The following is a 56,185-nucleotide window of genomic DNA, read 5'->3' as shown; positions in this document are numbered from 1 at the left end:
TCTGGTTCAGGGTTTCCATGATGTCCTCCCACAGCCCTGCCAGTGTCCAGCGCCGGAACTGCCGGTAGACGCTGGACCATTTACCGAACTCTTCGGGAAGATCGCGCCACGGCGCTCCCGTGCGGGCGATCCAGAAAATCCCATCAAGAACAAGGCGGTGATTGGTCGGTTTGCGCCCGTTAGGCGCACGGACTGCCAGAATGAACCGTTCAAAGAACGCCCATTCTTCGTCCGACATAAGATTTCGTGCCAAGCTGGTCTCCATCGTAGACACCAGCTTGAATCATGCCTGTAGCACGATGTGAATCCCTTTTGTCAACACGGCCTAACTTCTAAGGGCATTCTAAACCGCAGCGGAGGGAGATCTGCACCCCAAAATGATCCCTAATCTTGAAGTAGGTTTTGAGGCAGTCACCGCTAGTCATTAGACTAATAAAATTCAAATCGTCAAGTTAACGCGATCGCGGCCCCTAAGTGATTGCTTACGTTCGCTGTAGCCTGACACCAATCTTGTACCTGATCTTTGGGTAGAGGTCTCAGCAACAGGGCAGAGCACATGCGTGTTGTAGCGGTGGCCGTCCCAGCCGGCGCACGCGCCTGGCGTATTTTTTGGAGCGAGAGCAGGCGGTGTTCTCAAATCAAGGACAGGGAAGGCGTCAATGCCTTGATTGAGCGAAGAAATACAGCTGCTGTGATACTGATGAATATTGGAATACGAAGGTTCGCGCTCCATAGCTTATCTTGCGACAGCATTACCATTTCTCCCTCTGCCGCCTCCGCTTTTAAAAAAGGATTAGACGGATCAAGCAAAAGAACGGTTGCAATATCTGGTAAGTTGCCATAATCCAATTCTGGATTATAGCTGGTGATGCTATCAAGTGAGGAGGCTAAGTCGTCCATATAATTAAGAACAATATCATTCATTTCAGATTCAGAGAAGCAGTCGTCGAAATATATTTTACTCAAGGCGTAAGTGAGCAGATCAAAGAAATTAGGGAAGCTAAATTTATTGTCACCACGAAATGGGCAGATAATATTTCGCTCAACCGCCTGAAGACTATTAAAGTCGCTCGGCTCAATGCAAAGCACAAATATTGCTTCGCTATCAGTAAATGGGGTTTCTAGAAAGTTAAACATATCGACCTCAAAATCGAAGCGCCTCATTCGCATAAAAATTGATAAAGGTGAAGAAATTATTGAAATTTCTCGTGTATGTCGACATTTTCTCTGGACCGACGTAATCTCGCAACATAGTCTTCGAGATCGAAACAGGATGTACGAGCCGCACCGGTGATGGAATATTTTTCGGTTAAGAAGTTTAGCGTTCATAACGCCGAAATTTTTGTTCTACCTAGTTTGCCGTTTTTTTCCATCTGAGCCACCCGGGCTTGGCCGAAGAGCGCATCGTTCAACACGTCGTGCCACCTTATCCAGTGCTTCGATCTGTTCAAGATGCTGCCGTTCAATCTCGGCTGGCGGCATATAGCTGATCGAGCTCAGCAGGCAATCTCAGCTTTATCAATTGTCCCAGTGTATGGTTGCCCATTCGATAAATATTATTTATCAGGCACTATACACTCAGGGACATGGCGCTCTAATCGTCCCAACATGGAGAGACGGGCTCTGCACCTAAACCGCTAGGACCATAAAAGGCTCCTAAAATATATCGATTTTCGCTAAATTCAAGAATTGATGCCCAAATTCAGCCCAATTCTTTTCGAAAAATCTCCCGCAAAAAAAGTCATCAAAGCCACGCAAGCGCGGAGTTGATGATGTCTAAATACCTAATAACTGAAAATGAGAAATTCATCTCTCACCCTGTACCGGAGGCAATGTTTGGCACAAATTTTGTTACCACATATGACTTCGAATTCCCAAATCGCCCCGCTAACCTTAGCGTGCTTCAGAGTTTGGCTCCAACGATCCTGCGTTTTCCGGGAGGTAGCATCACAGAGTCGGGATTCACAAATTCTGTGTTCTTAACTGGCTCATGGGAAACCGGAAGCTACTCCACTAATGGGGAGAATGCAACATTCACTCCGTTGGCCGATTTTTTTATTAGCGCAGCACATGCAGGTGCTGATGTGCAACTGGTGATCCCTACTAGGATTTCCTTCGCGATATCCGCCGGTGAAGCTATTGAAAATGGAACCTACGGTAGCAGAATAGAGCTAAGATCGGATTACTTCCAATTAGTTTCGCGTTATATTGATGCCGCCTTGAGTCTTGCGCATACGCAGGGGATAGAAGTTGTTCGATTTGAAATAGGAAATGAATTTTGGGGCAGTGGTGAAATGTCCGCTATGGAATATGGTTATTTGTCTGGGAGACTCGCTTTATTTTTGGGGTCACGCTATCCTGACGTCGATATCGGTGTTCAGATCGTCTCCTCAGGTAATATGTACAGCCCGGTCACAGACGCTCATTTCTACCTCGAGCCACTTTCTCACGGAGGCTATGATATACACCTCGCGGCGGAATATTCTGGAACTCCACCCGCTGGGTGGTTGACTAGAACAGTTTCCGGTGAAGGCGCTGCCTTAACGCAAAATCAAACGATTGCTCGAGAAATACTCAATGTTCCCGGTGCTGTGGATAATATTTCGGGAGCGATATCTCATGTTTATTTCAATGGCGGCTTTTCAGGAATAGACGGAGAGCGTGACTTCGCACTTAGAACCGCTTTTGATAACTTTCGCCTGTATCTCGGGCAAAATTCTCTTGAACATTACGTCACCGAATGGAGCCCACACAATCGAACCACCACTGAAGGGCACGCCAATGGCCTTCTATATGCCCACACTACAGTTGAGGCCTTTTTTGAGCTTACATCTAATGGCGTTGATAGCGCCAACTTTTGGCCGATCACCTTTGGCAACCCTTCAGTTAACTACAGAACGCTTATTGACAGTACGGAGAGCGATCTTACCTTTGCAGGCGTAGCGTTTTCTTGGTTAACCAAGACGGCAGGTCTCACACCTCTATTCGACTTTGAGGTCGAACAGAGGATCGACATCCACGGCTTTGGCAATAAGACAAAGGCTATCCTTTTCGTCGCTGAACGAGGTATAGTTGGACAGCAAGAGGCATATAAAGATATAAATATAGATTTAGAAAATTTTGCCTTTTCCGAAATTTATTTTGTTCTTGAGACTGGGATGACAAGTGATAATGGATCTCCTAGAGATGATCGAGCTAATCCTTTAGTTCGTAATAGTGATGGCTACATTCTGGAGGGGTCAAGTTTAAATTTTACTCTCGCTAAGCGGGAACTTTCAATGATCGAGCTGCAAGCAATTACCAATGGAGATGATTTTATAAAAGGCGGGATTTCTAACGACACGATCCGCGGGGAAGATGGAAATGACATTCTGGAAGGTGGAGAGGGTAATGACTCATTAAAAGGTCAAACTGGTAATGATCTTCTTCGTGGTGGTTCTGGCTGTGATACGCTTAATGGCGGATGGGGGGACGACACCATCATTGGCGGTAGTGGGGAGGATTTGCTCTACGGTGAAGCAGGTGACGACTTGATCGGGGAAATTGATGGTGCAGATTGGGTTTTTGGTGATGAGGGTCAAGATAGCATTATCTTAAGGCCAATGCAGACTTTCTCAGAAAGCCACTTTGCTACTAATGTTGGCTCTGCGGCTATGCCTGGCCCAGGTAATTTAGTGCCCCTTTACGGCATGACGAGGAACTTATCAGTGATAGATGGGGGGGGTGATCGCGATATTGTCATACTTGGCTCTGGTCCCGATGCCTTTTTTCTACATGATTCGCTCTCAGCGTTTCATAGCAACATCCAGTTGCGAACCGATAGCTTTGGCATGCCTGGAAAAGCGAGGTTAATTGACGTTGAAGAAATTCGTGGGATGTCCGGAAATGACATTATCGACCTCACAAGCCCTGACTATAGCCTTTCAGGTATGACAATACTTATCGATGGCGGCTCCGGAGATGACACAATTTGGGGGTCAGATGGTAATGAAATTATTGTCGGGGGCGCTGGAGATGATGATCTATTCGGGGGCGGCGGAGAGAACACATTCTCAGGCGGAGTTGGAGCTGATAGTTTTCAGTTTGTTCCTGGTCGGCAGTTAGCTAAAATTTTGGATTTTGATCCAGCAGGTGGAGATCGCATCGTGCTCTACGATACTACAATAGGCCGCTTCGACCCCAGCACGGCGGGCGTTCATGCTGGTGTATTGCAGGTTCAATATGAACTTTCAGAAAGAGGTGTTACACAAATTCTCGAAATAGACATTGGCAGATCTAACAACGATATTTCCCCTTACCAGTATCTCGATTTTTTCTAGAGACCTCTGGGCGATTGATTGCGGATGTGAGTGCGCTGGCTTGTGCTTGCGAGGCGTCGTGCGCGGCGCCGATGGTCTGGGATGCTGTGTCTAAGCAAGTGAGTATTAGTTGGGTGGGCCACTTCTCACCCATTAGACAAGATATTGGGTAATTTAAGCTATTCATAGCGCTGGCTTATTGGGCTGGTTGATCGGGCACAGTGGGACTCCGGGTGTGCTTGCGTTGGGGCCGGACCGGACTCAATCCGGCAGGCAGTGAGTTCGCTGAAGCTCCTTCAGGCGGCTGTGATCCGCCGGCTGCTAAGCTCTCATTTACTGGTGGTGCTGGATTTTCAGGGCACAATCGGATATCCGTCTTGCTTCTGAGTCTAGCCTGCTGGTCCGCAGCGGCCAGCTCTGAGCCCCTTAAGAGAGCCGCGCTGGTAGTCCCAGCCTACGGGCGAGCTACGCCCTGACTTCGTTAGGCTCCATAGACCAACTTGGTTGACGCTGACGGCCAAGTTTGTCGTCGGCACCCGTTCCATTTCAACTTTTAAAGAATAAATAATATTTGCGCTACATTAATCAGAATGTGGAGTATTTTATATATTGAAATTCGACAGAAATTTTTTATATGTCAAATTATTAACTCTTGCGTGAGATTCTGAGATCGGATCTTCAGCATGGAGTTAAGATATGTCTATTAAAAACGGTCGGGCTTTCATCGTGATTTACTCCCTTGCAATAATGTCAATTGCAGCCGGCTGTTCTGATGCAGGCGAAAAACCGAGAGATACTAGAAATTCTGTGCTCTCATCGGCATCAAGAGTAAATGTCGTGTCAACTCAGGCGAAGGGTACTGCGTTAAAAGTTCCAGATCGTGATCGCATGGATGAAGTCCGGATTGGACCTGCTGATTTCGCCGATGCTGGAAGTACGGCGGTGGGTCTAGCATCTGGGTTAGTTGAAGCTAACCCCATTGCTGCTGCCGCTGGTAATGCTGCACCTTTGGTCCGGATTCCCTTGAAGTACGGGGTTAAAAGGGTGATGGTCGCATCAGGAGTTACCCCAGCGAGAGCTAATTGGCTTGTGGAAACGGCTGGAACCTTTGCTACTTGCAATAATCTTGCTGCCCTCTCGGGGGGCGTCCCTCCAGTTGCCATCGGCGTAGGTATTATTTGTGGAGTAATCTATGCTGAGCAATCGAAGTCTAGATATGAACGACGCAACTCTCGCTCGTTGGACGGGGTTAGCGTATCACGTGGCTCTGCTCCGCGAACTCCCTGAGTAATTCATATATTAATCCCATTATGGTATTTACCATATATGAAGAAATCAACAGCGCCAATCCATAAAACGAGGAGCTGGCAGGTTTAACAGGCTACTGAAGAAGTCTTCGGACCGGAACGGGTTCCCTTTCGGAGACTTTCGGCTTTACGCGTCGCATCGCGCCATCAGGTGGGCATGCGTGCCATGATGCCGTCTTTCATCGTCCCGCAGCGGCCTGCTACTGGTTTCGTGGACAGCAGGTTAAGCTAGCGTAGCGCGGGCCTCGAACTCCATGGGGCTGAGGTAGCCCAGTTTCGAATGGTGCCTGCGAGGATTATAGAAGCGCTCGATGTAGCCAAAGACGTCGGCGCGTGCTTCTTCGCGGGTGCGGTAGACCCTCCTGGCCGTCCGTTCGGTCTTCGGCGAGGGGAAGAAGCTTTCCATCGCAGAGTTGCTCCACACGTTTCCGGCCCGGCTCATCGAGCAGGTGATCCCGTTGTCGACCAAAAGCCATTGAAGCTGCTCGCTTATACATTGTGCGGATTCAACCGGTCGTCGCAACACCCTGAGCTTGGAGGTGTAGATGACGACAGAAATACGGAAGTCAGGGCGCTCGACGCGAAGCAAATTATCCTCGCCAGTTCCCGCATCCACCGCCGCAGCACGCTCTCGGCCACATCAAGATCACGTGCGGCCTGCGCCACCGTACTCCCCACTTCGTCACCAGCCTTACGGCCTCGAACTTGAACTCACGGCTGAACTTCCGTCTGGTCATACCCACTCTCCAGTTCCTTGGTCACGATCTTGTCTTCGTGTCCACGAAACCGGCAGCAGAGGCCACTCCCCCATTCTTGAGGCTCGGCGCCAGCCAATCTGGCGCAACCCGCGAACGGAGAATGCTGCGGGAGAGGCCACCGACCCAGTCAGCTCACTCCCCGATCATGGGGTCTAATGGCTTTGCCGATCTAAAAACACTTCTGGCGTTGGTCTGACGCCGAGGCGCGCGGCATCGGGCAGGGCTACCGCGAGCGGGCCGCGCTGGCCCATGCGGTGCAGAACCTTGGCGGGGCGGTCTCGCTGGCTTCGGATCTGCTCTCCGGGCTCGAGGTCGACAGCGCGCGCATGGCCCGCAACCTCGACCTGACCGGCGGGCTCATCCATTCCGAAGCGGTGATGATGCACCTGTCCGAGCAGCTTGGCCGTCTGCGCGCCCATGACGTGCTTCATGAGGTGGCGCTGCGGATCGCGGAGGGCGGATCTTGACGCCGCGCTGCAGGAGGTGGCCGGGATCACCCTGCCGCCCGGGGTGATCGGGACCGAGGCGCAGATCGGCACCGCGCAGGAGATGATCGACCGCGTGCTGCGGCGCAACGCCCGGCCCTGAGGGCCGCAGGCTGCGGCGGGCCCGCCCCTGACGCGAGGCAGGCCTCCGGGCAGAGCTGCGCGGGGGCCGAGTCGTGGCCTCGACAGAACCGGGGAACCCTTGCCTGGCTCTGCCGTCCCCCGGTCCGGGGCCGGGTCTGGCTGGGTGCGAAAAAGTGCGGCAATCTTCTCAGTTTTTGGACATCTGTCCCCAAGCTGAGGAATTTTCCGTGGAAAATGAGGGCTTTTGCCGTGCAGACGGCGGGAAGAAACCCGCCGGTCTTGCCCGTTTTCCAGTCAGATATCACCGAAAACACAGGGTTTTTGCGAAGTTCCGGTCTGTTGGGGCAAGTTGCGGTTGCTCCCCGGGCGCGTTTGGATCATTTTCGATACGGCTGCGCCAAGGGGAGGCCGCAGCGGATCTCTGTCACGTGCGGCCCCGGCAGGACAGGCGAAACAGCAAAGAGGCAGACCGTGACGCAGGCTGGCAAGGTGAACTTCGTAGACCTCGGGGCGCGGCTGCGGGCCTATCGCATGGGCCGCGGGCTGGCGCCCGAGGTGCTGGCGGCGCGGCTTGGCATCTCGCGCGCGGCGCTTTACCGGGCGGAGAAGGGCGAGATCGCCAAGATCGAGATGCTGACCGCCATCGCTGACGAGCTGCATGTCTCGCTGCCTTCGCTGCTGGGGGTGGGCATCGAATATGTGGACAATGCGGTCAGCTTCTTCGAGCGGATGCGCCAGATCGAGGAGGACAGCGAGCAGATCATCGGCCTGTTCAGCCCCGTCTCCTATCTGGTGACGACCGAAGGCTATGACGCGGTTCTGGCGCAGGTCCTGCACGAGGCGGCCCCCGGCGATCTGGCGCAGGATGTGGTCCAGATCCTTGAAATCCTGAGGAAAAGAAAAGAGCATTTCCTCAGCCGCCGGTCGCTTCTGGTGTCGATCGTGTCGGATGCCGATATCGAGCGCTTCCTGCGCGAGGGGCTGGTGGGGCGCCGGGATCTGGAGGCAGACACGCTGGCCCATCGCCGCCACATGGCGCTGCGCGAGGCCCGGCATATCAGCCGCATGCTGCGCGAGCCCGATATCGGCATCCAGCTGGGCGTGGCGCGCGAACCGATCCCCTCCACCTCGTTCCAGATCGTGCGCAAGGGGGCGGCCTCGACCCTGACCATCAGCCCCTTCCGGCTGGGCCACAATCCCAATATCCGCATCGGGGTCGGGCTCATCACCTCGGCGCCCGAGGCGCTGGAGCTGCATGAGGGCATCGCGAAACGGCTCTGGGCGACCTCGCTCAAGGGGGTGGAGGCGGCGGACCATGTCGATGCGCTGATCGCGTGCCATGGCATTCGCTAGCGGCACTGCCCAAAATATGGGCGGCAGCTTTTCCGGGAGCCGGGAAAATTTCCGCCTCGTCTCAAAATTTAGATTTTCCGGTTGACCATTCCCCGCCTGTTGGTGAACCTTCCGGGTGCTCAAGAAGAACAAACCCACAGGGAGTCCTGCATGTTCAAATCCGCCTATCTTCTGCCAAGCCTGACCGCGCTTGGCCTCGTCCTGTCCAGCGCCGCCTCGGCGCAGGAGTTCGTCGCCCGCATCGGCCATCTGGAAAGCTCGGCACAAAGCCGCCACGTGCATCTGGAAAAGGTGGCGGATCTGGTCGCGGAGCGCACCGAGGGCGCGGTCGAGCTGCAGATCTTCCCGCAGGGCCAGCTGGGCAACCAGCGCCAGATGAACGAGGGCGTGCAGCTTGGCACCATCGAGGGCACCGTCGCCCCCGCCGCCTTCCTTGGCGGGTTCAACCCGGTGGTGTCGATCCTCGACATCCCCTACCTGCTGCCCGAGGATGACGCCAAGGCGCAGGCGCTGCGCGAAAGCGCCTTCGGTGCGGAGCTGCTCGACAGCTTCTCCTCCAAGGGCATGGTGGCGCTGACGCTCTGGCCCAATGGCAAGAAGCAGTTCACCTCCAACGAGCCGCTCGACAGCTTGGGCGATTTTGCCGGTCAGAAATTCCGCGTCATGGACAGCTCGATCCTGATCGAGCAGTACACCGCACTTGGCGCCTCGGCCATCGCCCTGCCCTTCGGCGAGCTTTACACCTCGCTGCAGACCGGCGTGGTCGATGGCGAGGAGAACCCGCTCGACACCATCAAGAACATGAAATTCTACGAGGTGCAGAAAAACCTCGTGGTCTCGGATCATGGCGCGATGGAAGACGTGGTGCTGTTCAACCCGATGTTCTGGGAGAGCCTGCCCGCCGAGCATCAGGAGGTGATCCGCACCGCCTTCACCGAGGTGATCCCCGAGCTGACCGCGCACAAGGCCGCCGCCGTGCAGGAGGCGCTGGAGGTCATCGAGGGCGCGGGCACCAATGTGCGCGTGGCCCCGCCGGAAGAGCGCGCCGAGCTGCGCGAGCTGACCTGGGGTCCGGCCTCGGCGGCCTATGTCGCCATGGCGGGCGAGGCGGGCGAGGCGCTGCTGGCCACCTATGACGCGGCCATCGCCGAGCTCGACTGATCCCGCGATCCGACCGGCCGGGCCCGCCCCTGCGGCGGGCCTGTGCCGTCCGTTCCCGAACTGGCGCGCGAGGCGCCGAAGGACCCTTCCATGCCCCTGCTCAACCTCCTGAGGAAGATCGAGCGCAGCCTGCTGGTCGCGCTCTTCCTGACCATGGTGCTGCTCTATACCGGATCCGTCGTGACCCGGGAGATCGGCGGCACCTTCGCCAGCCGCTTCGCCTGGATCGAGGAGGCGGTGCGGATGATGAACCTCTTTCTCGTCTTTCTCGCCCTCGGGCTCGCGCTGGAACGCGGCAAGCATGTGGGCATCACCAACCTGCGCCAGAAGCTGCCCGATCCGGCGCGGCGCTGGCTCTGCCGGGTGATCGACCTCGCCGGGCTCGGCTTTTCGCTTTATGTCGCGTGGCTGTCGCTCGATCTGGTGCGCTTCGTGCTCAACACCGGGCAAAGCTCGCCGACGCTGGGCGTGCCGATCGGGCTTGTCTATCTCGCCCCGGTCATCGGCTTCCTGCTGCTGGCGCTGCGCTACGGGCTCAGCCTTTTTGGCGTGATTGACCGCTTTGCGGCACAGGAGGCGGCGCAATGATGCTGGCCATCGTGATCGGGCTCGCTCTGCTGCTGCTGGTCGGCGGGTTCGAGATGCTGCTGGTGCTGGGCCTGCCCGCGCTGGCCTATAAGGAGCTGTTCTACGCAAGGCTGCCGGATCCGGCGGTGGTGCAGAAGATCGTGGGCGGCATCGACCACACCACGCTGCTCGCCATTCCCTTCTTCATCTTTGCCGCCAACCTCATGGGCTCGGGGCAGATCGCCCGGCAGCTGGTCAGCGTGGTCACCGCCATGATCGGCCATACCCGCGGCGGCATCGGCCATGTGGTGGTGGGCGGGTCCATGGCCTTCGGCGCGGTCTCGGGCTCGGCTCCGGCCACCGTCGCCGCCATGGGCCGCATGGTCTATCCCGAGATGCGCCGTGCGGGCTATTCCGAGAAGTTCAGCCTTGGCCTCTTGGTCGCCAGCGCCGAGACGGCGCTGCTGATCCCGCCCTCGATCACGCTGATCGTCTATGGCTGGATCACCGGCACCTCCATCGCGCAGCTTTTTGCGGCGGGGCTGGGTGTCGGGCTGGTGCTGGGCATCGCCTTCGCGATCTTCGTCGAGATGCAGGCGCGCCGCGACAATGTCAGCCGCAGCCCGCGCCTGCCCGCCCGCGCCCGGCTCCGCGCGCTCTGGGAGGCGAAATGGGCGCTTGGCATGCCGGTCATCATTCTGGGCGGCATCTATTCCGGCGTCATCACCCCCACCGAGGCCGCCGCCGTCAGCGTGGTCTATGCCATTCTCGTGGAGATGCTGGTCTTCCGCAGCCTTGGCCGCGCCGATCTGGTGCGCATCACCGAAGACAGCGCCATCAACACCGCGATCATCTTCGTGCTGCTGGCCATGGGCGGGCTCATCTCGTTTTTCGTGACGCTGGCGCAGGTGCCGGACATGATCCTCGGGCTGCTCGCCTCTGCCGAGGCCGGGCGCATCGCCTTCCTGATCGCGGTCAACCTGCTGTTCTTCATCGCGGGCATGTTCATCGATCCCAATTCCACCCTGCTGGTGCTGGTGCCGCCGCTTTACCCGGTCGCCATGAGCTTCGGCATCGATCCGGTGCATTTCGGCATGGTGGTGACGCTGAACATCTGCCTTGGCATGATCACGCCACCGTTCGGGCTCGACATCTTCGTGGCCTCCTCGACGCTGGGCAAACCGGTGGTGGAGATCATCCGCGGCGTCTGGCCTTTCGTGGTGGTCAACCTGATCGTGCTGCTGCTGATCACCTATGTCCCGCAGATTTCGCTGATCGTCCCCAAGCTGATCTACGGCTGAGAAAGGCGTGTCATGACCCTCTCCCCTTCCGTCCTGTCGGTGCCCATGGCGCCGGGCGTGCTGCCCCGCTGCGCCGAGGCGCGCTGCGTGGTGCGTTCCAACCTGCCGGTCAATGGCGAATACCGTCTGCTGACGCTGGACGCGCCGCCCGAGGTGCTGGACTGCCAGCCCGGCCAGTTCTTCCAGCTGCTCTGCCCCGAACCCGAGGGCGAGCATCCCTTCCTGCGCCGCCCCATGAGCATCTATGGCTATGATGCCGAGGCGGGGCAGCTGCAGTTCCTCTACAAGGTGGCGGGTGCCGGCACGCGCGGGCTGGCCACGCTGCGCCCGGGCGGCATGCTCAACGTGCTGGGGCCTCTGGGGCAGGGGTTTTCCATGCCGCAGCACTGGCAGGATCTGCTGCTGGTGGCGCGCGGCGTGGGGCTTGCCACGCTGGCGCCGCTCGCGCGCGCGGCGCAGCGGTCGGGCCGGCGGCTGACCGCGATCTGTTCGGCGCGCCGTCCCGAGCTTGCCATGTCGGTGGATCTGTTCCGCGGCTATGGCGCCGAGGTCATCGTGGTGCATGACGAGGATGGCAGCTCCACCCCCGAGGCGCTGCGCGGCCTGATCGAGGCGCGCATCGCGGCGGGCCGGGTCGATGCCTTCTACACCTGCGGCTCGTCGCGGCTGCTGCGGCTTCTGCAGGATCTGGGCCAGCGCCACGGCATCCCCGGCGAGATCGCCATGGAACAGCAGATGGCCTGCGGTCTTGGCATGTGTCAGGCCTGCGTCCGCCCCTTCCGCGAGGAGGGCGGCATCGTCCAGCGCCGGGTCTGCCGCGAGGGCCCGGTCTTTCCCCTCTTGGAGGCCATCGCATGAGCGCCGCCGATCTCTCCGTCCGGCTGGGGGCGATGACGCTTGCCAACCCGATCATGCCCGCCTCCGGCACCTTTTCCGAGGATCTGGCGGATGTGTTCGACCTCGACCTTCTGGGCGCGCATGTGCTCAAGACCATCATGCGCGGCACCCGGGCGGGCAATCCGGTGCCGCGGGTCTGCGACCTGCAGGGCGGCATGCTCAACGCCATCGGCATCCCGTCGAAGGGGATCGAGGATTTCCGCAGCCGCATGCTGCCCTACTGGCAGGGCTATCGCGCGCCGCTGGTGGTGTCGATCTCGGCCCATACGCTGGATGAATTCGCCCGGCTCTGCGCCGAGGTGAGCCTGCCCGGGGTCGCGGCGATCGAGGCCAACATCTCCTGCCCGAACATCGAGGCCGACGGCAATGCCTTCGCCATGCGCCCCGACACCACGGCAGAGGTGATGCGGCGGCTCCGGGCGGAAACCGACCTGCCGCTCTGGGCCAAGCTTACCCCCAATACCGGCGAGCCGGTGGCGGTGGCGCAGGCGGCGGAGGCCAATGGCGCGGATGCGCTGGTCACCGCCAATACCGCGCTTGGCATGGCCATCGACGTGCGCACCCGCCGCCCCCGGCTGGGCAATGGCATGGGCGGCATGTCGGGGCCTGCGGTGAAACCCATCGCGCTGCGCATGACCTATCAATGCGCCCGGGCCTGCACGATCCCGGTGATCGGCTGCGGCGGCATCGCCACGCTGGATGACGTGCTGGAATTCCTGATCGCGGGGGCCAGCGCCGTGCAGGTCGGCACCGCCACCTTCCAGTCGCCCACCGTCATGGCGCGGCTGGTGGCCGAGCTTGGCGACTGGATGCAGGCGCAGGGCCTTGCCTCGCTGTCAGAGATCATCGGCAGCGTCGAGATGCCCGAGGGAGAGGCGGCATGAAGCAGGCCCCGTTGCAGGACGCGACGCTGGAGGCGCTGGCCGCGCATGTCTTTGCCGAGATCCGCGCGCTCTCTCCCGACAGCGCCGGGGTCAGCCGCCCGGCCTTTTCCGGGATCGAGACGAAGGTGCTGGACTGGCTGGCGGAGTTTGCCCGCGCAGAGGGGCTCTGCGTGGAAGAAGACGCCGGGCGCAACCTGCTGTTCTGCCTGCCCGAACATGCCGAAGCCCCGCGCTGGGTGCTGATCGGCAGCCATGTGGATTCCGTGCCCATGGGCGGCAATTACGACGGGCTGGCGGGCGTGGTCGCGGGGCTGATGGTGCTGATCCGCGCCGCGCGCGGCGGGCGCGGGCTCGCCCGCCCGGTCAAATGCCTTGCGATGCGCGGCGAGGAAAGCGCGTGGTTCGGCGCCTGCTATCTCGGCTCCAAGATGCTGACCGGGCAGCTGCCCGCCGAGGAACTGGCCGCCTCCCATCGCGGCGACGGGCGCAGCCTTGCCGCGCATCTGGAGGATCTGGGCATCGACACCGCCCCGCTCGCCGCGCGCCAGCCGATCTGCGATCTGGACCGGATCGAGGAATATCTGGAACTGCATATCGAACAGGGCCCGCTGCTGGTCGAACGCGGCCTGCCTGCGGCGGTGGTGTCGGGGATCCGCGGCAATTTCCGCCACCGCCTGATCCGCTGCATCGGGCAGGCCGGGCATTCCGGCGCGGTGCCGCGCGCCTATCGCCACGATCCGGTGCTGGCCTTTGCCGAACTGATGCACCGGCTGGACGACACATGGGATCACCTGCTGCGCACCGGGCGCGATCTGGTGCTGACCTCGGGCATCGTCGGCACCGATGCCCAGAGCCATGCCATCGCCCGCATCCCCGACATGCTGGGCTTCTCGCTCGACATCCGCTCGCAGGAAACGGCGGTGCTGGCGCAGATGCGCGACTACCTGCGCGACCAGATGGACGACATCGCCCGCAGCCGCGGCGTGCGGTTCGAGACCGGCCCCGAAGTGGCGGTGGCCCCGGCGCTGATGGATCCGGACGTGATCGCCCGGCTGGAGGCGGCGATGGCGCGCAGCACCGGGGCCGCCTTCACCATGGCCTCGGGCGGCGGGCATGATGCGGCGGTCTTCGCGCAGGCGGGCATTCCCTCGGGCATGGTCTTCGTGCGCAACCGCAATGGCAGCCACAACCCCGAAGAGGCCATGGATCTGGCCGATTTCATGGTGGGCACCTCGATCCTTTCCGCCTATCTGGGGGGAGAAGAATGAAGGAAGTCTCCGCCATGCCGCTCGCCCCCGAGACCCGCGCCGATTATGCCCGCCGCACCGCCCGCGCGCTTCTGCAGATCGGCGCGGTGGAGACGGCGCAGGACCGGCCCTTCATCCTGTCCTCCGGCATCGCGAGCCCGGTCTATATCAACGTGCGGCGGGTGATCTCCTATCCCGCGATCCGCGAGATGCTGATGGGCTTTGCCACCGAAATCCTTGATGCCGAGATCGGGCGCGACCGCATCGACGCCGTGGCGGGGGCGGAAACCGCGGGCATTCCCTTTGCCGCATGGATCGCGGCGCTGTCGGGCCTGCCCATGCAATATGTGCGCAAGCGCGCGCAGGGCTTCGGCCCCGCCGCCCGGATCGAGGGCGTCTCGAGCCCCGGCCAGCGCGTGCTCTTGGTCGAGGATCTGACCACCGACGGGGCGTCAAAGATCCGCTTCTGCGAGGCGCTGCGGCAGGCGGGCATGGAAATCAGCGACGTGCTGATGCTGTTTCACTACGACATCTTCCCGGCCACCCGCACCGCCCTCGCCGAGCGCGGGCTGCGGCTGCATGCGCTGGCCAACTGGCGCGACATCCTCGCCGCCACCGAAGAGCAGCAGATCTTCACCCCTGCCGAACGCAGCCGCCTTGCCGCCTTCATCGAGGCCCCGCTGGACTGGTCCGCGGCGCATGGCGGATCCCGCCACATCACCTTCTGACCCGAAAGGACGACATCATGTTCAGCACCATTCTCACGACGCTGACCGAGCAGGGCAACGGCATCCACGCCTACCGGTCGGTGGCGCGTCTGGCCTATCGCACCGCCATCGACCGCCCCGATCAGGCCGCCGCCTTCTTCCTGCTGGCCACCATCGCCGATGCCTTCGTGGAACGCCACGAGCGCATGCCGCTGCTGTCCAAGGAGGCCGAGCAGAGCTTCGCCACCTTCCGCTCCGATCTGGAGGCCTTGGCGGCGGCTTATGAGCGGCAGGACACGACCGAGATCCTCGCCGTGCTGAACCGCATCTCCGCCGCCCATGCGGCAGATCTGGTGTAACCCTTCCGCCCGCGCCCGACCGGGGCGCGGCGAGAGCTTCGCCGGCCGTCCCTCCGCCCCCGGGGCGCCGGCGCAAAACGACTGACCCGCCGGAACGGCAGCCCCGCTGCGGGAAAGCTGCGCTGACCTGCTGCGGCAGGAGGTGAGCGCGCGGGGGAAGCCCCTCTTGCACCGGTCCTCTGGCGGACAGGCTCTGGCGGAGGCCCGGCTGCCTGCGCGCCGCAGCCGGGGCAGGACCATCGTCGCCGCGCCATCCTGCCCGATCCGGTGAGCCTGCGGCAGCGCGGTCCCCCGCCACCCGCGCCTGCTGCGGCAGCGCGGCGCCCTCACATACCGCTCAGCCGCGCGCCGGACCTGCGGCGGAGAAAGGCTGCCCCCGGTCAGAGCGCGACAGGGGGGGCGCTCCGGGCCATAGACGCGACGGCGCCTCCCCCCGCGCAGGGGCGGGGGGAGGCGCTGACGGCGCGGTGGCGCCCTGTCTTGGCAGGGGCTGTGACCGCCCCCCGACGCCGTTCCGGGCCGGGGGGCGCAAGGCTCAGGGGATCAGCCGCGCGATGATGAGGTCGGCGGCCTCTTCCGGGGACATCTCGGTCGTGTCGATCCGCAGTTCCGGCGCCTCGGGATGCTCGTAGGGCGAGTCGATGCCGGTGAAGTTCTTCAGCTGGCCAGCGCGGGCCTTGGCGTAAAGCCCTTTGACATCGCGGGTTTCGGCCACTTCCAGCGGCGTGTCGACAAAGACCTCGACGAACTCGCCCGGCTGCATCATGCCGCGCACCATCTCGCGCTCCGACCGGAACGGCGAGATGAAGGCGGTGATCACGATGAGCCCGGCATCGGTCATCAGCTTGGCCACCTCGCCGACGCGGCGGATGTTTTCCACCCGGTCGGCCTCGGTGAAGCCCAGATCCTTGTTCAGCCCGTGGCGCACGTTGTCGCCATCCAGCAGGAAGGTGTGGCGGTTCATCCGCGCCAGCTTCTTCTCGACGATATTGGCGATGGTCGACTTGCCCGAGCCCGACAGCCCCGTCAGCCACAGCACCGCCGGTTTCTGGTGCTTCATCGAGGCGTGATGCTCGCGGCCGATATCGGTGGCCTGCCAGTGGATGTTCTGCGCCCGGCGCAGGGCGAAATGGATCATCCCCGCCGCAACCGTGTGGTTGGTGATCTTGTCGATCAGGATGAAACCGCCAAGGTCGCGGTTCTCCTCGTAGGGGGCAAAGGGGATCTCGCGATCGGTGGTGATGTTGGCCACCCCGATGGCGTTGAGATCGAGCGTCTTGCAGGCCAGATGCTCCAGCGTGTTGACGTTGACCTCGTATTTCGGCTCCGCCACCGTGGCCGACACGGTCTGGGTGCCGATCTTCAGCCAGTAGGCGCGGCCCGGCAGCAGGGCATGCTCGTCCATCCAGACCAGCGTGCTTTCGAACTGGTCGGCCACTTCCAGCGGCGACTGCGCCGCAACGATCACCTGCCCGCGCGAACAGTCGATCTCGTCATTCAGCGTCAGCGTCACCGACTCCCCGGCCACGGCCAGATCCCGGTCGCCTTCGAGGCTGACGATGCGCGCGATGCTCGAGGTCTTGCCCGAGGGCAGCACCCGCACCGCATCGCCGGGGCGCACCTGCCCGCTGGCGATCATGCCCGCAAAGCCGCGGAAATCGAGATTGGGGCGGTTCACCCACTGCACCTGCATGCGGAAGGGGCTCGCCAGTTCGCGGCTCTGCTCGACCTCGACCGACTCGAGCAGCGGCAGCAGCGCGGGGCCGTCATACCACGGCGTGTTCTCGCTCGAGGTGGTGATGTTGTCACCCTTGAAGCCCGAGATCGGGATCGCGGTGAACTCGGTGATGCCGATGCTTTCGGCAAAGGCGCGGTACTCGGCGACGATGCGGTCGAAGGTCGCCTGATCGTAGCCGACCAGATCCATCTTGTTCACCGCCAGCACCACATGGCGGATGCCCAGAAGCTGGACCAGATAGCTGTGGCGGCGGGTCTGGACCAGCACGCCCTTGCGGGCGTCGATCAGGATCACCGCCAGATCGGCGGTGGAGGCGCCGGTCACCATGTTGCGGGTATACTGTTCATGGCCGGGGGTGTCGGCCACGATGAACTTGCGCTTTTCGGTGGCGAAGAAGCGGTAGGCCACATCGATGGTGATGCCCTGCTCGCGCTCGGCGGCAAGCCCGTCGACCAGCAGCGCAAAATCGATCTCCTCGCCCTGCGTGCCGCTGCGCTTGCTGTCGGATTCAAGCGCGGCAAGCTGGTCTTCGAAGATCATCTTGCTGTCATACAGCAGCCGCCCGATCAGGGTCGACTTGCCGTCATCGACCGAGCCGCAGGTGATGAAGCGCAGCATGGTCTTGTGCTGGTGCGCCTCGAGATAGGCGTCGATGTCCTCGGCGATCAGCGCGTCGGTCTTGTAGGTGGACTCTTGGAGGGTCATGAGGGGGTACCTGTCTGCAAAATAAGGGGCTGGAAGGGAGGCTGGCGCGGGGCGCTCAGAAATAGCCTTCCTGCTTCTTCTTCTCCATCGAGGCAGCCTGGTCGTGGTCGATGGCCCGGCCCTGACGTTCCGAGGTGGTGGTCAGCAGCATTTCCTGAATGACTTCCGGCAGGGTCTGCGCGGTGCTTTCGACGGCGCCGGTCAGCGGGTAGCAGCCCAGCGTCCGGAAGCGGATGGAGCGCATCACCGGCTCCTCGCCGTCCTTCAGCGGGAAGCGCGCGTCATCGACCATCAGCAGCATGCCGTCGCGCTCGACCGTCGGGCGCGGCTGCGAGAAATAGAGCGGCACGATCTCGATGCCTTCCAGATGGATGTACTGCCAGATGTCCAGTTCGGTCCAGTTCGAGATCGGGAAGATCCGGACGCTTTCGCCCTTGGCCTTGCGGGCATTGTAAAGCCGCCAGAGTTCGGGGCGCTGGTTCTTCGGATCCCAGCGGTGATTGGCGGAGCGGAACGAAAACACCCGTTCCTTGGCGCGGGATTTCTCCTCGTCGCGGCGCGCGCCGCCAAAGGCCACGTCAAAGCCGTATTTGTCCAGCGCCTGCTTCAGCCCTTCGGTCTTCCACATGTCGGTATGCAGCCCGCCATGATCGAAGGGGTTGATGCCGCGCTCCTTGGCCTCGGGGTTCTGGTAGACCAGCAGCTCCATCCCCGCATCCCGAGCCGCCTTGTCGCGCAGCTTGTACATGTCCTGGAATTTCCAGGTGGTGTCCACATGCAGCAGCGGGAAGGGCGACGGCGCGGGGTAGAAGGCCTTCTTCGCCAGATGCAGCATGACGGCGCTGTCCTTGCCGACGCTGTAGAGCATGACCGGATTTTCGGCCTCGGCGACAACCTCGCGCAGGATGTGAATGCTCTCCGCCTCAAGGCGCTGCAGGTGGGTCAGGGTTTTGCTGGTCATCGGCCATCTCTGTGAGGAACTGAGTTGGGCGAGAGCTAACCTTGCGCGCCGCGTCAAAAACCCCCCATATGGGGGGTAATTGCGCAGGAAAGGCCGATGCCGGACGAAACCGAGATCCTTGCGGCGCTGTTTGCCGCTTCATTAGGCCTGACCGAGGGCAGCTCTCCGCAGGGCTCCGCTGCGGCCCGCGAAGATCTGTGGCACGGTTTCCTGTCGCGGCTCGCCGCCGCCACGCAGGCCGAGAGCGCGCTGCTGCGGCTTGGCGGGCCGGGGCGCCCCGTCACCGGCTGGCAGGTGGGCGCGGACTGGGACGGCCCTGCCGAGGCGGTGGTGGAGCGCATGCGCAGCGGGCGGGTCTATTCGCAGATCGACCTGCCGGGGGCGGGGCCCTCGGGGCCGCCGCTGCGGGCGCTGCGCTGGCGCCTTGGCCGGGAGGCGCGGGTGCTGCTGGCGCTGCGCCGCAGGGGCGAGGATTTCCGCGCGGTGGACGGGCTGCAGCTGTCGAACCTGATCCCCTATCTGGGCGTGGTGCTGGGCGGCTGGCGGCAGCTCGAGGAAGAGCGGGCGCGCGCCCTGCTTGATGGCCAGATCGCCGCGGCGCTGGGGGGCGGCTGGATCCTCTTCGCGCCTTCGGGGCAGGTCAGCGCCATGGCCGAAGGGCTGGAGGCGCGGCTGCAGGCGCTGGCGGGGCTGAGCCTGCGCGCCGACGGGCGGCTGTCGCTGCCCGAAGAGGCCGCACAGGCGCTGCGTCTGGCCCTCGCGGCGGTGGCGCAGCAGCCGGGCACGGTCCGGCAGGTGGTGCTGTCGACCGAGCCGCGGGTGGAGCTGCGCCTCGGTCTTCAGACGGTCGGCGGCGAGCTGCAGCTGACGGGGCGGCTGCGCCATGCACTCTCGGCCCGGGCGCTGCCCTGCGACCGCCTCGCCCGCGCCTTCGGCCTCAGCCGCAGCGAGGCGCGGCTCGCGGCCTGCCTCTGCGACGGGCTGAGCCTTGCCGGGGCGGCGCAGGATCTGGGCTGGACGCTGGAGACGGCGCGCAGCACCTCCAAGCAGATCTATGCCCGCATGGAGGTCTCAGGCCAGCCCGGCCTGCTGCGCCGCCTGCTGGCAAGCGGCGTCTGGCTGGACTGAGCGGCGGCGCGGGCGGGCCCTGTCCCGACCGATCCTCGGCGGGCAGGGGGCGCGCCGGGGGTCATGGCCGCTTTCCCGCCGCCCAGTCGGCGAGCAGGGCGCGCATTTCCCGGACGAAGATCTGGATGGCGGTTTTCTGCGCGTCGGCGCCCATGGTGATGGCGTTGATCTCGATCGGCAGATCCGTCTCCAGCGGCAGGGTCACAAGGCCGGGCACGCCATGCAGCGCGGCGGTGAATTCGTCGACGACGGCGGAGCGGCCGAAGGCCTTGACCAGATGTGGCACCGAGACCAGCGAATTGCCGGTGATGGTGTCGCTATAGGCAAGGCCGCGCTCCACCAGCGCCTCGCTCAGCACCCGCCCGAGCGGGCCGCGCGCCGTGAGCCCCAGCATCGGCACCGAGACCAGATCCTCGAGCCTGACCCGGTCAAGCCGGGTCAGGGGGCCGCCTTCCGGGGTCAGCACCACCAGCCGTCCCTCGCCGATGCGCTCCGCCACGATGTCGGTCTCGGCGAACTTGCCCACGACCAGCCCGATCTCGACCATGCCTGCCCGCATATAGGTGATCTGCTGTTCCGCCGTGCCGATATCCAGCGTGATGCGCAGCCCGGGCAGGGCATCCAGCGTGCGCCGGAGCGCGGTCGGCACAAAATGCGGCGCAAAAAGCCCCACCGACATCACCGGCAGCCGCGTCCCGGTGCCCTTGCGCAGCGACTCGATCCGCCGTTCCAGCCGGGAGATGCCGTCATCCAGAAAACGGCTGTCCGTGTAGATGGCATCGGCCTCGGCGGTGGGCAGCACCCGGCCCTTGTCGAGCACGAACAGCGTCAGGCCAAGCGCTGCCTCAAAGTCGCGCAGATGGCGGCTGACCGTGGGCTGTGACAGTTTCATGACGCGGGCGGCGGCGGTGATCGAATGGTGTTCATAGACCGTGCAGAAGACCTGAAGCCTTTGAAGCGTAAGGGGTTTCACCGGGTTTGCCTTTCCTGCCAGATCCTTTGACCATAGCTATATGCTATGTATTCCTGAAATTATTTCTATTTTCATTTCGGGACATGCCTCCCACTCTTGACCAAAGCCGCAGCGGGGGAGGTCATCAGGACATGCAGGCGCCGTTCATCATGATCTTCGTGATCCTCGGGCTGCTCGCGGGATCCGCCATCGCCTATGTGATCGGCGCCTCGGCGATCCTGACCTTTGTCGTGACCGAGCGCGAAACCTTCATGGCGGCCCTGCCGCAGCGCCTGTTCAGCCAGCTTGACGTCTTTGCCTTCCTCGCCATGCCGCTGTTCATCTTTGCCGGGGATCTGATGAACCGGGGCGGGCTTGCGACCGCGCTCATCGATTTCTGCATGTCCTTTCTCGGGCGGCTGAAGGGCGGGCTGGGCCATGTGAATGTCATGACCTCGGTGTTCTTTGCCGGCGTGTCGGGATCGGCGGTCTCCGATGCGGCGGCCCTTGGCAATTCGCTGGTGCCAGAGATGCAGCGGCGCGGCTATCCGCTGGATTATGCGGCGGCGATCACCGGCGCCTCCTCGATCATCGGGCCCATCATCCCGCCCTCCTCGATCCTGATCTTCTACGGCGCGCTGATGGACACCAATGTCACGGCGCTGTTTGCGGCGGGGATCGTGCCCGGCCTGCTGCTGGCGGCGGTGCTGATGGCGATGAACGCCTTTTACGCCTATCGCGACGACCATCCCGGCGGCGCGGGGGATGACATTCCGCCCTTCCTTGGTTCGCTGGTGCGGGCGATCCCGGCGATGCTGCTGCCGGTCATCATTCTGGGCGGCACGCTTTTCGGCTTCATGACCCCCGCCGAGGCGGCGGCGGTCGCGGTCGTGGCGGCGCTGATCATCGGGGTCGTCATCGGCAGGATGACCCTTGCGGACATCCTTGCCAGCATCCAGCGCACCGCGATCATGCTGGGCGCCCTGTTCATCATCCTCTGCGCCATCTCGACCTTTTCCTACCTCGCCGCCCTGCTGCAATGGCCGCAGGCGATCGCGGCCACCGTCGAGGGCTGGGGGCTGGGACCGATCCAGTATCTGATGCTGATCAACGGGATTTTCCTGTTCGCGGGCATGATCATGGATGTGAAGGCCGCCGTGGCGCTTTTTGCGCCGATCTTCGTGCCGGTGGCGCTCGCCATGGGGATCGACCCGGTGCATCTGGGCATCGTGATCTGCTTCAACATCACCACGGGCCTGCTGTCGCCGCCCCTGGGCGGGGTGCTGCTGATCCTCGCGACCACGGTGCGGATGAACTACTGGCGCCTGATCCGGGCCACCCTGCCGTTCTTCTTTGCAGAGGTCCTGCTGCTTTTCGTGCTCACCTATTTTCCGGACATCTCGCTGGCGCTGCCGCGCTGGCTGGGGCTGGCGTGATCAAAAAACCAACAGAGGAGACCAGACATGAACATGATTTCGAAGCTTTTGGCGGCCAGCGCGCTGGCGCTGACCGGGGGCGCCCTGCAGGCGGCGGAAGTCAAGGTCGCCTTCAACGGCGCGGATGACCCCGAGACCAACGCGGAGGCCGCCTTTGTGGAGGGGTTCGCCAAGGCGCTCGACGGCACCGGGTTCGAGGTGTCGTCCTTTCCCTCCGATACGCTCGGCTCTGAAAAGGAACGCTATGACCAGGTGTCCCAGGGCCTGATCGAGGTCGATCTTGCGGCGCTGTCCACCACCTTCGGGCAGTCCTCCTTCGGCAAGGGCATCCAGCTGCCCTTCTTCTTCGAAAGCCGCGAGGAACTGGATGCGGTATTCGCCGAGACCGATGTGCGCGACACCATCAACGAGCCGCTGCTGCAGAACGGCGTGCGTATGGTCGGGCTCACCTATATCGGCATGGATATCGGCATCCACAACACCCAGCGCCCCATCGCCACGCTGGAGGATCTGTCCGGCCTGCGCTTCCGCGCGCTCAATTCCGAACAGCTGGCCCTGCAGGAGGCGCTTGGCGCGACCGGCACGATCATCTCGTGGTCGGAAGTGGCCAATGCCCTGCAGACCGGCGTGGCGGATGGCTATTTCAACCCGCCGAACTCGGCGATCCGGACCGGGCATACCGAATTCCTCAAGCATTTCACCCCGGTGGATCTGACCCCCTCGACCCGGGTCGTGCTGATTTCGGAAGACTGGTATGCGGCGCTCTCGGACGAGGAGAAAACCCAGATCGACGGCGCGATCGAGGCCGGGGTGCAGGCGAACCGCGACTGGATCACCGCCTGGGCCGGAGAGGTGCGCGCCAAGCATGAAGCGGCGGGCGTGACCATCACCGAGCTTGCCCCCGGCGAGCGGGAGAAGATGATGGAGGTCGCCCGCGAGACCTGGACCGCAGCGCTGGACGAGGCGGCGCTTCAGGCCTGGAAGGACGCCAAGGCGTCCGTCTCCGAGTAAGCCGAGGCAGACCCCATGAGGACGCTGTTTCGCGGCATATGTCACACCAGCACCGCGCTTGACCGCGTGGCGTCGGTGCTCGCCGGGGTCGCGATTGTCGTCCTCGTGGGGGCCGTGATGCTGCAGGTCGTGGCGCGCTACATGTTCAGCCAGCCCCCGGCCTATACCGAGGAGCTGGCCCGCTACGCCATGATCTGGGCAGGGCTGATCGGCGCCACCATGTCCTTCAAGCGCCGGTTCGATCCGGCGCTGTTCAACGGCGTCACCAAGGGTCCGGTCTGGATGCGGCTTGGCGCGCTGCTGCTGCAGTCGCTGGTCGTGCTCGTCTATCTGCTGCCGATCCTGTGGTACGTGGTCTTTGGCCCGGGCATGAATCCCGCGCGCGGCTTTCTTCTGCGCCACAGCCGCACCATGGCCGACGCGCTGCCCTTCTCGACGGTCTGGGTCGCCGTGGCGGTGCCGCTGATGATCGTCCTGATCCTGATCCATCTGGTCGCGCGCTGGTGCGGCGACACCGGTCCGGCAGAGCCGGAGCGCGACCAGTCCTGACATTACGAAACGACCGGAACGGAGGCCCCATGCAGGCTGATCTCATCATTCGAGGTGCGGACATCATCGACGGCACCGGCGCGCCGCGGCAGCGCGGCGACGTCGCCGTCACCGACGACCGGATCATCGCGACCGGAGATCTGACCCATTGGTCCGCCGGGCGCGAGATCGCGGCGGCGGGCCGGGTCGTGGCACCCGGCTTCATCGATCCGCATGTCCATCACGATGGCGCCATGCTGACCCGCCCGGACATGGAATTCATGACCTCGCAGGGGGTCACCACGGTGATCAACGGCAATTGCGGCTTTTCCATCGCGCCGCTGAAACGGATGGGCGCCGTGCCGGGGCCACTGCGCATGATCATCGAGGATGAAAGCTGCGCCTTCCCGACCTATGCCGCCTATCGCGACCGCATGCTGTCGGCCCCCGCTGCGGTCAATGCCGCCTGTCTGGTCGGGCATTCCACGCTGCGGATCAACGAACTGCCCGATCTCGACAAGCCCGCCGATGCGGCGCAGACCCTTGCCATGTGCCGCAGCCTTGATCAGGCGCTGGCCGAGGGCGCCATCGGCCTCTCGACCGGCACCTTCTACCCGCCCTCCCGCGCCGCCCCCACCGAGGAGCTGATCGCGCTGGCCAAGATCGCCCATCAGCATGGCAAGCTTTATGTCACCCATATGCGCGACGAGGGCGACCGGGTCATGGAGGCGCTGGAGGAGACCTTTCAGGTCGGGCGGGACAGCGGCTGCGGCGTGCATGTCTCGCATCACAAATGCGCGGGCCTTGCCAATCACGGCAAGTCCGAGATCACGCTGAAGATGATCGACGAGGCGATGCGCCAGCAGGATGTGGGGCTGGACACCACGCCTTGGGTCGCGTCCTCCACCATCCTGAATTCGGGGCGGCACAAGCAGGCGACCCGGGTCATCGTCGCCGAAAGCGAGCCCTTCCCCGAGCTTGCGGGCCGGGAACTTGACGATATCGCGCGGCAGTGGAACACCGATATCGACGATGCGCTCGAACGGCTGCTGCCCGCGACCGGCATCTTCTTCATCATGGACGAGCAGGACGTGCAGCGCATCCTGTCTTATGAACATACCATCATCTGCTCCGACGGCATCCCCACCGGCTCGCACCCGCATCCCCGGGTCTGGGGCACCTTTCCGCGCGTTCTGGGCCGCTATGCCCGCGACATCGGTCTGTTCTCGCTCGAAGAGGCGGTGCGGCGCATGACCTCGATGCCCGCCGACAGGTTCGGGCTGGGCGGGCGCGGACGCATCGCCGTGGGCGGCTTTGCCGATCTGGTCATCTTCGATCCCGACACGATCGAGGAGGGCGCCACCTTCGAGAACCCGATCTCCCCGGCCAAGGGGATCGACCGGGTCTTCGTGAACGGGCGCGAGGTCTGGGCCGAGGGCGCAAAGACCGGCGCCCGCCCCGGCCTGCCGCTTGCGCAGTCCGCCCCGGTCCGGGTGGTCTGACCGTCCCCCCGGGGGCGGGGGAGCCGCCGCCCCCGGGGCACCGGCGTGACTGCCGGTGCCCCCGCATCTCATGCCGTGCAATGTGCCAGAGGACGATGGCCGGAGCCTGCTTGGCTCGCGGTCCCGTCCCGTCCATGGATCAATGCCGGGGCCCTGCGGGCAGCAGGCCAGGAAGGGCGGGGAGGGCCGCACCCCCGGGCGGCGCGGCCTTTCCGGCGCATCCTTCCCCCCTCGCCTCTGCCGTCCTTTCAGGGGACGGGGGGATGAGGTCATAACCTCGTGGAATACCGGCCCCATCCAACTCTATTTGACGGGATGCCCGGTGAGGCTGCCAGATAGGGGCAGGCAAATCCAACGGGGAATAAAATGACATATTTCACAAAAGCGGTGGCGCTCTCCGCCACGCTGGCGGCCAGCCTGGCCTGGGCGGGACCAAGTCTGGCGCAGGACAAGATCCTGCGCGTCGGCATCAACGCGCCCGAGATCAAGACGCTTGACCCTCACCGCGCCTCCTCGACGGCGGAAAAGGGTCCGATGAGCTGGGTGTTCAACGGGCTGGTGCGCTTCCCGCCCGGCAGCGCCTCCCCTCAGGATCTGGAACCGGATCTGGCCGAAAGCTGGACCACCTCCGAAGACGGCACCGAATGGGTGTTCACGCTGAAGCAGGACGTGAAGTTCCACGGCGACTGGGGCGCGCTCACCGCAGAGGATGTGGTCTATTCGCTGGAACGGGCGAAGGATCCCGAACGCTCCAGCTTCGCCGCCGCCTATGCCGCCTTCGAGACGATCGAGGCGGTGGACGATCACACCGTCCGCATCGTGCTGGCGCATCCGGTGCCGGGGTTTCTTGGGCTGGTCTCGAACTACCATGGCGGCAACATCGTCAGCAAGGCGGCGGCCGAGCAGGAGGGCGAGGATTTCGGCAAGCAGCCCGTCGGCACCGGCCCCTTCGCGTTCGAGCGCTACGACACGCAGCAGCAGGTCGTCTTCGTGGCGCATGACGGCTATTTCCGCGGCGCGCCCAAGATCGACGAGATCGATTACCGGCTCATTCAGGCCGATGCCAGCCGCGAACTGGCCTTTGCCTCGGGGGAGCTGGATCTGATCTATGGCAAGCGCGAGCAGCGCTGGATCGACCGCTGGGCCCGCGAGGAGACCGCCAAGGTCGATGTCTTCTGGCCCGCAGAATACCGCACGCTGCATCTGAACACCACGATGGAGCCGCTGACCGACAAGCGTGTCCGCGAGGCCATGGCGCGCGCCATCAATGTCGACGAGATCGTCGCCTTCGTGGGGGAGGATGTCGGGCCCAAGGGCTGCTCGGTGGTGCCCTCCGGCTATCTGGGCGAAGACTGCAGCGCCTGGAGCTATAGCTACGATCCCGAGGCCGCCAAGGCGCTGCTGGCGGAGGCGGGCTTCGAGACCGGCGTGACGATCAAAGCCGTGGTGTCCAGCAACAACGCGCAGCTGCCCATCATGGAGGTGATCCAGGCGCAGCTGACCAAGGTCGGGATCACGCTCGACATGCAGGTCGTGGACCATCCGACCTATCACGAGATGATCCGGGACGATCTGAGCGGGGCGACCTTTTACGGCGCGGCGCGGTTCCCGATCGCCGACACCTATCTGACGGAATTCTATCACTCCGACGCCATCGTCGGCAAACCGACCGCGATCACCAATTTCTCGCATTGCGACGTGGCGGATGACGCGATCAACACGGCCAAGACCGAAGGGGACGCGGACGCGCAGCTTGCCGCATGGTCAGAGGCGCAGCAGCTGATCCACGAGCAGATCTGCTCGGTGCCGCTTTTCAACCTCCGTCAGGTCTGGCTGCGCAGCGCGAAGCTGGATTACGGCTATGATCTGGAGGGCGAGATGAACCTTGCGCCCCGGATCACCGAACTGACCGAGCTGACCGAGTGATGATCCCGTCGCGGGCGAAGGCTTCGGCCGTCGCCCGCACCGTCTCCACGAAGGTGGAGACCAGCCTGCGGTTGCGGCCATGGCGCAGGCGGCACAGCTGAAAATCCAGAAAATTTTCCGGCACGAAGGGGCGCACCGACACGCGCCCCTCGACCGTTTCGGCATAGACCGGATGGACCAGCGCTATGCCCATGCCGGCGGCGACCAGTTCGCAGACATTCTGCGATGTCGTGGCCTCGGTCACGATCCGGGGCTGGTGGCCCTCGGCCTCGAAGGCGCGTTCCAGCTGCAGCCGGGTGTAGCTGCTGTGCATGAACGCCACCAGCGGCTCGGTCGCCAGATCGGCGACGGAAAGCTCGGTCTTGTCCACGAAGGGATGATCCGGCGGCAGCATGCAGACCATGGGCATGTTCAGCAGCGGCTCGACCTCGATATGCGGATCCTCGACGCGGCCGGTGACGATGCAGGCATCGACCTTTCCGGAGCGCATCCAGTCCACCAGAAACTGCGAGGACCGGGCATGCAGGGAGATGAACACATCCGGCTCTGCGGTCGAAAAGCTGCGGATGGCGGTGGCGATGAAGCGGCCCGAAAGGGCGGGCAGCACCCCGATCGTCAGCCGCCCGCGTTCCTCGCTGCGCAGGTTGTCGATGGCCAGCGCGATCTGGTCGAGGCCGGAGAAGATCCGGTCCACCTCCTCATAGAAGCGCTGCCCGCGTTCGGTCGGGATCAGCAGCCCGCGCCGCCGTTCGAAAAGATCGAGCCCGGAATCCGCCTCCAGATTTGACAGCAGCTTGCTCGCCGCGGGCTGAGACATGTTCAGCGTCTCCGCCGCACGGCTGACGGTGCCGGTTTCGATCACCGCCTTGAAGACTTCGATCTGCCGCAGGGTGGGCTGCCTGTATGTCCGCATCATCGCGCTCCCATAACCTCGTGGAATACCGAAGCTGAAAATCGGTCTTTGTGACGATAACTTCGCCCGGTCTAGGCTGGCAACAGATGACAGGAGACGACATGGCGGAATTTGATGCGATCGTGGTCGGGGCGGGCACCGTGGGTGCCGCCATCGGGTATGGCCTCGGGTTGCGCGGTCTGCGGGTTCTCGTGCTGGACGGCGCGGATACCGATTTCCGGGCCGCCCGGGCGAATTTTGGTCTGGTCTGGGCGCAGGGCAAGGGCAGGGGCATGCCCGCCTATCAGGATCTGACCAAGCGCAGCAGCGACATGTGGCCCGCCTTTCTGGAGGGGCTGCGCGACGATGCAGGCGGCGCCCGGATCGACTATGAACGCAAGGGCGGGCTTGCCTTCTGCATGGGCGACGAGGGGCTCGCGCAGCGCAGGGCCCTGATCGACAGGCTGCATGCGGAACATCTTGCCCTGAACCCGGCGGCGGGGGATCCGGATGTGGAGATGCTGGACCGCCACGAGGTGCAGGATCTGCTGCCGGATCTGCGGCTTGGCAACCGCGTCAGCGGCGCGAGCTTCGGCAGGCGCGACGGCCATGTGAACCCGCTCCATCTGCTGTCGGCGCTGCACAGCGCGATCCAGCGGCAGGGCGGCTGCATCAGGGGCAACAGCACGGTGCAGGAGATCCGCGCCGAGGGCGGGGGCTATGCGGTGCGCAGCGGCGCATCGGTCTGGCGGGCCGGGCGGGTCGTCATCGCCGCAGGCATCGCCAGCGGCGCGCTTGGCCGTCAGGTCGGGCTGGAGGTGCCCATCCGCGCGCAGCGCGGGCAGGTTCTGGTCACGCAGCGTCTTGCCCCGGTCCTGCCCTTTCCCTGCAGCGGGCTGCGGCAGACCGCCGAGGGCACGATGATGATCGGGGCGACAAAGGAAGAGGTCGGGCCCGATACCGCCGCGACCACCCGCGCCTCGGCATGGCTGTCGCGCAAGACGATCGAGATCGCCCCGGCGCTGGCCCGGGTGCAGATGGTCCGGCACTGGTCGGGCCTGCGGATCATGACGCCGGACGGCCATCCCGTCTACGCGCAGTCGCGGCAGCATCCGGGCATCTTCAGTGCCAGCTGCCATTCCGGCGTGACGCTCGCCGCGATCCATTCACAGGAACTGGCCGGGCATATCGCCTCCGGCACGCTTCCCGAGTCCTACGATCCCTTCCATCACAGGCGCTTTGATGTTCAGACAGCTCACTGATCCCGGTGTTTCCTCTTTCCATGTCTATATCGACGGGGTGGCGGCCATTGCCCGTCCCGGCGACACCGTCGCGGCGGTCCTGCTGCGCACCGCCCCGCATATCGCCCGGCACACGCCGGTCAAGGAAACGCCGCGGGCGCCGTTCTGCCTGATGGGCGTCTGTTTCGACTGTCTGGCGACGGTGGATGACGAGACCTCGGTGCAGACCTGTCTGGTCGAAGCCCGGCCCGGCATGCGGATCGAGCGTCCCCGAGGCAAGCTGAGGATCACGCTATGACATCCCAACATGACATCCTGATCGTCGGCGCAGGTCCGGCAGGCATGGCGGCGGCGGTGCAGATGGCCGAACTGGGGCTGGCCCCGCTGGTCGTCGACGAACAGGCGCTGCCCGGCGGCCAGATCTGGCGCGCCAGCGAAGCCGCGCGATCCGACAGCCTGCGTGCGGCTCTGGGTCCGGACTATGCCGAGGGGCAGGCGCGTATCGCCCGCTTCCGCGCCTCGGGGGTCGCCTATCTGCCGGGAACCCGGCTCTGGCATCTTGAACCGGGCTTTCAGGTCTTCATGTCGAAGGAGGGGGCGGCCTTTTCGCGAAAATACCGCGCCGTGCTGCTGGCAACCGGCGCGCAGGAACGCCCCGTCGCCATTCCGGGCTGGACCCTGCCCGGGGTGATGACGGTCGGGGCTGCGCAGATCCTGCTGAAAACCTCGGCCCAGATCCCTGACGCGCCGGTCTGGATCGCCGGATCCGGACCGCTGCCGCTGCTCTACATGCGCCAGCTGCTGGCGCTTGGCGGCAGGATCGCGGGCTATCTCGACACGACGCCGCGCGGGCAGGCGGGCCGGGTGCTCCCCCATGCCCTTGCGGCCCTGCGGGGCCGCAGCGACCTGCTCAAGGGGCTGAAATGGATGCGGGCCCTGCAGGCGGAAGGCTTTCCATGGCTGCGCGGCGTGCGCGACCTGCGGGCGCTCGGGCAGGAGCGGGTCGAGTCCATCGCCTACACCACCGCTGACGGCGTGACGCATCAGAAGCCGGCCTCGCTGGTGCTTCTGCACGAAGGCGTCGTGCCGTCGATCCATGCCACGCTGGCGATGAACTGCGACCATGACTGGTCCGACGCGCAGGGATGTTTTGTGCCGCGCACGGATGAGTTCGGCATGACCAGCGTCGAGGGGCTCTATCTTGCGGGCGACGGCGCGGGGATCGCAGGCGCGCTGGCCGCCGAGGCCCGGGGCCGCATCGCCGCCCTTGGCATCGCGCAGCGTCTGGGGGTGGGATCGCCTGATCCGGCGCTGCGCAGCGCGCGCCGGGCGCTGGACCAGCGGACCGCCGCCCGCCCGGTGATCGACGCGCTTTACCCGCCCCCCGAGGCGGAGATCCCGGACGAGACGGTGCTCTGCCGCTGCGAGGAACTGACCGCGGGCGACATCCGGGCCGCGGCCAAGCTGCACCGGGGCGGCCCGAACCAGATCAAGGCCTATACCCGCTGCGGCATGGGCCCCTGTCAGGGGCGGCAATGCGGCTATGGCGTGAACCGGATCCTCTCCGAAGAATACGGCCAGAGCCGGGGAGAGACCGGCTTCTTCCGCATCCGCCCGCCGCTGAAACCGGTCACGCTGGGAGAGCTTGCGGCTCTGGAAGAGGGGCGCGAGGCGCCATGACCAATCCGGATGTCCTTGTCATCGGAGGCGGCCTGCATGGCCTGTCCGCCGCCCTGCATCTGGCCAGAGGCGGGGCGCAGGTCACCGTTCTGGAAGGCGAATTCGTGGGCCGCCACGCCTCCGGCGCCTCGGCTGCCGGGGTGCGCACGCTGGGGCGCAACCCGCTCGAGATGCCGCTTTCGGTCATCGCCATGGAGATGTGGCACCGGATCGCCGATCTGGTGGCGGACGATTGCGGCTTTCACGCCCATGGCCAGCTTCGGGTCGTCGCCAGCGACGCCCAGCTTGAAGCCGAGACGCAGCGCATCTCGCGCCTGACGGCGCAGGGCTATGCCAATGAAACGGTCATCGGGCAGGACCAGCTGCGCCAGCTCGTGCCGGGTCTCAACCACAAATTCATCGGCGCTGCCTATGCCGCCGATGATGGTGCGGCGGACCCGCACCGCACGCTGGTGGCGTTCCGCGCCGCCGCACAGCGGGCGGGTGTCACCATCCTTGAAGGCGCGCCGGTCCGGTCCCTGCAGCACAGCCGCGACGGCTGGACGGTGGAGACAAAGGCGGGCAGGTTCGCGGCACCCCGGGTGGTGAATGCCGCAGGCGCCTGGGGATCCCGCATCGCCGCGATGGCGGGAGAGACGATCCCGCTCTCCGCGAAGGCCTCGATGATGATGGTGACCGAACGGCTGACCCAGACCATCCGCCCGGTGGTCAGCATCGTGGGCCGGTCCCTGTCCTTCAAGCAGTCCTCGCAGGGCACGCTGGTGCTGGGCGGGGGCATTCAGGGGCGCTATGACCTCGACAGCGGGCGCACCGCGCTGGATTTCCACGCGCTGGCCCGGGGGGCGGCGGCGGCGGCGGAGCTGATGCCGTCGGTCGCGGGCACCCGGATCACCCGCTGCTGGTCGGGGATCGAGGGCAAGACGCAGGATCTGCTGCCGGTCATCTGCCCGGGCAAGACCGAGGGGCTGTTCCACATCTTCGGCTTCTCGGGGCACGGATTCCAGCTTGTGCCCGCCGCAGGGGCTGCCATGGCCAAGATGGTGACGACGGGGATCGTGCCAGAGACCCTGCAGCCCTTCACCTCCGACCGTCTGACACTTCAGGGAGCCGCCGCATGACCCAATACATGATCCGGCGCGTCCTTCTGGCGATTCCGACCCTGCTTCTGATGCTGACCGTCGTCTTCGTGCTGGTCAGGCTGGTGCCGGGGGATGCTGCCATCGCCATTCTGGGCGATCAGGCCAGCGCGGAATCTCTGGCGGCGATGCGCAGCCAGCTTGGACTGGATCAGCCGATCCACGTTCAATACATCGATTTTCTGGCCAAGGCGGCCACCGGCGATTTTGGCCGCTCGCTCGCCACCGGCCGCAGCGTGCTGCAGGAGGTGGCGGTCGTGCTGCCCTACACGCTGGAACTGACGGCGGCGGCGCTGGTGATCGGCGCGATCTTCGGCATTCCGCTTGGCACCTATGCCGCCCTGCACCGGAACCTGTGGCCGGATTATTTCAGCCGCGTCCTGTCGCTGATCGGCCTGTCCTTTCCCGCCTTCGTCTCGGGCATCCTGATGCTGCTGGCCTTTGCCGTGCATCTGCGCTGGTTCCCGGTGATCGGCAGCAGCGGCAGCGGGGTCGGCGATCACCTGCGCAGCCTCGCCCTGCCTGCGCTGAATCTGGGCCTGATCATGACAGCCTACATCACCCGGGTCACGCGCTCCTCCATGCTGGGCGTGCTCAACGAGGATTACATCCGCACCGCCCGCGCCAAGGGCGTGCGCCCCGGCGCGCTGATCCGGCGGCATGCGCTGCGCAACGCGCTGATCCCGGTGGTCACCATCGTCGGCCTCTATTTCGGGACGCTGATCGGCAATTCCGTCCTGACCGAGATCGTCTTTTCGCGGCCCGGGCTGGGGCGGCTGATCCTTGGGGCGCTGAACGCCCGTGACTACACCCTGCTGCAGGGCCTGATGGTCGTCTTCGCGACATTCGTGATCTTTGTGAACATGCTGACAGACATCGCCTACGGGCTGGTCGATCCGAGGGTGAAATACAACTGATGTCCATAACCTCCGAAATCCCCGCCCGCCAGAACGCCCTGTGGCTGGCCTTCCGCCGCAACCGGCTGTCCTGGGTCGGGCTGGCGCTGCTGCTGGTCATCGTCTGCGCCGCCGTCTTCGCGCCGCTGCTGGCGCCTTACGATCCGCTGGAGCAGCACATCATCAACCGGCTCCAGCCGCCTTCCGCCGACTTCTGGCTGGGCACGGACACTTACGGGCGGGACGTGCTGTCCCGGCTGATCTATGGCGCGCGCGTGTCGCTGGTCGTGGGCTTTGTCGCGATCCTGATCGCGATGGTGATCGGATCGGCCATCGGCATCCTGTCGGGCTTCATCGGCGGCATCTTCGACCGCGTGGTGATGAGCTTTCTCGATGTCATGCTGTCCTTTCCGACGCTGCTGCTGGGCCTGATGATCGCCGCGATGCTGGGCGCCAGTTTCGAAAATCTGGTGATCGCCATCGCCATCACCGAAATTGCGCCCTTCGCCCGGGTGGCCCGCGCGCCGACCATTGCCCTCAAGCAGCGCGATTTCATCGAGGCGGGCCGCGCGATGGGCTTTTCCACTCCGCGCCTCATGGGCCTGCACATTTTCCCCAACATGGTCTCCGAGGTGGTGGTGATGGGCTCGATGTGGATGGCGAGCGCGATCCGGACCGAAGCCGCGCTCAGCTTCATCGGGCTCGGCGTGCCGCCGCCCACGCCGACATGGGGCAGCATGATCCGCGAGGGCTTCGAGAACATTCTCGACTCGTGGTGGCTGGCGGTCTTTCCGAGCCTCGCGATCCTGATGACGGTGCTTGCGCTCAACATTCTTGGCGACGCCCTGCGCGACGCGATCGATCCCAAAACCCGCGCGGAATGAGAGGACAGCCCATGATCCCCGACAGTTCTCCGATCCTTGACGTGCAGAACCTGCGCACCGAATTCCGCAGCCCCGGCGGCTGGCAGCCCGCCGTCCATGACCTGTCGCTGCAGATCCACGCGAACGAGACGCTAGCCGTCGTGGGGGAATCCGGCTCGGGCAAGTCGGTCACGGCGCTGTCCATCCTGCGGCTCCTGCCGCCGGGGGCGCGGATCGCGCAGGGCAGCATCCGGTTCGACGGCAGGGATCTGACCCGCCTCAACGAGGCGGCGATGGCCGATATCCGGGGCAACAGGATCGCCATGGTGTTTCAGGAACCGATGACCTCGCTCAACCCGACCATGACGGTGGGCGAGCAGATCGCGGAATCGCTGTCGATCCACCGCTCCATGAGCCACACCGCCGCGCGGGCCGAGGCGCTGGCGCTGCTCGAGCGTGTCCGCATTCCCTCGGCCCGGCGGCGGCTGGACGAATTTCCGCACCAGTTCTCGGGCGGGATGCGCCAGCGCGTGATGATCGCCATAGCACTGGCCTGCCGCCCCAAGCTGCTGATCGCCGACGAGCCGACCACGGCGCTGGACGTGACCATTCAGGCGCAGATCCTGCAGCTTATCAAGGAGCTGCAGGACGAGGAAAAGATGGGCGTGCTGTTCATCACCCATGACATGGGCGTGGTCGCCGAAATCGCCGACCGCGCCGTGGTGATGCGGCGGGGCGATGTGGTCGAGGCGGGCACCTGCCGCGACATCTTTGCCAGACCGCAGCATCCCTATACCCGCACGCTGCTTTTTGCCGTGCCGAAACTGGGCGCGATGGGTGGTTCGGACCGCCCGACGCCCTTTCCCGAGATGGACGAGCACGGCACCACGACGACGCCCCCGGTGCCCGAGACGGACACCGTCCGCCGCGAGGAGGAGCCGCTGCTGCAGGTGCGCAACCTGACGACGCGCTTCGACATCCGGGGCGGTCTTTTCCGGGGCATCCGCGGGCGCGTCCATGCGGTGGAAAACGTGTCCTTCGACGTGCGGGCGGGGGAAACGCTGGCCCTTGTCGGGGAAAGCGGCTGCGGGAAATCGACCACGGGCCGGTCCATCCTGCATCTCGAGACGCCCAGCTCGGGCGAGGTGCTGATCGGGGGGCGCTCTCTCTCTTCGCTGAGCAAGTCCAGCCTGCAGGCCGAGCGGTGCCGGATGCAGATGATCTTTCAGGATCCCTATGCCAGCCTTGATCCCCGCCAGACCGTCGGCGCCGCGATTGCGGAACCGATGCTGGTGCATGGGCTGGCGGACCGGCAGACGGCGCGGCGGCGGGTGGCGGCCCTGCTTGAACAGGTAGGGCTGCCCGCCGGGGTGGCGGGGCGCTATCCGCATGAGTTTTCTGGCGGACAGCGCCAGCGCATCTGCATCGCCCGCGCCCTGGGGATGGAGCCGCGGCTGATCGTGGCCGATGAATCCGTCTCGGCGCTGGATGTGTCGATCAAGGCGCAGATCGTGAACCTCCTGCTGGATCTGCAGGCGCGGCTGGGGCTCGCCTATCTGTTCATCAGCCATGACATGGCGGTGGTCGAGCGGGTCAGTCACCGGGTGGCGGTGATGTATCTGGGCGAGGTGGTGGAGATCGGGCCGCGCGCGCAGGTCTTCGGCAATCCGCAGCACCCCTATACGCGCAAGCTGCTCTCGGCGGTGCCGGTGCCCGATCCGGCCCGCCGCCGGGTCCGCGAGCCGCTGGCCAGCGACGAGATCCCGAGCCCGATCCGGCCCGCGGATTACGTGCCCCCGCAGCGGCAGTATCATCAGGCCGGCATCGATCATCTGGTCATGGAGCACTAGATGGACCGCAGGATGCTGACCTCCCTCGCTGCCTATGTCGTGCAGGCGCGGGATATCCCCCTTGCCGGGCAGACCCGCGAGGCGGCGCTGCGCTGCCTGTTTGACCTGATCGTGGCGGCGGCGGCGGGGCATGCGGATCGCGGCCCGCAGGCCGTCCGCCGCGTGGCGGATCTGATGGGGCAGGGCCCGGTGCCGGTCTGGTTCTCGGGCAGGACCGCCTCCGCCCTCGGGGCTGCATGGGCCAACAGCGCGGCGGCCTCGGCGCAGGATCTGGATGATGGCCACCGGCTGGCGCGCGGCCATCCCGGCGCGGTGGTGATCCCCGCCGCGCTTGCCGTCGGGCAGGCCCGGCAGGCCTCGTGGGAGCGGATCCTGTCCGCGATCGCGATCGGATACGAGGTCGGGATCACCATCGCCGCGGCCCGGCGCAGCTATGGCAATACCGGCACATGGGGCGCCTATGCCGCCGCCGCCACGGCAGGGGCGCTGAGCGGCACCTCTGCCGCCGTCCTTGAACATGCGCTGGCGATTGCCGGGGAAACCGCGCCGAACCAGCTTTTTGCCAGCGCGCCGCCGCCGCGCGATCCCGATCCCGAGGGCAGCGACGTGAAGGAGGGGATCCCGTGGTCGGTGGTGACCGGGATTGCCGCGCTGCATCTGGCCGAGGCGGGCCATAGCGGCCCCAGAAACATTCTGGACAGCGCCCGCCATTACGACCTGCAGGGCCCGCTGCGGATCGGGGAGGATCCGCAGATCTGCCGCGTCTATCACAAGCTTTACGCCTGCTGCCGCCATGTTCACGCCCCGCTGGAGGCGCTGCTGGGGCTGAGGGCGGCGCATGACCTGACCGGGGCCGAGGCGATCACGGTCGAGACGACCAGCGGCGCGCTGCGGATCTCGAACCTGACGCGGCCCGCCAACCTGACCGATCTGCAATACAGCATTCCCTACTGCCTTGCGCTTGCCCTGCGGCGGGGGGAGCGGGGGCTGATGCATCTGCGGCAGGACGTCCTGCATGATCCGGCGGTGGAGGCTCTGGCGCAGCGCGTGTCGCTGGTCCTGTCTGCGGATCTTGACGCCCGCTTCCCGCAGGAGACGCTGGCGCGGGTCACGGTCAGCGGGTCCGGGCGCAGGCTCGTCTCGCCGGTCACCTCCCCCCGGGGCGAGGCTTCGGATCCGCTAAGCTGGGAGGATCTGCAGGGGAAGGCCCGCGCGGTCACCGACTCCCTCGGGGCGCCGCTGCTGGGCCGGGCTCTGCAGGATCTGGCGGCGGATCTTGCCGCAGACCGGGTGGCGGGGGTGGACGGGCTGCTCGCCCGCCCGCTGGATCAGATCGCCGCCCAGCCCTGAGTGACGGCGCGGCGCAGGGTCGCTGCCGAGGCGAAGGCCGCGTCGATTTCCGGCAGGATCCGGTTTTCGGCGGCAAAATCCCGGCCATAGAGGGCGGAGAAAATCGTGATCCCGGCCCGGTGCAGCGGCACCTCGACCTGCGCCAGATCGGCCAGCCGCACCGTCGTCAGCAGCCCGTAGGGCACGTCTTCGGTCACATAACGGGTGTCCAGCGATCTGGGCCCGTTCACGCCCTTCCGCGTGGCGGTGATCTGGCGCAGCATCTCGGCCAGCGGCCCGATCTCGATCTTGCCCGGCACGGCATAGGCCTGATGGATGCTGCGGGTCCGGACGCCGAGCGCCTCCGCCACCGCCAGCCGCTCGCGGTCCAGATCCTCGAGGAAACGGGCCACGGCCGGGGTGATATGCGCCTGCTGCGCCCAGTCCTCCGCCAGCTCCATCCGGGTCAGGTTGAAAAGGGCGATCCCGTAATGCACGATCGGATTGAGATTGCCGAGATCGACGCCGAGCATGTCGTCCGACAGGGCGAACCGGTCGCCGAACAGGCTGCGGCACAGCAGAAGCGCCGCCTCGCCCGCCCGGTCGGGAAGGGCCGCCATCTCGACCTTTGGCCGCAGCATGGAGATCGACACCGAGGTGGGTCCGGTCTGCCGCCCCGTCGAGGCGGTGGTGTTCCAGACCACGATCGGGCAGGCAAGACCGCGCGCCGCCAGCAGTTTCGACAGATAGACGGCGGCAAAGGACAGATGCCCGCTGAGGATGAGGGTCTGCCCGTCGCGCAGCACGGGCACGACCCGGCCCATCACCTCGTGATAGCCATAGGCCGGAAGGGCGAAGATGACGGTCCCGGCCTCCGCCAGATCCTTCACCGACCGCGCGACCTCGACAGCGAAGGATCCCTCCAGCGCGGTGCTGGCCTGCAGCGGCGCGCCCGCCGCCAGTTCCGCCCCGCGCCTGCCCGAGGGCGACCAGATCCTCGGCTGATGGCCCCGCTCTGCCAGCACGGCGGCATAGGAATAGGCCACCCCTCCGGCGCCCACGATCGATACCTGCATGACAGCCCCTCCTGATGCGGTTTTTGACCTCAGACCAGAGGTTCGCCCTCTGGGCAAACTCCGTTTGCGCGGGCCGCTATAACCACAGGCTATGACCGGGGCGCCCCTGCCGGAACCGTCCGCAGCGGCAGCAGGGCCAAAGCGGTCCGGAGAGGGCAGGGCTTCTGCCGGGACGCAGGCCTGCTCACGCCCGCTGCGGGGAGGAGGCGCGGGCCCGCTCCTGCTCCGGCACTCGGCAGTTGACGCAAGGGCGCTGTCCCTCCTAACCTTCAGGCCGGGACTGTGGGGGGGCCTGCCGCCCTTTCGCCCGTCCTCGTCTCTCGGCGCGATGCCGCCTTTGCCCCCGGCGAAGCCATGGTGCTGACCGATCTTTCCGCCTCCGCAGGACCCGGCGATGACGCCATTTCCGGCACCTCCGAGGCCGATCTGATCACCGGCGGGGCCGGGAATGACGCGCTTCAGGGGCAGGGCGGCGATGACACGCTGATCGGCGGCGACGGGCTTGATGTGCTGTCGGGCGGCGACGGGTCGGACCTCTATTACCTGATCGGGCCCCACCCCCGGTGGCAGGATGCCATCGTTCTGGAAAGCGCCGGCCATTCCGGCATTGACCATGTCATCACCAATGTCAGCGTGTCCCTGGGCGACACGCATGTGGAAAACGTCTTGATCATCGGGGCGGGCCGCTCTGGCGTGGTTCAGGCCAACAGTCTGGCCAATACGCTGCGCGGCAGCAGGGGGGATGACGGCTTATTCAGCTATGGCGGCAACGACCGCATCGAGGGACGCGAGGGCCATGACCGGCTTGACGGAGGCGCGGGGGACGACACGCTGCTGGGGGGCGCGGGGCAGGATACGCTGTCCGGTGGCCCGGGGACCGATCACCTGTCGGGCGGCGCGGGCGATGACGACTATTACATCGATGATGCCGGCGACCGCATCGTCGAGACGGCGGGGGGCGGCAGAGACAGCGTCCATTCCGCCATCGACATGACCCTCGCCCCGGCATTGGAGGATCTTACCCTGCAGGGCGGCGCCCGTGTCGGGAATGGCAATGGCGGCGCCAACCACATTTCCCCGTATTATTTTAACAACAAGACAGCTCTTCTGCTGCAGGGCAATGGCGGGGATGACACGATCTACGGCGGCACTGCCGATGACACGCTGCGCGGCGGCGCCGGCAACGATCTGCTGCACAGCAATAACGGCAATGACCTGCTGGATGGTGGCACAGGGGCCGATACGCTGCGCGGCGGCCCCGGCAACGACACCTACATTCTGGACGATGAGGGCGATGTCATCGAGGGGGAGGACAGGCGCTTCGGCCAGTCGGACACGGTGATCACCTCGGTTTCGGTGGCCTTTGATGCGGCGCAGGACATCGAGAATATCCGCCTGACCGGCACCGGAGCTATCGATGCCGTGCGGTATGACGGCGGCCTCTACGAGGGCGAGCAGCGCGGCAATTCCGGCGACAACCGGCTGGCTGGGCGCGGGGCAATGACACCCTGACCGGCAATGGCGGGGCGGACAGCTTCGTGTTCAACCTCGTGCCGGGGGACGGCACTCTTGACCATATCACCGATTTCATCTCCGGCACCGACAGGATCGAGCTGCACGCCCGCGCCTTTGCCGGGCTGGAGGTGGGGCCGCTCGCGGCAGGCGCGCTGCAGTTCGGCACCGTGGCGCAGGGCGCGGAGGACCGGCTGATCTATGACCGGGCCAGCGGCAGCCTCTATTTTGACGCCGATGGCACGGGCAGCGCCGACGCGGTCCTGTTCGCCATGCTCGACAGCCGCCCGCTGATCACGGCGGCTGATGTCGAGATCGTGTAGGATCCCGCCCCGCGCCGGGCTTTGCGCAGCACGGGAGACCGCCCCTGCGCCTGCCCCGGACCGGGCATCCCCATAAAAGGCGAATGTCCTCAAATCGTGTTGGGTCGCGTCGCCTCATCAGGCCATGCTGCGGACCGGCCACGAAGAACCTCAACGGCTACATCCGGTGGCTGGAGGTTCGGCTGGCCGGGAGGCGACCGGCGGACGTAATACGAGCCTCATAGGGTAGTCTCACTGCCGTCAAATATCGTGTCCGAGCCGGTTGTCGACAGAGCAGTTTTGTCCCAAAAAGGATCCTCCGTTCCGGGAGGATGAAGGTTGAGCAATACACTGGTCCCGGAGTTTGCCGTCTCTGACTGGCGAAGGTCGAAGTCGTTTTACTGCGACATCCTCGGTTTCGATTGCGCTTATGAGCGCGAGGAGGAAGGCTTCTGTTATCTCCGCCTGGGCGAGGCGGAACTGATGATCGACCAGATCGGACAAGGCCGCACTTTCGAGGCGGGGCATCTTCCCGAAGACTATCCCTTCGGAAAGGGACTGAATGTTCAGATCCGTGTGCCCTCCATAGCGCCGCTCGTCGAAGCCCTTGCACGCAACGCGCACCCTCTTTTCCTTCCCGTCGAGGATAGGTGGTATCGCGTCGGTGCCGAAGAGGGCGGAAACAGGCAGTTTGTCGTGGCCGACCCGGATGGCTACCTGCTCCGGTTCTTTCAGGAACTGGGTTCGCGGCCCGCCCGCAGGTAATCCCCGCTGCGAAGAGGGATCGTCCGAAGCCTGCCAACAGGTTTTTTGGACATCCCATAAAAAAGACCCTGTTCCGGCGAACAGGGTTTTTCCGTCCGTCCGACCGGTGGCGTCAGGTGCGGGCGTAGACATCCTCGTAGCGCACGATGTCATCCTCGCCGACATAGGCGCCGGTCTGAACCTCGATCAGCACCATGGGCACGCGGCCGGGATTTTCCATGCGATGCACGCAGCCCAGAGGCAGATAGACCGACTGGTTTTCCGTCACCAGCGTGACCTTGTCATCCACGGTGACCCGCGCCGTGCCCTCGACCACGATCCAGTGTTCGGAGCGGTGGAAATGGCTCTGCAGCGACAGGGCGGCACCCGGATGGACAAGGATGCGCTTGACCTGAAAGCGGTTGCCGACCACGAGGCTTTCGAACCAGCCCCAGGGGCGGTGATCTTTCGGGAAATGCGTGGCCTGCGCCGCGCCTTTCTTCTTCAGCGCCTCGACCGCCAGCTTCACGTCCTGCGCCCGGCTCATGTCGGCCACCAGCACCGCGTCGTTCATGGCCACGGCCATGACGTTCTTCAGCCCGATGCCCACCACTTCCAGCCGGTCGCTGTCCGAGCGCAGCAGGGTGTTTTCGCAGTCGATGGCGATGGCCCCGTTTGAGGTCACCACCCCCTGCGCATCGGGGCCGCTTTCGCGCCAGACCGCATCCCAGCCGCCCAGATCCGACCATGCGGCGGTGAAGGGCACCACCGACAGGTTCGGCGCCTTTTCCATCACCGCATAGTCGATGGAGATGTCGGGCGCCTCGGACCACGGGCCCGGCGCCAGCCGCAGGAAGCCCAGATCGGGCTTGGCCTCGGCCAGCGCCGCCGTGACCGGCGCCATCAGACCCGCGGCATGGGTCTCGAACGCGGCGAGCAGATCGCGGGCGCGGGTCAGGAAGATGCCCGCATTCCACAGGAAACTGCCCTCGGCCAGCATCTCTGCCGCGCGCGCGGCATCGGGCTTTTCGACAAAGCGCTTGAGCTTGACCGGCGCGCCGGAGGCGTCGGGGGCGCTGGCCAGTTCCAGATAGCCATAGCCGGTCTCGGGCCGGTCGGGGGTGATGCCGAAGGTGACCAGATCGCCCTGCGCCACGGCACCCAGCCCGCGGGCCACGGCGGCGCGGAAGGCCTCCGCATCGGGCACCACATGGTCGGAGGGCGCGATCAGCAGGACCGCCTCGGGGTCGGTGGCCACGGCATGCAGGGCGGCGGCAAGAATGGCCGGGGCGGTGTTGCGGCCTTCCGGCTCGATCAGGATGGCGCCGGGATCAATGCCGATCGCCATCAGCTGTTCGGTGACGATGAAGCGGAAATCGGAATTGGTCAGCACCAGCGGCGCGGCAAAGGCCAGATCGGAAGCGCGCCCCGACAGGCGCTTGGCAGAGGCCTGAAACAGCGTCTCTTCCCCCACCAGCGGCACGAACTGCTTGGGGTAAGACTTGCGCGACAACGGCCAGAGCCGGGTACCGGAGCCGCCACACAAAAGCACGGGGGTGATCATAGGAGTCATCGAAAAAAATCCCGTTCAGAAATTGCTGCGACAGCGATAGCAGGCCTGACGGTTCTCGCAACCGCAGAGCGGCAGATTTCACTCTATGGTTGTGAGAGTGGCGCTGGACTTGGACTGATGCGATGGATGACCCAGACGCTGTACCGGATCGCCAACCAATGGCCAAGCGCCGAGATCGACGCTCTCATACCTTGGAACTACAAGGCATGAACGGCCCCGGCTTCTCGCTCTCATGATCGCTGTCAAGCCTTTGCTCCACGCCCAATAATCCGCCGAAGCCAAGCGCAGTAGGATGTAGATGCGCAAGGGAGGAGACGGAACTGAGACGACGGTTGAGCAAGCTCTCATGCGCAGGTTGGTTATCGCATGACCGTGGTTTCGTCCTGGGACTGCCTCGTTAAGTGACGAGCGTCGACTATGTCGGCTCATAACAGGCCACGAGGGTTCCCCACCGAGTTCTGTCCCCAACCTTGCGCATCAGCATGATCGGAGCGTCTTGTCTTCGCGGCGTCGGGTGCTCGCGTATCAGGCCGGGGCGGCCGTCACCGCTCTGGCGATGGCCCAGATGAAGCCGGCCGCCTCACGTGCGATAGCCGTGATGACGGCGACCCTCACCTTCCCGGCAGCACTAGGTGCCGGTAGCGCCGGCACATTCGCACTTGCCCCTTCCACGCGATGTCACGGACAGACTTGGGCAGCCCTTCGATCCGGTCGTGGAGCTTGCGGCTGACGCGCGCCTGCATCCGATAGCTCCACGCGCCTTTGATCAAGGCGCGTCGCGCGAGGCCACTGCCTGCCTTGGTGATTCCGCCTCGGCGCACGCTGGCGCCGGTGGAGTGCTCTGATGGCGTGAGCCCCAGATAGGCCATCAGCTGCCGCGGATTGTCGAAGCGGTGGAAGTCGCCGACCTCGGCCACAACCGTCACCGCAACGATGAAGGCGACCCCGCGCATTGCTTGCACGGCTTCGCCCACGGGTGCCAGGGAGCAGCTCGGCAGCAGGTCGGCGATCTGCCGGTCAGCTTCTCGACCAGCGCTTCGGCATCGGCCACGGCGTCGACATAATCCTGGAACACGATCTGCTGCGCGGGATGCTGGAAGCGCACTGTCGTCAGCCATCTGCGATAGGCAACCATCCATCCTTTCTTGCCCGGATAGATGCGCCCGTGGCGGAGCAGGATACCCTGCAAATGCTGCCGCGCCTTGCCGAGCACCCGCATCGCCGTCGCTCGAGCCCTAACCAGATCGCGCACCGCCTCATGCGCGGCATCCGGAACCCACACCGCCGTCAGTTCGCAGGACCGGTGCAGTTGCGCCAGCATGACCGCATCGCGGCGGTCGGTCTTCACGCGGTCGCCCGCCTTCACCGGATGAGCAAAGGCGCGACGACCATGCAGTCATGTCCGAGTTCAGTCTGCTGGCGATGAAGATCATAGCCGCAAGGCCCCGCCTCGTAGCAGAAATGGAGCCGTCGCCCGTTGCAACCCAACTTCTCGGCAAGCCTGCGGACGTGATCGGGCCGGTTCGGGATCGTGCCCCAGCGCCTTACCTCGCCGCCGCGATTTCCTTGCGCAACAGCCACCGAGATCGTCGCCTTGTGGACATCCAGCCCGATGAACGTGTATCCTACATGTGGTCTCCCCCCATTCCTGAGGCTCTGCACCGGCCCATCCGGCGCAACCCTCGAACGGAGAATGCCGCGGGAGAGGCCACCGACCCAGTCAGTTCACACAGCGATCATGGGGTCTAAAACCGGCGAAATTGCATCGAGATCATGTTCGGCAGGCTCAAGGACTGGAGGCGCGTGGCGACTCACTATGACCGATGCCCCAGAGTATTCCTTTCAGCCATCGCCCTCGCGGTCGTCGTCATCTACTGGTTATGAATCCTGACCCTAGGTAAAGGAACCTGCGAAGTCGCATACAATAAGATCAGAGGGGGAGCCTCCCCGTCGCGGACGTACACACACCGGCAAGGCCAGCTATGGGTGTTATGACCGTTTGCACCAATCAAGCCCCTTAGTTTTTATGGTAGGGGCTGTTGTAAGTGTCATAATAGCTGTAATATCCATAGCGCCTCATGCCTTTGGGATCAATCATTGACAACACCAGCCCTGCCGGTTGGATGTTGACCGTCTCCAGCTTGCGGAGCGCCTGAATGATTTGTTCACGCGGAGTTTTGTCCCAAGCTACGGAAATCAGGACAGCATCCACGTACTGACCAATCACTAGCGCGTCCGGCACTGCCAGAAGCGGTGGCGTGTCGATGATGATGTAGTCGTACTGCGTCCGTAGTGTTCTCAGAAGCGTGGCGAAGCCTTCGGAGGCGAAAATATCCACCGGATTTGACGTCGTCAAGCCGCCTGTCAGAAGGTCGAGATTGCTACCGTCGTGGCGGGTGATGACTTCTTCCAGAGGACTATCGCCACTCAGCGTCGCGACCAGACCTGACGCATCTCGGGAGGTGCCAAAATACATATGAAAGTTGAGACGGCGCAGATCGCCCTCCATCAATAGGACACGCTTGTCCAAGTTGGCAAGGTTCCGCGCCAAGGTGATCGAATGCGTTGTCTTGCCTTCTCCTGGAACCGCCGACGTGGACATGATCAGCTGTGGGGGGGTATCAATATTATTGAGCATAAGCGAGGTGCGCAGGTTGCGGATTGCCTCTGCTGCGGCTGAGGCTGGCTTATTCTCAAGGTAAGGCAGAAGATCCATACGCTTGCGGATCGGCATCTTCGGGATCTGCCCCAGCACAGAAAGGCCGGTCAGCGTCTCCAGGTCTTCGGCGGTACGTACCCCTCTGCGCTTGAATTGGCGCAACGAAACGATTCCGGCGCCGAACATCAACCCCAGAACTCCCGAGAGCAGCAAGATCCGGGTCCGGCGCGGCGCCACAGGTAATCCGGGTGTAGCTGCCGACAGGACGCGGCTGTCTGCCTGTTGCAAACCTCGTTGAACCGAGGCCTCTTTGAGACGGTTCAAGAAGGTTTCGTAAAGAGAACGGGTCGATTGGAGGTCACGCTCAAGCTGTTGAAAAGCCAAAAGATCATCGGATTGCGTCGCCATTTCCGCCTCGACCTGGACCAGCGAGGGACGCAGCGCTGCGATTTTCTGTTCGGTCCTGAGGATGTCCGTGTCTAGCGAAGAACGGAGCTCCTCGACGCGGTTTTCAAAAAGCTCTAGCGCTTGCGCATCGTTGTCGTTCAAACCAGACAGCAGGCGGTCAAGAAAGGGATCATTCAATTGCAGCGCCAAGTCTTCGGGAGAGATCGAAGCATTGGCTTGGTTCAAAGCTTCACGCTGGGCGACCAACCGTGCGAGATCGGCTTGAGCGTTCTCGAGCTGAGTACGCAGGGAGCGGGCCCTTCGGTTCGCAATCTCCAAAGCATCGGTGTTAACTAGGTCGAGCTGCGCGCGCATGCTTTCGGCCAAGTCCTGCTTCTCTTCCAGCTCAATGCTCAGTTCCGCGACACGGTCAGCAAGCCAAGTGATAGCACGTTCTGTTGCTATGAATTTTTGGTCGATCTGGTCTTGGATGTAAACATCGGCCAGTGCGTTAGCCAGACGCTCCGATTTCGTCGGGTTACCAGTCGTGACCCTGATGTGGTATATGTACGTGTCGCGCAGGTAATCGGTCGTTATCGCGCGTTTTAGCTCATCGACCGTTTCAATCATCATCATACGCCGACGCGCCGCTTCGTCACGCTCCTCACGGATGGGAGAGTCGGAAAACAGGTCTGTTAAAACCGTGCTGATTGTGCGGCGCAGCTGTCCTGCGGAAAATGATTTATCTTGCCTCAGGCGGGTGTTAAACTCGGGGTCTGAGATCAGATCGATTTTTTCTATCAGTTTTTCCAGCAAAGCCCGTGACTTAATGACTTGAAGTTCGGTATTAATTGTCTCCTCGTTGGGGGATACTCCCGAGATCACCTTTTCGATATCAATCAGTTGTTCGTTGCGTGGTTGCAGCGTCAGCGTGGTGATGGAAGCATATTTGGAATCTGCCACGCCGAAGGCGTAATATCCGCCCAAGATTATGAAAATAACTACACTAAACAGCATGATCCACTTATGTCGCCACAAAGTGGACATCAACGAAAGCAGCGTCAGGTCTTCTTGTGTTTGAAGCGCAGTGAAAGATGGCAGTTTGCCCAGGATCGTGGTCTGAGGTGCCTGTGACATACGGGATGGATACTCTATTAATCTGCGCTCAAGGTTGGTCGTTGCACAGGAACGACGCAAGAGCAACGCGTTTTTTATACCCCCTTCAAAAATCGGAAAAAAACTGTGGTAAGTCATCGGCCACGGGGTATCGATAGCCTTAGCGGCGATCATGGCGCCGGCTTGCCGCTATAGGGCATGGAGGTTGCCAAAGCCCGCGCGTTCTGGTCTATGAATATGCTGAGCTACTTGGGTGCCGGGATCATGCCAGTCCGTACTGTTCTTCTCGATTTTCAGCGAGAACCCCAGCGTGGCTTTTGCCCCGGGTTCCGGTGCGGGGGGCCGTGGTGAGCTTGGTGGGTGTGCCAGAAAGCCGGACGGCTACCGTGGGGAGCGATTCTCTCGTTGCGACTATGGCCGGGACGCTGCTGCTTTTCGTGACCTTCACCCAAGGAGGCGGCGGCGGGGCCACTCAGTTCATCATACTCTATTTACCTATTCTGTTTCTGTGTCTGTTCTGTATCGCTCTTGCCGCAGGAGGCACTGAGCCGCTGGCGGCGGACGGGCCCGTGCGTGCCCGGTTCCTGTTTGCACTTGCGCTCGTCCTGCTAGGAGCAATCGCGCTATCTGTGCTGCAGCATATGATCGCTGTCATGGGATTTGCTCTGGCCGTGCTCTGCTTGCCGGTTGGACCCTTCTTGCAGCGTTTGCCTACCTATGCCTATTACGCCGCGATTCTGAATGCCGCGCTGTACCTTGGCGAGGTTCTCCTGGCGGGGCAATTGGGTCTGCCCTTCGATCCTTCGATGTTCAATTATCTTGGCGTCGATCGTGAAGGGGTCATCACGACATGGGGGTTGAATCGCTATGCCGGGCACCACACTGAACCGGGCTCATTTGCGATCAATTTTGCCGGGCTGACCATGCTGTCGCTAATGGGCACGCGCAAGCCGACTTGGTTTCACTGGCTGGCCGTGCTGCTTCTGGCGGGAACGCTGTCGGTGACAGCCATGGTGCTGGCGGTGGTCGTGACAGTGTCCATCTTATTGTCTGATCGCCTGTCTGCCAAGACCGTCTTGATCTTTGTCATTAGCTTGGCTGGCACGGTCTTTCTGATCCTTCAGGTTCTGCCGCTTCTCGGGCTTTTGTCCTTGGACTTCCTGACAGTCCGTTTTGTCGAACGGGGCGGGACAGATGGGAGCCTGTACGTCAAGCAGTTGCTGCTGGAGGACATCGAGACACGCGATGCCATGGCGACCTTGTTCGGCAACCGTAGCGCGCTTTGTGATCACTGCATCTATGCCAAATCCCTAGGCTTCGGCGTCTACATGATCTTCGAGGGGGGCATCGTCGCAGCGTTGGCGCTGGCCGTCTTGGGCGGGACCGCCACCCTGCGACTGGGCCGGCGCGGACTGATGCTTTTCGTGGTCTTCATGATGATGCGGCTGGAGTTCTTCTTTCCTCAAGCCTTGATGCTGTATCTCGTGATCGTGGGGCTACCGGCGGTGGCCTCCGGATCAGGTCGCGCCGGGTCCTGACCAATGTCTCGGTCAGGACCCGGCGCGACCCTTTGCGCCCTCATCCTGCGCGTTGACCGTGATGCCCAGCACCTCGCGGATGGCGCTCACCGCATCCAGTCCGTCCCGCGCCATCGCCGCCTTGACCTCATACAGCTTCATGTCGACCAGATAACGGTACCAGAAGCCCTGCAACACGTGAAAGGCGGTGCCCTGCGCGCCATCCAGAAAACCCAAGCGCAGCAAGTAGCGGTAAAGGAAATAGACAAAGGCTCGTAGACCGCCGGGCAGCCGGGCATAGACATTTTCCTTCAGCCAACGCTTGACGCCAGCTTGCTCGACACCACGCAGATCGGCGATCGTCTCATGCGGCATGAAGCCGTACTCCAGGTTCAGCATATCCACGACTTCGCGACTAGCGTAGGAATTGTGCTTTTGCGTCCACCAGGTAAGCGAGTTATGGTTATCGTCGATCAGTTCTCCTTGGAAGTCCACGGTCGGTCCCTCGACGAGGATGTGTTCGTCCATCCATCGCATTTCGCAGCGGCCGCGGCCTTTGCGGAACAGTCGTAGGACGCGCACTGGAAACACCCCACCCCAAAGAATTGGACGCCGCAGGAAAGTCATGCGGCGCGAGACATAGATACCGTCGATCTTGGGCAAAATCCGTGGCAGCCCCTCGGCTATTTCTCGGGCCAGCGCGGGCTGAACAATCTCATCGGCGTCCAGCCGCATGATCCATTCGGTACTTTCTGGTACGTTGTCTATAGCCCAGTTCAGTTGGGTTGCGTAGTTTGTCCAAGGATTTTCCAATACGATGGCACCTAGTCCGCGCGCGATTTCCACGGTGTTGTCGGTCGAACCGCTATCTACCACAAGTATCTGGTCAGCGATCTCGTGGATTGCGTTAATGGCGCGGGCGATATGGCGTTCCTCGTCCTTAGTCAGGATGATAACAGTCAGGCTCATGGGCGGATCTCGCGTGGTTTCAAGGCGCGGGCAGGATTGCCAGCATAGATCGTCCAAGGTTCAAGGTTGCGGATCGCCAGCCCACGAGCACCCAGTACGGCACCTTCGCGTAGGGTCACACCGGGGCCGACAAAGGCTTCCGCACAGACCCATGCGTGGGTCTCGATAGTGATCGGTGCGTGGATCAACGGTCGGGCCAGCGTGTCCGTGGCATGGCTGGCCGAGCATAGGAATGCCCGTTGACTGACCGTGGCGTAGTCACCGATGGTGATCAGCGCAACGTTGTAGCAATCCACTGCATCTGCAAGGCAGGCATAGTTACCCATCTCCAGGTTGCCCGGCCACCATACCCTGCACGAGGCGTCGACCCGGCAACCTTGGCCGATGGTGGCGCCGAAGAGGCGAAGCAGAAAGATCCGCCACCGCTTGAACAGCGGACCGGGCAGCGTGGCAAAAAATAGCGCTCGTGTTATCTGCCAGAGCGCACGCAGGACTTTGCTCCTGCGGCTCAGGGAGTCGATATAGAGGCGTGAAGGGGGCTTGGTCTGTTCGGTCACGAACGCCTCCGTGAGAACAGCGCCCGCAGCCGCACCGAGATGATGCGCGTGGAGGCCGCGAGGAGTTCGAGTCGGCGCAAGTTCTTGAAAATTGGGGCCATTTCACGATCATAAAGGGTGATGCTCCCCTCATCGAGCGCCTTGCGAAAGGCCCCACGCGACTGTTGAGCGATTTCTTCGCGCCGGTTGTAGATCCGGGCGCGCAGCAGTCCCGGGAGGGTCATGTCCGGCAGATCGCGTTTTTTTGGCACCCAGTGCCCACGCGCCGCGCGCCGCGCGAGCCGGTGTGCTAGCCCTTCGCGACGCTGTCGAAATCCGCCAGCCTGGGCATCGGCCGCCTCTTTGGCGGTCATAGGTTCGATAATGACGCGACCCTCTTCGCTGGCGGCTTGCACCAGCGCAGTCAGCTCAGGGTGCCGCGAGATGACCATGTTCTTGCCGCGCCAATCAAAGGAATACCGCGGCAACCACGCGTCTCCTATGGTCAAATCCGCGGTCTCGGCCACCACGTCGTCACAATAGTTGCAGGCATCGGGCATCATGGCGCCAAGGTTGAACTTTCCCCCGGTCAGCGGCGCGGAGTCATGCACCTCAGGGGCGGGCGCCCCGCGTTTATGAAGGCCGAAGTAGTAGGCCTTAGCGGGCACGTTCTCGGATTTTACACGGAAGGTAATGCTGTCGATATCTTTAGGGGCGATGCCTGCCGCCCAGCCCAGCGACAGGGCCCAATGCACGCTTTTCAGATGCCCACAGACTAGTCCCATGGTGAATAGGATCCGGTCTGACAGATCCGGATCCAAGGCCTGCGCGCGTCGTACGGCCTTGACCATGCAGGGTATTCCGATGAACAGATAGCGGCCCGGGATGCACTTGACCTCCTCCAGCACCTCCGAGATCTCGACCACATGGTAATGTGAGTGCGCCGCTTGGGTGACCTCTTCGACGCTACGGCTGATGCCGTAACGAAAGAACGGATCCTCAGCGCCGTCACGGGGGACCGGTCTGGCATGAATTACCCCGTCGATCATCCCCTTGCGCAGCAGTTCAGTGGCCATCCACGACCCAAGCCCACCCGAACTGCCGTCCCGGCGAAATGTACCCTCTTCGGCATGGGCGGCAAAGACCCTGTCGTATTTGCCGATCTTGTGGTCCCGTTGCGGGGTTTCGGGCAGAAATCGGTCGGCCAGCGCGTCTTCGTCTAAGTCGGGCACCAGAAGCGGGCAGGCCGCGTCCAGATCATCCCGATCTGCCCCTGCGCCCAGTTCCGGTCGATAGAACCCGTGTGCGTCCAGCACCATCCGTCCGCCAGTGGCGAAGGCGCAACCGCCACAACCGACACAGAGCCCGGAAGTCACGACCTGTTCGATTGCCTGTGTCACCCTGCTGTCTCCCTATTGTGCGGCTGTTGCGCTGCGGCGATTTCCGCATCTAAATAGGCTTCGGCCTCGCTGCGCACCACCGCAAGCCGGGCGTTGGTGGCCTCCCAGTCGATAGGTGTTTGCACCAAGTCACAGATACGGGAAGGATCGTCGCTGGTGACCGCCCGATGCTCAAGCCCCGCGACCTCAAGCAGATTTTGCACCCGGGCATTCAGGCTGGCGCGTTTGCCCGGCAAGCCCACGGCGATGAAAGGGCGGTTGAGCACCACGCTCAGCGCCACCCCGTGGAAGGAGTTGGACACCACCACACGCGCCCGCGCCAAGTTCTGCAGCCATTCCACCGGCCCAGGTACGATGCCTTCGCCGATGTCGCCCCAGCGCTGATGGGTGGTGCGCGGGGCCCGCAAAGCTCCTCCGGTCAACCGTGCCGTTTCCACAGCCACGTCGCGGATCACCTCGTCGGTGCGCAGGGCGTAACAGAAGACGCTGTCGTCTGGGGTGATACTGTCGCCCAGCAATTCATCGAAACAGCCCAAAAGGATCGTCGGGTCCGGCACCACCAAGGCCCGATCCCGCGGCACACCTGCCCGCTCCAGAATATCAACGCCCGAGCCTTCACGCACGGACAGCCCGTCCAACCCCAAGGCCATGCGGCGCACGTCCTCGTTGTAGCGCGGTTCGATCTCGGTCCGGCCGAAGCTGGGCGCAAAGGAGACCTTGCGGGCGTGATCGGCCCCCGCGATATCAAGGAAATAGACCGGATCCAGCCCGCGCTGGATCGAGGGATTCCAGATCTGGTCCGAGCCACAGAACAGCATGTCATATTGCATCATTTCCGGCGCCAGATCCTGTGCCCGTTTCAGTCGCGGGCCGGTGACGCCCAGAACATCGCTTCGGAACGCTTCGAACCGGGCGTGCTGCGCGCGGTCACCAAAGATCCTGCGCCGCAGATGAGCCTGTTTCATGTATAGGATAGTTGCGTTCTTGCGCCACAGCGACAGCTTCCAAGGGCGGTCCAGAGGACCGCCCTCTTCGACATACGTTGGGTGGTAGTTGACGAACTCTGCGTCGATCCCGCGACCGCGCAGCCACTGCCGTAGCCCGTAGGCCTGGTAGAGCGCGCCGTAGTTGTCGCTGAAGTGATAAGTGAACAGGCCTGCTTTCATGGGATCACATCGGCTCACAATAGGTGCCCTCATGGGGCGGGAGGGCCAGGTAGGTGTCATGTTGTGCCTGGGCGGCTTCGTTAAAGCGCGGACGGATGGAACGGGCGGGCACGCCGCCGACGATCATGTAGGGAGGCACGTCCTTGGTCACCACCGCGCCGGCGGCGATCACGGCACCTCGACCCACGCGGACGCCTTTCAGGATCGTCACACGCGCCCCAACCCAGACGTCGTCCTCCAGTACGCAGTCTTTCGGTTTAGGACGCCCTGAGAAGATGACCGCCACGCCTGGTTCGTCGAAACGATGGTCATCACCGGTGATCATGAACTCTGGTCCGATCATCACGTATTTGCCCATCACAACACCCGATGGCACGACCGACCGGGGACCGATATACCCGTAAGGGCCCATGCGCAGAGAACCATGGATGGCGGAATTCCTTGCCAGATAGCAAGTCGGGTGTACATTCCAAGCCCGGTAGCGCAGGCGATGCCATAACATGCGAACACGTCGCAAGGTATTTCGCAGTGACATCAGCCCACCCTCTTTATCTTGGTGTCCAAGGCGGCGGTGATATAAACGACCTGCGCTTCAGGGGTGTAGCCCGCTTCGATCCGGGCAATGGCCGCCGCGCGCCGCGCCTCTTTCGTGTTCCCCCCAAGAAATTCCCCCATGTGTCGGGCCAAGTCCGCAACATCGCCGCGTTTGAAGAATGCGCCCGTCACGCCCGCATCAATCGCCTCGACCTCTGGCATCTGCCGGTCTAGATCATCATGGGTGATCACCGGGGTGCCATAAGCTAGGGCATGCATGGCTAGCAATCCGACCTTTCCCGGTGAAACTACCGCCCGGGCCTGCAAAAACAGGCTCGCCAGACGCGTTTCGTCATAGATCGCGCCTGTAAACCGCACGTCCACTCCCAGCGCCTTGGCCTGCTTTTCCAGTGCCTCGCGCTTTGGTCCAGCCCCGACCACAACCAGCGCAGTGTCAGCAGGCAGCCGGGCCATGGCCTCTATCGCCTTATCCAGTTCGACGCTGTCTACAAGCCGCGATACGCTCAGGAAGAACGGCTTATCCGGCACATCTTTATCGGATCTGGTTGCGTCTGGCATGGTCAAGGCAGCCTCCCGAGCACGTTTCTGGGCGGCGTAGTCCAAAGAATTGTTGATGACATAGATGCGAGCGGGATCAAAACCCTCCGCCTTCCCGATCTCGCGCGCACGGGCGCCATAGACTAACAGCCCGTCAGCCAACCTATAAAAGGCCCGCCGCAATCTGGCCTTGGCGCCCCTGTCCCGTCGCAGCCAGCCATGTGTCCATAAGAAAACCGGTTTGCCACGCATCCGCGCCAGCGTGACCGCGGCCCAAGTAGATAGGATGAAGGGATTGCCTAGAAAGATAAAGCCGTCGACCTTCGGATCGCGCGCCAAGGCAAGCGCCCCCCCCTGCCACATCAAACCGCGCCAACTGCGCACCGCCAGAAAGTGATGGTTTCCGGCGGCAGCCCCACTGGCAATGGTCTTTTCTATACCCTTGGGGTCATAGTGGAACGTATAGTCATAGGCGGCGCTCTGGGACATGGCCTCGAAAACAGGCGCGCGGTAGTGAGGAAAGTGCGTGTAGACGACAGCGATGCGTGGTGGCGTGTAAGAGAGGGAAGAACCAGTCATTTGCCTGCCCTTAGCGCGGCTTGCCCGTCAGAGCCATCTGTCTCGGAGATCCAAGCCTGCATCCAAGAGAGGATTTCATTGGCACGGTTCTTGTCACGTTCGAAGTCGGCCACGGCCAGCAGGTCGGCGCGCATCTGCGCGACTTTTTGGGGATTGGCGGCAAGCTCATCTAGAGCCCCTGCAATAGCATCTACATCCTTTGGGTCAATCAGGATGACGCCCTTGTCTGGAACCTGCCATTGGAGATCAGGAATATCGGAAGTCAAGATCGGCAGGGCACAGGCCAGCGCCTCGGCGATGGCATTGCAGCAGCCTTCTGCCAGTGTTGGCAAGGCAAGGACGTCAGCGGCGTTAAGCCAGGTCGCCAAGTCCTCGTGCTGGACGCTGCCTTTGTGAATGACGCCTTCGAAGTCCGGCACCAGCGGCCCGGACCCGAGAAAGGCCGCCTTGGCCGGGTGTTTCATCTTGTGCAGCGCGGCGTTCAGCCTGGGTGCCCCCTTGCGGTCGATATAGTGGCCAACGTAGACGACGATGAAATCGTCCGAAGACAGACCCAGTTTCTGCCGACATTCGGTCTTGTCCAACGGGCGAAAGCGTGCCCAGTTGGGATAATTCGGCACCAGCTTCACCCGCTCCGGATTGGCCCCCAGTGTGATTGCCTCATCCCGCAGGCGCGGTGAGACACAAACGGCGCCAAGAGCGTTGCTCAGCACGCGGCGGTTTTCCGCAACAACCCCGTCGCGCCCCTCAAGTAGACTGTTAGATTCGCCTAGATCGACCACGTAGGGCACCTTCAGGGTCGCGCTAGCTCTGCGCGCGTGGCGCCCGGCCGCCGCAAACTGCGCGTATATCAGATCCGGACGTTGACCTTTCAGCATGGCGGCACCCATCCGGCCGCTGTCACGGATGTCCAGCACATTACGCAAAGCGTCGGGCAGTAACCTGCCGAACGGCGTCCCTAGCGTATGCACCATGTCCACCGAGACTCCGGGGATCGCCACGTCCTCTCGGGTGCGCCGCGCGGTCTTGAGTCGTTCGGAAAGCGTGGACGACGTCACGACATCGATAGCGAGACCTCGGGTGCTCCAGTCTTCGGCGAGGTTAGCGGCATACCGCCCGGACTCAGGCAACCATGGCCGCGGGTACACGGCGGAAACGATCCGAATACGTTGCATGCCTATATCTTCTCCTGAGTTGATATTCAGCTACCGAAAACCGACGGAACCGGCCGCGTAGCTATGCGCGGCAACGGAATATCAGCTGTGGCTCGGTGCATCTTTTCTCATCCAATGATTGGCTGTTTCCGGAAAAGCCTGCAGGCAGAAAGCATACTCCGGCTCCAAGATATCGCGCAGATTAGCGCGGGTTCTTTCCGAAACACCTTCGCTTTTACGGAAAGCGTTCACCCTACGTCTGGCCAGCTCAGGGCGCAGAGAGACGCCGGCAAAGCGCGACAAGGCGGCCAAAGAATCGAGTGTGAACATCGTTTCGTAGAGGCCGAAATACAGAGCCTGTTCGGGGAATACAGCGCGCAGGCTCTCCACCGTATGGCGATAATCGCCTCGCAAACGCGCCTGAGGACTTTGCGCATAGGCCAAAACCGCCTCGTCGAGCGTCCCACCCGTGGGGACGCCTTCATTGCGGTCGCTTTTCCGGCGATTCATCTGCGCGGCCGAAACGCAGCGGCTGACCGGGTCACGCATCAGGAACAGCGCGCGTACAGCGATTCCGCGCGCCTCGAAACCGTCGCGGATTTGCTTCAGGACTTCTGGGGGCAAGCCAGCGTAAAGCGGCGTGATGTCACCAGTCAGAGTGATGCCGGGGCGGTCGAGCAGCGTGGTGAAAAAGTCGAAATAGTCTCGGGGCGCGGTCTGCAGCGCCCCCCGGATACCAGCCACGTCCGGCCCCTTGCCCAGCAGCCTGCGTAGCGTAGCTTCGGCCTTGCTTCGCATCGGATTACGGGTGCGTCGGTCGAAATGCTGCGCATGCGGCAGGTGCAAAACATCCCAAACGTGGTATTCCTTGATTGGGCCGAAATCGGCGACAGGATCCTGCGCCATGTAGTCTTGGGCCCAAGTGGAGCCGGCCTTCTGCGCCCCAAGCCCCAGCAAGAAGGTATTCTGCCTACTCATTTCGAGGCATCCTTTGCCGGATCTTTCACCTTGCGCCAGCGTCGCGCCAGCCGGATGCGTGTCAGGACCTGTGCCGTGATCCGGACCGGCCATTCCCCCATGCGGATCATCTCACCACGCGAGGCATAGCGCGGGAACTGGTACTCACGATCATAGCCCAGAGTGTCAAGCAAGGCTCCGGCGTTAACCTCGAAGAGCTCTATCTCACGCGGACTCAAGTCATGACGCCAAGCCTCAGCCCTA

At 63.3% G+C, this 56,185-nt stretch carries 47 protein-coding genes and 4 pseudogenes (1 of these 51 running past the window's edge); 31 read left to right on the top strand and 20 right to left on the bottom strand.

Annotated elements, in window-relative coordinates:
* Both BLR51_RS17695 and BLR51_RS27460 read right to left on the bottom strand, forming a co-directional pair.
* Window positions 1-265 (bottom strand): transposase (locus tag BLR51_RS17695; protein WP_131821841.1); only part of this gene is annotated, 265 nt, incomplete at its 3' end.
* 368 nt (window positions 266-633) lie between these two features.
* Window positions 634-1,137: a hypothetical protein gene (locus tag BLR51_RS27460; protein WP_131821840.1), complete on the bottom strand. Its 504-nt coding sequence runs from the start codon at window positions 1,135-1,137 to the stop codon at window positions 634-636.
* Window positions 1,138-1,772: 635 nt separating this feature from the next.
* Here BLR51_RS27460 and BLR51_RS27200 point away from each other — a divergent pair.
* Window positions 1,773-4,319 (top strand): calcium-binding protein, encoded by a 2,547-nt coding sequence (locus tag BLR51_RS27200; RefSeq protein WP_165616868.1) that lies wholly within the window; start codon window positions 1,773-1,775, stop codon window positions 4,317-4,319.
* Window positions 4,320-5,828: 1,509 nt separating this feature from the next.
* On the opposite strand, the pseudogene BLR51_RS17690 reads toward BLR51_RS27200, so the two are convergent.
* A pseudogene (locus tag BLR51_RS17690) lies at window positions 5,829-6,104 on the bottom strand (IS3 family transposase); the annotation flags it as partial.
* Between the two features lie 513 nt (window positions 6,105-6,617).
* Here BLR51_RS17690 and BLR51_RS17685 point away from each other — a divergent pair.
* From BLR51_RS17685 to BLR51_RS17640, 11 genes are all read left to right on the top strand, one after another.
* Entirely contained in the window at window positions 6,618-6,830 is a 213-nt protein-coding gene (locus tag BLR51_RS17685; protein WP_089849465.1) for a hypothetical protein, read from the top strand.
* On the top strand, window positions 6,793-6,951 hold the full coding sequence (locus tag BLR51_RS27795; protein WP_165616867.1) for a hypothetical protein: 159 nt from the start codon (window positions 6,793-6,795) through the stop codon (window positions 6,949-6,951). Before BLR51_RS17685 ends, BLR51_RS27795 begins: the two co-directional genes overlap by 38 nt.
* Window positions 6,952-7,421: 470 nt before the next feature.
* Entirely contained in the window at window positions 7,422-8,285 is an 864-nt protein-coding gene (locus BLR51_RS17680; RefSeq protein WP_207543656.1) for a helix-turn-helix domain-containing protein, read from the top strand.
* A gap of 150 nt (window positions 8,286-8,435) precedes the next feature.
* On the top strand, window positions 8,436-9,446 hold the full coding sequence (locus tag BLR51_RS17675; protein WP_089849461.1) for a TRAP transporter substrate-binding protein: 1,011 nt from the start codon (window positions 8,436-8,438) through the stop codon (window positions 9,444-9,446).
* Between the two features lie 90 nt (window positions 9,447-9,536).
* Window positions 9,537-10,034: a TRAP transporter small permease gene (locus BLR51_RS17670; protein WP_089849459.1), complete on the top strand. Its 498-nt coding sequence runs from the start codon at window positions 9,537-9,539 to the stop codon at window positions 10,032-10,034.
* The gene (locus BLR51_RS17665) at window positions 10,031-11,314 is read left to right on the top strand and encodes a TRAP transporter large permease (RefSeq protein ID WP_089849457.1); all 1,284 of its coding nucleotides are present in this window, start codon (window positions 10,031-10,033) and stop codon (window positions 11,312-11,314) included. Before BLR51_RS17670 ends, BLR51_RS17665 begins: the two co-directional genes overlap by 4 nt.
* Window positions 11,315-11,326: 12 nt before the next feature.
* Window positions 11,327-12,172: a dihydroorotate dehydrogenase electron transfer subunit gene (locus BLR51_RS17660; protein WP_207543655.1), complete on the top strand. Its 846-nt coding sequence runs from the start codon at window positions 11,327-11,329 to the stop codon at window positions 12,170-12,172.
* Complete coding sequence (locus BLR51_RS17655) at window positions 12,169-13,095, top strand: dihydroorotate dehydrogenase (RefSeq protein WP_089849455.1); 927 nt, start codon at window positions 12,169-12,171, stop codon at window positions 13,093-13,095. Before BLR51_RS17660 ends, BLR51_RS17655 begins: the two co-directional genes overlap by 4 nt.
* A complete protein-coding gene (locus BLR51_RS17650; RefSeq protein WP_089849453.1) occupies window positions 13,092-14,363 on the top strand; it encodes a Zn-dependent hydrolase in 1,272 nt (423 codons plus the stop codon). Before BLR51_RS17655 ends, BLR51_RS17650 begins: the two co-directional genes overlap by 4 nt.
* The gene (locus BLR51_RS17645) at window positions 14,360-15,070 is read left to right on the top strand and encodes an orotate phosphoribosyltransferase (RefSeq protein ID WP_230798083.1); all 711 of its coding nucleotides are present in this window, start codon (window positions 14,360-14,362) and stop codon (window positions 15,068-15,070) included. Before BLR51_RS17650 ends, BLR51_RS17645 begins: the two co-directional genes overlap by 4 nt.
* A 17-nt stretch (window positions 15,071-15,087) precedes the next feature.
* The gene (locus BLR51_RS17640) at window positions 15,088-15,408 is read left to right on the top strand and encodes a hypothetical protein (protein WP_089849449.1); all 321 of its coding nucleotides are present in this window, start codon (window positions 15,088-15,090) and stop codon (window positions 15,406-15,408) included.
* A gap of 535 nt (window positions 15,409-15,943) precedes the next feature.
* Here the strand turns inward: BLR51_RS17640 and cysN are convergent.
* Together cysN and cysD are read right to left on the bottom strand one after the other, a co-directional pair.
* The gene (gene cysN / locus BLR51_RS17635) at window positions 15,944-17,851 is read right to left on the bottom strand and encodes a sulfate adenylyltransferase subunit CysN (protein ID WP_089849447.1); all 1,908 of its coding nucleotides are present in this window, start codon (window positions 17,849-17,851) and stop codon (window positions 15,944-15,946) included.
* Window positions 17,852-17,906: 55 nt separating this feature from the next.
* Complete coding sequence (gene cysD / locus BLR51_RS17630) at window positions 17,907-18,869, bottom strand: sulfate adenylyltransferase subunit CysD (protein ID WP_089849445.1); 963 nt, start codon at window positions 18,867-18,869, stop codon at window positions 17,907-17,909.
* Window positions 18,870-18,908: 39 nt separating this feature from the next.
* Between cysD and BLR51_RS17625 the strand changes: the two genes are divergently transcribed.
* Window positions 18,909-19,940: a helix-turn-helix transcriptional regulator gene (locus tag BLR51_RS17625; RefSeq protein ID WP_089849443.1), complete on the top strand. Its 1,032-nt coding sequence runs from the start codon at window positions 18,909-18,911 to the stop codon at window positions 19,938-19,940.
* A gap of 61 nt (window positions 19,941-20,001) precedes the next feature.
* Here BLR51_RS17625 and BLR51_RS17620 read toward each other — a convergent pair whose 3' ends face one another.
* Window positions 20,002-20,913 (bottom strand): LysR family transcriptional regulator, encoded by a 912-nt coding sequence (locus tag BLR51_RS17620; RefSeq protein ID WP_089849441.1) that lies wholly within the window; start codon window positions 20,911-20,913, stop codon window positions 20,002-20,004.
* 131 nt (window positions 20,914-21,044) lie between these two features.
* On the opposite strand from BLR51_RS17620, the gene BLR51_RS17615 reads away from it, so the two are divergent.
* The 5 genes from BLR51_RS17615 (at window position 21,045) to BLR51_RS17595 (ending at window position 27,295) form a co-directional block, all read left to right on the top strand.
* Complete coding sequence (locus tag BLR51_RS17615) at window positions 21,045-22,328, top strand: TRAP transporter large permease (protein WP_089849439.1); 1,284 nt, start codon at window positions 21,045-21,047, stop codon at window positions 22,326-22,328.
* Window positions 22,329-22,355: 27 nt separating this feature from the next.
* The gene (locus BLR51_RS17610) at window positions 22,356-23,339 is read left to right on the top strand and encodes a TRAP transporter substrate-binding protein (RefSeq protein WP_089849437.1); all 984 of its coding nucleotides are present in this window, start codon (window positions 22,356-22,358) and stop codon (window positions 23,337-23,339) included.
* 15 nt (window positions 23,340-23,354) lie between these two features.
* Complete coding sequence (locus tag BLR51_RS17605; protein ID WP_089849436.1) at window positions 23,355-23,888, top strand: TRAP transporter small permease; 534 nt, start codon at window positions 23,355-23,357, stop codon at window positions 23,886-23,888.
* Between the two features lie 29 nt (window positions 23,889-23,917).
* Window positions 23,918-25,369: an N-acyl-D-amino-acid deacylase family protein gene (locus BLR51_RS17600; protein WP_089849434.1), complete on the top strand. Its 1,452-nt coding sequence runs from the start codon at window positions 23,918-23,920 to the stop codon at window positions 25,367-25,369.
* A gap of 366 nt (window positions 25,370-25,735) precedes the next feature.
* Complete coding sequence (locus BLR51_RS17595) at window positions 25,736-27,295, top strand: ABC transporter substrate-binding protein (protein WP_089849432.1); 1,560 nt, start codon at window positions 25,736-25,738, stop codon at window positions 27,293-27,295.
* Here BLR51_RS17595 and BLR51_RS17590 read toward each other — a convergent pair.
* Entirely contained in the window at window positions 27,267-28,208 is a 942-nt protein-coding gene (locus BLR51_RS17590; RefSeq protein WP_165616866.1) for a LysR substrate-binding domain-containing protein, read from the bottom strand. The two genes, BLR51_RS17595 and BLR51_RS17590, sit on opposite strands and share 29 nt — an antisense overlap.
* A gap of 101 nt (window positions 28,209-28,309) precedes the next feature.
* On the opposite strand from BLR51_RS17590, the gene BLR51_RS17585 reads away from it, so the two are divergent.
* From BLR51_RS17585 to BLR51_RS17550, 8 genes are read left to right on the top strand one after another with little or no spacing between them, the layout of a single operon-like run.
* A complete protein-coding gene (locus BLR51_RS17585; protein ID WP_089849428.1) occupies window positions 28,310-29,449 on the top strand; it encodes an NAD(P)/FAD-dependent oxidoreductase in 1,140 nt (379 codons plus the stop codon).
* Window positions 29,430-29,726, top strand: a complete 297-nt coding sequence (locus BLR51_RS17580) for a (2Fe-2S)-binding protein (RefSeq protein ID WP_089849426.1) — start codon at window positions 29,430-29,432, stop codon at window positions 29,724-29,726. The genes BLR51_RS17585 and BLR51_RS17580 overlap by 20 nt, the downstream gene beginning before the upstream one ends.
* The gene (locus BLR51_RS17575; RefSeq protein WP_089849424.1) at window positions 29,723-31,108 is read left to right on the top strand and encodes an FAD/NAD(P)-dependent oxidoreductase; all 1,386 of its coding nucleotides are present in this window, start codon (window positions 29,723-29,725) and stop codon (window positions 31,106-31,108) included. The genes BLR51_RS17580 and BLR51_RS17575 overlap by 4 nt, the downstream gene beginning before the upstream one ends.
* Window positions 31,105-32,226, top strand: a complete 1,122-nt coding sequence (locus BLR51_RS17570; protein ID WP_089849423.1) for an NAD(P)/FAD-dependent oxidoreductase — start codon at window positions 31,105-31,107, stop codon at window positions 32,224-32,226. Before BLR51_RS17575 ends, BLR51_RS17570 begins: the two co-directional genes overlap by 4 nt.
* Window positions 32,223-33,161 carry an ABC transporter permease gene (locus BLR51_RS17565; RefSeq protein WP_089849421.1) on the top strand — a complete coding sequence of 313 codons (939 nt, stop codon included), beginning with the start codon at window positions 32,223-32,225 and terminating at the stop codon, window positions 33,159-33,161. Before BLR51_RS17570 ends, BLR51_RS17565 begins: the two co-directional genes overlap by 4 nt.
* A complete protein-coding gene (locus BLR51_RS17560; RefSeq protein WP_089849419.1) occupies window positions 33,161-34,024 on the top strand; it encodes an ABC transporter permease in 864 nt (287 codons plus the stop codon). The genes BLR51_RS17565 and BLR51_RS17560 overlap by 1 nt, the downstream gene beginning before the upstream one ends.
* An 11-nt stretch (window positions 34,025-34,035) precedes the next feature.
* A complete protein-coding gene (locus tag BLR51_RS17555; RefSeq protein ID WP_089849417.1) occupies window positions 34,036-35,853 on the top strand; it encodes an ABC transporter ATP-binding protein in 1,818 nt (605 codons plus the stop codon).
* Window positions 35,854-37,203, top strand: a complete 1,350-nt coding sequence (locus tag BLR51_RS17550; RefSeq protein WP_207543653.1) for an MmgE/PrpD family protein — start codon at window positions 35,854-35,856, stop codon at window positions 37,201-37,203. It abuts the gene before it with no gap.
* Here the strand turns inward: BLR51_RS17550 and BLR51_RS27195 are convergent.
* Window positions 37,182-38,258, bottom strand: a complete 1,077-nt coding sequence (locus tag BLR51_RS27195; RefSeq protein ID WP_110506213.1) for an NAD/NADP octopine/nopaline dehydrogenase family protein — start codon at window positions 38,256-38,258, stop codon at window positions 37,182-37,184. The genes BLR51_RS17550 and BLR51_RS27195 overlap by 22 nt on opposite strands.
* A gap of 282 nt (window positions 38,259-38,540) precedes the next feature.
* Between BLR51_RS27195 and BLR51_RS17540 the strand changes: the two genes are divergently transcribed.
* The 3 genes from BLR51_RS17540 to BLR51_RS17530 all read left to right on the top strand — a co-directional run bounded on the left by BLR51_RS17540 (window position 38,541) and on the right by BLR51_RS17530 (window position 40,837).
* Window positions 38,541-39,770, top strand: coding sequence for a calcium-binding protein (locus tag BLR51_RS17540; RefSeq protein ID WP_089849415.1), 1,230 nt, complete (start codon window positions 38,541-38,543; stop codon window positions 39,768-39,770).
* Between the two features lie 26 nt (window positions 39,771-39,796).
* On the top strand, window positions 39,797-40,093 hold the full coding sequence (locus tag BLR51_RS17535) for a hypothetical protein (protein WP_089849413.1): 297 nt from the start codon (window positions 39,797-39,799) through the stop codon (window positions 40,091-40,093).
* A gap of 318 nt (window positions 40,094-40,411) precedes the next feature.
* Complete coding sequence (locus BLR51_RS17530; RefSeq protein ID WP_089849411.1) at window positions 40,412-40,837, top strand: bleomycin resistance protein; 426 nt, start codon at window positions 40,412-40,414, stop codon at window positions 40,835-40,837.
* Between the two features lie 112 nt (window positions 40,838-40,949).
* Here BLR51_RS17530 and BLR51_RS17525 read toward each other — a convergent pair whose 3' ends face one another.
* Together BLR51_RS17525 and BLR51_RS17520 are read right to left on the bottom strand one after the other, a co-directional pair.
* Entirely contained in the window at window positions 40,950-42,380 is a 1,431-nt protein-coding gene (locus BLR51_RS17525; RefSeq protein WP_089849408.1) for a mannose-1-phosphate guanylyltransferase/mannose-6-phosphate isomerase, read from the bottom strand.
* A 534-nt stretch (window positions 42,381-42,914) separates the two neighbouring features.
* Window positions 42,915-44,051, bottom strand: a pseudogene (locus tag BLR51_RS17520) (IS110 family RNA-guided transposase).
* Between the two features lie 90 nt (window positions 44,052-44,141).
* Here BLR51_RS17520 and BLR51_RS17515 point away from each other — a divergent pair.
* Window positions 44,142-44,273: pseudogene (locus BLR51_RS17515) on the top strand (transposase); the annotation flags it as partial.
* 133 nt (window positions 44,274-44,406) lie between these two features.
* On the opposite strand, the gene BLR51_RS17510 reads toward BLR51_RS17515, so the two are convergent.
* A complete protein-coding gene (locus BLR51_RS17510) occupies window positions 44,407-46,725 on the bottom strand; it encodes a GumC family protein (protein ID WP_089849406.1) in 2,319 nt (772 codons plus the stop codon).
* 239 nt (window positions 46,726-46,964) lie between these two features.
* Between BLR51_RS17510 and BLR51_RS17505 the strand changes: the two genes are divergently transcribed.
* Complete coding sequence (locus tag BLR51_RS17505; protein WP_131821839.1) at window positions 46,965-48,089, top strand: hypothetical protein; 1,125 nt, start codon at window positions 46,965-46,967, stop codon at window positions 48,087-48,089.
* A 12-nt stretch (window positions 48,090-48,101) separates the two neighbouring features.
* Here BLR51_RS17505 and BLR51_RS17500 read toward each other — a convergent pair whose 3' ends face one another.
* The 9 genes and pseudogenes from BLR51_RS17500 to BLR51_RS17460 all read right to left on the bottom strand — a co-directional run.
* Window positions 48,102-49,037 (bottom strand): glycosyltransferase family 2 protein, encoded by a 936-nt coding sequence (locus tag BLR51_RS17500; protein WP_089849402.1) that lies wholly within the window; start codon window positions 49,035-49,037, stop codon window positions 48,102-48,104.
* Window positions 49,034-49,594, bottom strand: a complete 561-nt coding sequence (locus tag BLR51_RS17495) for an LbetaH domain-containing protein (RefSeq protein ID WP_089849400.1) — start codon at window positions 49,592-49,594, stop codon at window positions 49,034-49,036. Before BLR51_RS17495 ends, BLR51_RS17500 begins: the two co-directional genes overlap by 4 nt.
* A complete protein-coding gene (locus tag BLR51_RS17490) occupies window positions 49,591-50,973 on the bottom strand; it encodes a Coenzyme F420 hydrogenase/dehydrogenase, beta subunit C-terminal domain (RefSeq protein WP_131821838.1) in 1,383 nt (460 codons plus the stop codon). Before BLR51_RS17490 ends, BLR51_RS17495 begins: the two co-directional genes overlap by 4 nt.
* Window positions 50,970-52,139: a polysaccharide pyruvyl transferase family protein gene (locus tag BLR51_RS17485; RefSeq protein WP_165616865.1), complete on the bottom strand. Its 1,170-nt coding sequence runs from the start codon at window positions 52,137-52,139 to the stop codon at window positions 50,970-50,972. Before BLR51_RS17485 ends, BLR51_RS17490 begins: the two co-directional genes overlap by 4 nt.
* 76 nt (window positions 52,140-52,215) lie before the next feature.
* Window positions 52,216-52,464, bottom strand: a pseudogene (locus tag BLR51_RS28245) (DapH/DapD/GlmU-related protein); the annotation flags it as partial.
* Window positions 52,465-52,673: 209 nt separating this feature from the next.
* Window positions 52,674-53,810, bottom strand: a complete 1,137-nt coding sequence (locus BLR51_RS17475; protein WP_089849391.1) for a glycosyltransferase — start codon at window positions 53,808-53,810, stop codon at window positions 52,674-52,676.
* The gene (locus BLR51_RS17470) at window positions 53,807-54,985 is read right to left on the bottom strand and encodes a glycosyltransferase (protein WP_089849389.1); all 1,179 of its coding nucleotides are present in this window, start codon (window positions 54,983-54,985) and stop codon (window positions 53,807-53,809) included. The genes BLR51_RS17475 and BLR51_RS17470 overlap by 4 nt, the downstream gene beginning before the upstream one ends.
* Before the next feature lie 81 nt (window positions 54,986-55,066).
* Window positions 55,067-55,942 (bottom strand): hypothetical protein, encoded by an 876-nt coding sequence (locus BLR51_RS17465; protein ID WP_089849387.1) that lies wholly within the window; start codon window positions 55,940-55,942, stop codon window positions 55,067-55,069.
* On the bottom strand, window positions 55,939-56,185 hold the 3' end of the coding sequence (locus BLR51_RS17460) for a sulfotransferase family protein (protein WP_089849385.1). The gene runs 719 nt beyond the window's last position; 247 of the gene's 966 nt are visible here — the last part of the coding sequence; its start codon lies off the right edge, out of view; its stop codon occupies window positions 55,939-55,941. The genes BLR51_RS17465 and BLR51_RS17460 overlap by 4 nt, the downstream gene beginning before the upstream one ends.

Source organism: Salipiger marinus, from assembly GCF_900100085.1.
GTDB lineage: Bacteria > Pseudomonadota > Alphaproteobacteria > Rhodobacterales > Rhodobacteraceae > Salipiger > Salipiger marinus.
The sequence above is the reverse complement of the archived record's forward strand: the minus strand, read 5'-3'. Positions and strand labels throughout refer to the sequence as shown.

Bases quoted from the DNA above. Each gene is read 5' to 3' on its own strand.
- BLR51_RS27195 (WP_110506213.1), bottom strand. From the start codon at position 38,258: ATGCAGGTATCGATCGTGGGCGCCGGAGGGGTGGCCTATTCCTATGCC.
- BLR51_RS17500 (WP_089849402.1), bottom strand. From the start codon at position 49,037: ATGAGCCTGACTGTTATCATCCTGACTAAGGACGAGGAACGCCATATC.
- BLR51_RS17465 (WP_089849387.1), bottom strand. From the start codon at position 55,942: ATGAGTAGGCAGAATACCTTCTTGCTGGGGCTTGGGGCGCAGAAGGCC.
- BLR51_RS17660 (WP_207543655.1), top strand. From the start codon at position 11,327: ATGACCCTCTCCCCTTCCGTCCTGTCGGTGCCCATGGCGCCGGGCGTG.
- BLR51_RS17615 (WP_089849439.1), top strand. From the start codon at position 21,045: ATGCAGGCGCCGTTCATCATGATCTTCGTGATCCTCGGGCTGCTCGCG.
- BLR51_RS17595 (WP_089849432.1), top strand. From the start codon at position 25,736: ATGACATATTTCACAAAAGCGGTGGCGCTCTCCGCCACGCTGGCGGCC.
- BLR51_RS17600 (WP_089849434.1), top strand. From the start codon at position 23,918: ATGCAGGCTGATCTCATCATTCGAGGTGCGGACATCATCGACGGCACC.
- BLR51_RS17605 (WP_089849436.1), top strand. From the start codon at position 23,355: ATGAGGACGCTGTTTCGCGGCATATGTCACACCAGCACCGCGCTTGAC.
- BLR51_RS17625 (WP_089849443.1), top strand. From the start codon at position 18,909: ATGCCGGACGAAACCGAGATCCTTGCGGCGCTGTTTGCCGCTTCATTA.
- BLR51_RS17675 (WP_089849461.1), top strand. From the start codon at position 8,436: ATGTTCAAATCCGCCTATCTTCTGCCAAGCCTGACCGCGCTTGGCCTC.
- BLR51_RS17590 (WP_165616866.1), bottom strand. From the start codon at position 28,208: ATGCGGACATACAGGCAGCCCACCCTGCGGCAGATCGAAGTCTTCAAG.
- BLR51_RS17575 (WP_089849424.1), top strand. From the start codon at position 29,723: ATGACATCCCAACATGACATCCTGATCGTCGGCGCAGGTCCGGCAGGC.
- BLR51_RS17565 (WP_089849421.1), top strand. From the start codon at position 32,223: ATGACCCAATACATGATCCGGCGCGTCCTTCTGGCGATTCCGACCCTG.
- BLR51_RS17670 (WP_089849459.1), top strand. From the start codon at position 9,537: ATGCCCCTGCTCAACCTCCTGAGGAAGATCGAGCGCAGCCTGCTGGTC.
- BLR51_RS17505 (WP_131821839.1), top strand. From the start codon at position 46,965: ATGGCCGGGACGCTGCTGCTTTTCGTGACCTTCACCCAAGGAGGCGGC.
- BLR51_RS17560 (WP_089849419.1), top strand. From the start codon at position 33,161: ATGTCCATAACCTCCGAAATCCCCGCCCGCCAGAACGCCCTGTGGCTG.
- BLR51_RS17510 (WP_089849406.1), bottom strand. From the start codon at position 46,725: ATGATCGCCGCTAAGGCTATCGATACCCCGTGGCCGATGACTTACCAC.
- BLR51_RS17470 (WP_089849389.1), bottom strand. From the start codon at position 54,985: ATGCAACGTATTCGGATCGTTTCCGCCGTGTACCCGCGGCCATGGTTG.
- BLR51_RS17645 (WP_230798083.1), top strand. From the start codon at position 14,360: ATGAAGGAAGTCTCCGCCATGCCGCTCGCCCCCGAGACCCGCGCCGAT.
- cysN (WP_089849447.1), bottom strand. From the start codon at position 17,851: ATGACCCTCCAAGAGTCCACCTACAAGACCGACGCGCTGATCGCCGAG.
- BLR51_RS17525 (WP_089849408.1), bottom strand. From the start codon at position 42,380: ATGATCACCCCCGTGCTTTTGTGTGGCGGCTCCGGTACCCGGCTCTGG.
- BLR51_RS17485 (WP_165616865.1), bottom strand. From the start codon at position 52,139: ATGAAAGCAGGCCTGTTCACTTATCACTTCAGCGACAACTACGGCGCG.
- BLR51_RS27795 (WP_165616867.1), top strand. From the start codon at position 6,793: ATGAGGTGGCGCTGCGGATCGCGGAGGGCGGATCTTGACGCCGCGCTG.
- BLR51_RS17665 (WP_089849457.1), top strand. From the start codon at position 10,031: ATGATGCTGGCCATCGTGATCGGGCTCGCTCTGCTGCTGCTGGTCGGC.
- BLR51_RS17555 (WP_089849417.1), top strand. From the start codon at position 34,036: ATGATCCCCGACAGTTCTCCGATCCTTGACGTGCAGAACCTGCGCACC.
- BLR51_RS17650 (WP_089849453.1), top strand. From the start codon at position 13,092: ATGAAGCAGGCCCCGTTGCAGGACGCGACGCTGGAGGCGCTGGCCGCG.
- BLR51_RS17570 (WP_089849423.1), top strand. From the start codon at position 31,105: ATGACCAATCCGGATGTCCTTGTCATCGGAGGCGGCCTGCATGGCCTG.
- BLR51_RS27200 (WP_165616868.1), top strand. From the start codon at position 1,773: ATGTCTAAATACCTAATAACTGAAAATGAGAAATTCATCTCTCACCCT.
- BLR51_RS17655 (WP_089849455.1), top strand. From the start codon at position 12,169: ATGAGCGCCGCCGATCTCTCCGTCCGGCTGGGGGCGATGACGCTTGCC.
- BLR51_RS27460 (WP_131821840.1), bottom strand. From the start codon at position 1,137: ATGTTTAACTTTCTAGAAACCCCATTTACTGATAGCGAAGCAATATTT.
- BLR51_RS17610 (WP_089849437.1), top strand. From the start codon at position 22,356: ATGAACATGATTTCGAAGCTTTTGGCGGCCAGCGCGCTGGCGCTGACC.
- BLR51_RS17585 (WP_089849428.1), top strand. From the start codon at position 28,310: ATGGCGGAATTTGATGCGATCGTGGTCGGGGCGGGCACCGTGGGTGCC.
- BLR51_RS17475 (WP_089849391.1), bottom strand. From the start codon at position 53,810: ATGACTGGTTCTTCCCTCTCTTACACGCCACCACGCATCGCTGTCGTC.
- BLR51_RS17550 (WP_207543653.1), top strand. From the start codon at position 35,854: ATGGACCGCAGGATGCTGACCTCCCTCGCTGCCTATGTCGTGCAGGCG.
- BLR51_RS17640 (WP_089849449.1), top strand. From the start codon at position 15,088: ATGTTCAGCACCATTCTCACGACGCTGACCGAGCAGGGCAACGGCATC.
- BLR51_RS17580 (WP_089849426.1), top strand. From the start codon at position 29,430: ATGTTCAGACAGCTCACTGATCCCGGTGTTTCCTCTTTCCATGTCTAT.